The sequence below is a fragment of the Brevundimonas sp. AVps5 genome (genome assembly GCF_058681515.1).
Window position 1 is genome coordinate 2,143,429 of record NZ_CM178740.1, and the last position, 54,741, is coordinate 2,198,169.

Consider the following 54,741-nt stretch of genomic DNA (forward strand, 5'->3'; position numbering starts at 1 on the left):
CGCTCGGGCCTGCGCCGCGGATCCGGGTCAGGGGGCCGTAGCCCGCGCCCGATTGCATGGGGACCATCTGACCGGCGTCGACATAGGCGATCTTGCCGGTGAGAGAGCCGTCGGGGGCAGCGGCAAGGTCTTCGAGCGAGGTGAAGCGCACGACCTCGGCCTCGATACCGCCGGCCGGCGTGCCCGGTGAGTGTCCGAGAGCGGCGACAGCCAGACGCTGGGGGTTGGCGCCGACGATAGCGGCGCTCTCCTCGCCGCGCTCCCAGCCGACCAGCGGGAACGCCTGGATATGCACGTTGCTAAAGCCCAGTTTACGCATGTATCCGGCCGCCCACTCGGCGGCGGCCGTTTCGGACGCCGAACCGGCAGGCCGTGGTCCGAACCGGGTCGTCAGCTGGGTGACATAATCCATGGCGACCGTGTCGTTCAGGGCCGCATCGCGGACGCGCTCTGCGTTCCGGATAGTTGCGGCGTCCTGCGCCAGCACCGATCCCGCGAGCGCGGCTGTCAGGGAGACGGCGGATACGGCGGCGAGCACCGAACGACGAGCGGAAACGAACATGCCGAAACTCCAGATCACGGGATCGCCGGACCCTAGAGCTTGAATCAGGGAAGTTGAAGCGACTTAGCCGACCTGGGCCAGTTGCGGCTCCAGAACCACTTCGCGCCAGGCATGAGGCGCGTCGAGCAGGGCGCGGACCAGCAGGTTGTTCACCGCGTGGCCGGCCTTGTAGCCTTCGTAGCGGCCCAGCAGCGGCGCGCCCATGACGTAGAGGTCGCCGATTGCATCCAAAGCCTTGTGTCGCACGAACTCGCGTTCCATGCGCAGGCCGCCGGGGTTCAGGATGTCGTCGCCGTCGATGACGACCGCGTTCTCGAGGCTGCCGCCGCGCGCCAGACCGGCCTGGCGCAGGGCCTCGACCTCATGGGCGAAGCCGAAGGTGCGGGCCGCCATGATCTCGTCGCGGAACGTCTGCTCGTCGACGACGAAATCCACGACCTGGTTGCCGATGACAGGGCTCTCGAAGTCGATCTCGAACCGCATCTCATAGCGTTCGCACGGATAGAGGGCCGCATGCTTGTCGCCATCCGTGACGTGGATCGGTTCGAGGATTTCGATATAGCGGATCGGCGCTTCCTGACGACGGAAGCCGGCGCGGTCCAGCAACTGGACGAACGGGAGGGCCGAGCCGTCCAGAATTGGCAGCTCCGGCCCGTCGACCTCGACGATGACATTGGACACGCCCAGGGCGCAGAAGGCAGCCATCAGGTGCTCGATCGTCGACAGCCGAACGCCGGCCTCGTTCTCGATCATCGTGTTCAGGCGCGCATCGACCACGGCGTCGCCGGAGACGACGATCCGGTTGTCACGATCGGTGATGTCGGTGCGGACGAAGACGATGCCCGTTCCGGTCGGCGCGGGACGGATGGCCAGACGAACCCGCTGCCCTGTGTGCACGCCCACGCCCGCACAGATGGCGGGGGCGACCACAGTCCGTTCGCGATGATCGTGGCGTGGCGGCAAGGTTTAATCCACTGAACGCCCGGCGCGCCTGGGCACGCATGAGCGGAAGGTCGATCCCTAACCGCGGTGCAGCAAGGCGAAAACCAAAGTCGGGTTTCGAATTGTTTCCACGCCGTTAATCTTTGGCCCCAACGCAAAACGCCCCGGGCTTCCCCGGGGCGTTCGAAGCGGTTGTCGGCCGGATCAGTTGGCCAGACGGCGCAGGAACGACGGGATCTCGAGATCATCCTCGGCGGTCGGAGCCTGGACTTCAGGCAGAGGCTGGGCGGTCTGGCGCAGCTGGGGCTGGCCGCGCGACGCGCTCGCCGCAGGGGCATAGGCGCTCTGGGCGCGCGGCTTCTTGCCGAACAGGCTCCAGCCGGACTTGCGGTGGTCCCGGTCGTCGTAGGCGGGCTCGTCGTACTCAGCGGGTTGCTGAGCCTGCGAATGGGTTTGAGCGCGGTCCAGATAGAGTTCGCCCTGGTCGACCTGGGCGGTGGCGGCAGGTCGACGCCCTTCGGACTCGAACGCCTCGACCCACGGATCGACGATCGGGGCCAGGGTGCGCTCTTCGGCGACATGGATCACCGGCTCGGGCGCGCGCGCGACGGGCTCGGGCGTCTGGAAGGTCGGGATGACCGGGGCCGGCTCGGGCGCACGATAGGATTCGGCGCGGACCGGCTCGCGATAGACGGGCTCCGGAGCCCGCGGGGCTTCGGCGACCGGCGCCGAGCGGCGCGGATCATGGAAAGCGGTCTGGCGCGGCGCAACGGGCTCAATCTTTTGGGTCGCGACCTCGTCCATGCCGGTGGCGACGACCGAGACGCGGATCTTGCCGTCCAGGGCAGGATCGAAGGCCGCGCCGAAGATGATGTTGGCGTCGCCGTCCACCTCGGCCGAAATCGCGTTGGCAGCCTCGTCGACTTCCAGCAGGGTCATGTCCAGCCCGCCGGTGATGTTGACCAGAACGGCCTTGGCACCCTTCAGCGAGGTCTCGTCCAGCAGCGGGTTGGCGATGGCGTTCTGGGCGGCCAACAGGGCGCGGTCGTCGCCGGAGGCCTCTCCGGTGCCCATCATCGCCTTGCCCATCTCGGACATTACGGCGCGGACGTCGGCGAAGTCGAGGTTGATCAGGCCCGGCAGGATCATCAGGTCGGTGATCGAGCGCACGCCCGAGTGCAGGACCTGATCGGCCATGCCGAAGGCGTCGGCGAAGGTGGTGCGCTCATTGGCGACGCGGAACAGGTTCTGGTTCGGAATGACGATCAGGGTGTCGACGTAGCGTTGCAGCTCGGCGATGCCCGCATCGGCCAGACGCATGCGATGACGGCCTTCGAAGGTGAAGGGCTTGGTCACGACGCCGACGGTCAGGATGCCGCGATCGCGCGCGCGCTTGGCGATGATCGGCGCGGCACCGGTGCCGGTTCCACCGCCCATGCCGGCGGTGATGAAGATCATGTGGGCGCCTTCCAGGTGCGCGTCGATTTCGTCGGCGCTCTCCTCGGCGGCGTTCATGCCGACTTCGGGGTGGGCACCGGCGCCGAGGCCCTGGGTGATGGTCTCGCCCAGCTGGATGCGGCGGTCGGTCTTGGCGAAGCTCAGGTGCTGGGCGTCGGTGTTGGCGACGACGAACTCGACCCCTTCAAGGCCGGCGTCGATCATGTTGTTGACGGCGTTTCCGCCTGCGCCACCGACGCCGAAGACCACGATCCGGGGCTTCAATTCCGTAGCTGAAGGACGCACCAGCGAGAGAGACATTTCCAAACCGACCTTTTTTCCGACCCTGCCCCTTGAACGGCCAGTGCGAAGTCCCCGCAGATCCGCATTGGTTATGAGCGCGTTAAGGATCGCTCACCGTCGTTAAGGGAAGGTTACCGGATAAAGTGAGTCGGGTGCCTTTGAAGGCCGGAAAGCCTGCGTCACCGCAGAAAGCGGCGGCAGGTCCCACTGCCTGTGACAGGTTTCGGACAAGAAAAAGGGCGGCCTGTGCAGGCCGCCCTTCCCCGGATCGTAATCGTGAAAGCGCTTAGAACGGCCGGTAGTTCAGGCCGATGAAGAAGCGCGTGCCGTAGGGGTCGAAGTTCGAGTTCAGAGCATTCCCCAGGTAGGGAGACTGTTCGGCATCGAAGGCGTTGACCACGCCAGTGCGCACCGAGAGGTCGTCGCGCACGTTCCAACGGACTGTGAAATCGTGGCGGGCGAAGTCTCCGGTGGAGATCCCTTCGGCAAGGCGGCTGTCGGGGTTGTTGATGAAGTCGCGCGGGAAAATGATGTTCTGGGCTGTCTGCCAGTCCACCGTCCAGTTGACGCTCCAGGTCGAGTTCGGCGTGTAGTTCAGCGAGGAGGTGAAACGGACCCGCGGGAAGAACGGGGTCCCGCCGGATTCGGTTCCGTCAGTCGGGTCGCTGGCGTTGAAGAAGTCTTCCTGTTCGATCAGCCAGAGGCCGCCGATCGAATAGTCCATCCGCCCCCAGTCACGCCCCAGCATTTCGTCGAAGTCAAACGAATAGCGGGCCGTGAAATCAAGGCCCCGGGTTGTGCGCTGGGCGTAGTTGATCGAACCCTGGATGAAGCCGCCGATGGGATCGTTGGGCGGACCACCGATGTAGAACTCACGGCCCGGTGTGGGGTCGCGACGGAAGACGGTGTTGCACGCAGCCGAGTTCAGGGTGGCTCCGTTGACGCAGTTGTTCACTGCTGTCTGTGCGGACACCGAAGCGATAACCTGGGAAATCTCGATCTCGTAATAGTCGAGCACCAGGTCCAGGTTCGGAATGAAGCTCGGCGATATCACGGTGGAGAACGTAAAGGACTCCGACTCTTCGGGCTGCAGGCTCGGGTTACCGCCGTTCACGCCGGCGATGCCCGAGGAATAGACCGGCACGAAGTCATCAACGTTGGTCGGCGTCAGGCCCGCGAAGTCGAAGGTCCGTCCCCCGAGGGTCAGTCCCTGGGCCGTTGCAAGGGCGGTACAGTTCGCGACGCGGTTGGCGCGGATGGTCAGATCCGCCTGGGTGATGATGTTCTGTGTGGCGCAGGGGTCGACCGGCCCGTTGAAGAAGGTCTGGGAGAAGGCCGAGAAGGTTTCCGACAGGTTCGGCACCCGGATCGAGGTGTTGAAGCTGGTCTTGAACGCGATATCCTGGATCGGGCGATAGACCAGGTTGACGCCATACACTTCCGTCTCACCGACGGTGGTGTAGTCGGCGTAGCGGTAGGAGCCGCTCAACTCGGCGTAGTCACCGAGCCAGGTGTCGCGAATCAACGGGACCGAGACTTCGGCGAAGAATTCGTCGGTCTGATACTCCGATGCCGGGAAATCAGCACCCGTGTTGAGCAGCAGTGAGCGGTCGCCGGTCGAGGCCGAACGGCCCACGCCGACCGCGAACTCGCGGCGGTGTTCGCCACCAAGGGCGACACCGATCTCGCCGGCACCCCAGAAGTCCCACAACAGACCGGACACGGAGCCCAGGAACTGTTCCTGTTCGTTGGTGTGCGAGACGGTGACGAAGGCACCGATATAGTCCAGCGCCGCCTGGCTCTGGTTGCCCCGGCCGAAGATGTTCAACGGCTGGCACTCGTTGACCGCCTTCGCGCCTTCGACGCTGTCGCGCAGGTCACGGAAGCTGCCGGCGGCAGTGCCCGAGCGGAAGTCGTCACGAAGACCGCCGACACCCGTGGTCGCATTGGTTCGAGCCGGGTTCGAGGCCGCAAGCAGGCGGGCGCGGCAGACGATCGCGCCAGGCGTACCGAGCAGACCCGCCGTGTCGCGGACCGCATCGGCGGCCAGTTGGTTGCGCTGGGTGTCGGTGCCGATCTCCCTGTTGAAGTTGCGGGCCTCGCCGTAAACGTAGGACAGGTCCCACGCGATATTGTCGACGAACAACACGCGGTCCAGTTCGCCATTCAGGCCGATGACGAACCGCTCGATCTCACGTTCGTTTTCCTGTTTGCGTTCCGGACCGAAGGCCGAATAGCGGGCCCACTGGCGCGACACCGGAGCCAGCGCTGTTCCGAAGGCCGTGGCCGTCGGTGCGGCGAAGTTGGTGACCGTGTTGGCCTGGATTGCGGCCAGGACGTTGGCGGGCAGGAAGGCGTTGTCGAGGCGCATGTCGAACTGTGTGCTGCTGCGACGCAGGTTGATCTCGTTGGCCTGACGGGAGTCGTTGTTCAGGAAGACGTCGAAGAAGGTCGGCTGGCTGGTGAAGGTCGTCTCTTCGTGGATGAACTTGTACTCGGCCGTCAGATTGATGGCGTCGGTGATCGCGAAGTTGGAACCGACCTGAAAGCGCTCGGACGTCGATTCCGGCGTGCGGGATTCCGCACCGAACCGGCTGTTGATTTCGCCGTCGCCGCCGGTCAGCAGGGTCCGGTTCGAGCCGGTCTGGCTGAGGCGGGTGCCGAAATTCGCCAGACGACCGGTTGGGCCCTCGAACACAAAGGTCCGGCCGGGCTCAACGCTGTAGCAGTTTGCACTGTTCACGGCAGAACAGGCGGCCAGCGGAATGTCCGGATCGTTAAGCGGGCTCGGCTGCTGGGCATTGGCCAGGGTCAGCTGGCCCCAGCGCGGACGGGAAATGCTGAACACGTTGTTGAACAAGAGCGCATCGGTCGCGTCATCGAAATTGGACGCGGCCGGGTCAGCATCCCGACCAACCAGGGCCCAGCTCTCGCGCAGCCAGTCGATGTCGAGGGTATCGATCGCCTCGAGGGCCTCATACTCCGCGTGGGCGTAGAGGTTCAGCCGGTCGTCAAGCAGATTGACCCCGGCGAGGGCGGAGAAGCGCTGGCTCGACTGGCCGTCCTGGTTGATCTGGCCATAGCTGGAGTCGATCTCGAGACCCTCGAAATCCTTGCGCAGAACGAAGTTCAGAACGCCCGAGACGGCGTCGGCCCCGTAAACCGAGGACGCGCCACCCGTGACGATCTCGATGTTCTGGATGAGCAGGCGCGGGATGCTGTCGATGTCGACCGCGAGGCTGCCCTGGGCGGCACCGACGTGACGACGGCCATCGACCAACGTCAGGGTACGCCCCGAGCCCAGGCTGCGCAGGTTCGGCAGCGACAGACCGCCCGTGTTCAGGTTGCCGGTGGTGTCGGAAGGCACGGTCGAGTTCGACAGGGCCGGGATCGTGGCCAGGTAGTCGATCACGCTCGTCTGCCCTGTGGTCAGCAGGGTTTCGCGCGAGACCTGGATCAGCGGGGTGGCCGCGTTGGTCGGGTCACGGCGGATACGCGAGCCGGTGACGACGATTTCTTCGACCTGGACGGCGTCGTCGTCCTGGGCCGGTTGGGTCGATTGAGCGAACGCCGGAGCGGACAGCGTCAGCACCCCCGCGAGGACTGTGGTTCCGAAGAGATACTTGCGAGTGGTTAGCATGGTGCTTGGCCCCGAGGACTGACAATGACGCGCGGCAAACTTCGGCGAGTTTGACCGTTCAGGACCGTTGCTAGTCAGAAGATGACGGGGGGGCAACCATTGGGGCGCGACTGCGGCGAACGGAACTCGGATTTGTTACACTTCGGACACACTGCGGACACAGGACCGAACGTCGTTCCGTAACCTAAAGGTTGTCGCGCAGCCAACCCGCCGCCCGTGCCACGAGATTTCCGCTCTGAACGCGCGGGGCGTCGGCAGCCGTGATCTGGCGCGACATCAGCTTCCTGGCCGACACGGCCTCACGCGGACCATAGGCAGCCCGCAACAGGACGCCGGCCGCCGAACAGAAGGCGGGACCGGCAGCAGAATCGGCGAGGTGAGGAGCGCGCTGCGGGCGTCCCAGACGGACGGGGCGGTCGAACACGCGAATCGCCAGCTCCCGCACACCGTTCAGCTGGCTGGCGCCGCCGGCGAGCACCAGGCCGGCACCCGGCTCGAGGCCGACACCGGCATTGCGCAGACGGTCACGCAGCAATTCCAGCGTCTCTTCGACCCGCGGTGCGATGACCGTTTTGAGCATGGCTCGAGGGACGATCACGGGTCCGGACCCGGCATCCTCACCGCGCGGCGGGGCCTCGAGCATCTCGCGGTCCTCGTTGGCGCTGGCCATGGCCGAGCCGTGCAGGGTCTTCAGTCTTTCGGCGCCCGCCCTGGAGGTCGAGAGACCGCGCGCGATGTCGGCCGTGACATGGTCGCCGCCGACATTCAGCGATTCGATATGCAGCAGGGAGCGTCCGCCCCAGACTGCGGCAGAGGTCGAACCGCCGCCCATGTCGATGCAGACACAGCCCAGATCCATCTCGTCCTCTTCGAGAGACGCGAGGGAAGACACCACCGGTGCCGCAGCCACGCCCTGGAGATCGAGGTGGGCCAGTTCCAGACAGTGGCTCAGAGACGCAAAGGCGCTCTCCGCCATCGAGACGACCAGTAGATCGAGCCCCAGCGAATGGCCGCGCATGGCACGCGGATCATGAACGCCACGCGCGCCATCGACCGACCAGGCGATGGGCAGGACGTGGATCGGCCGTCGGTTCGGCAAACGGATCTGGGCCAGGGCCATGCCGATGGCGCGGGCCAGATCGGCGTCGCCGACAGGATTGGCGCCCAGCGAGACCCGGGCCTGCACCCGGTGGCTCGCCATCTGGCCGATGGCGGTCGTGACGATGACGCCTGACACGGGAGCTCCGGCGGTACGCTCGGCCCGTTCGACAGCATGGCCTATGGCCTGGGCCGCCTCGTCCATGTTGACGATGGCCCCGCCGCGCACGCCCTTGGACTGGACATGGCTGGCGCCGGCGACGCGGATGGTGCGGTCGGCATGACGCACACCTTCGGGCTTCATGATGAAGCAGGCGACCTTCGACTGACCGAGATCGAGCGCGGCCACCACCGGCGCACGCGCCGCCGCACGGCCGTCGTTTCTGCCCGCCTCCGTGGTCGGATCCGCCTTCTTGCCCGCCATGATACCTGCCGCCCCTACTCGAAACTGTGTGTTGCTAGACGCCGGCGCCCGGCCGGACCGCGACCTGGCCCTCGGTGCGCAGGTCGATCCGGGCGAAGCCCAGCTCCAGCAGCCGTTCGCGCTGGTCCAGCGCGTCGAGCTGGATCAGGGCCGCTTCCTGCTTCACGGCCGGCAACTGGATGATGCCGCCGTCCTTCAACCGAAGGTCCCAGCGCCGCTCGTCCACCCGCACCAGGGCGTCGATGCGGCTCATCAGCCGGGGCCGTTGCGCCAGCAGGGGCAGGATGTCGCCGGCCGCCTTGTCGGCGCCCGCACCCACCACCAGCGGCAGCCCCGGATAGCGACCTGCGTCGGCGCCCGGAATGGCGCGGCCTTCACCGTCGATGACGAAGACACGCCCGCCCGTCTGCCAGACGGCAAGACGGTCATGTTCTTCCACCTCGACGATCAGGGTGTCGGGCAACAGGCGCACGACGCGCGCCTCCTTCACCCAGCCCACGGCCTGAACGCTGGCCTGCAATGCGTCGAGATCAAGCCCGGTGATCGGCTGGCCCGCCTCGACGTTCAGGGCGCGCTGGATTGCGGGCGTCGCTTCGGCCGAGGCCCCGGTGATGTGCACCCGGCGGAGCTTCAGCCCCATGCCGGTGGTGATCTGGTCCATGCCATGGGTGACCGACTGGCCGATCCGCTCGGCCCGGGCACCCGTGGCCAGCACCAGGGCCAGGACGCCGAAACCTGCACAGATGGAAAGGACGACGGCGCGCGGCGACAGGTCGAGCTTGCCCAGGGCTGCCATCTTGCCGGGAACGCCGCCGGCGTTGCGAGGCGCGTTGCGTGAGCGGCCGCCCTGCCCCTTCGGACCCGCGCTTCGCTTGGGCGCAGACGCCACATTCGCGCGCCGACCGCCGCGAACTACCGCGGGCATGAGGCGTCCTCCACCATCCACCGGACCAGATCTCGATACGTCATCCCGACGAAGGCGGCCTGCTCCGGAACCAGAGAGGTCGGCGTCATGCCGGGCTGGGTATTGACCTCCAGAAGGACCAGTTCGTCCTTAAGATCGTCATAACGGAAGTCCGTCCGCGACACGCCGCGACAGCCCAGGGCGGCATGCGCCAGCTCGGATTCCCGCAGCGCCGCCTCGAAAACGTGGGCCGGGAGATCGGCCGGTAACTTGTGGACGGATCCACCCGGCGCGTATTTGGCCTCGTAGTCGTAGAAGCCCTTCACCGGAGTGATGTCGGTGACGGTCAGGGCGCGCGGTCCCGTCGTCTCGCCGATCACTGCCACGGCCAGTTCCTTGCCCGGAATATAGGGCTCGACCATCACCCTCTCGCCGTAGGTCCAGTCGTCGGCCCCGACCTCGGTCTGCGGGCCGTTCGCCCCGGCGAGCACCAGATAGACGCCGACCGAAGAGCCTTCGGCGTTGGGCTTGATGATATAGGGGGGCTCGATCACGTGGCGGCGGGCCACTTCGTGCCGATCGAACAGGCCGCCGCCCGGCACCTTGACCCCTGCCGCGCCCAGCACGGCCTTGGTCTTGTCCTTGTCCATCGTCAGGGCCGAGGCCAGGACGCCGGAGTGGGTATAGGGAATCTGCAGCGTCTCCAGAATGCCCTGGACACATCCGTCCTCGCCCCACTCGCCGTGAAGGGCGTTCAGGACGACGTCGGGTTTGAACGCCGCCAGCACCTGGGCCAGGTCACGACCGGCATCGATGCGGGAAACCCGGGCGACCTGTCCTTCGAGGGCGTCTGCACACTCCTTGCCAGACGACAGGGACACCTCACGCTCCGAGGACAGTCCGCCCATCAGGACGGCGACGTGCAGTTCTGAAAGCGGGCGGGGCATCACAGGTCCAGGGCGTTCTGCGCGAGGTTACAGGGGTCGGCCGATCCTCTTGATCTCCCATTCAAGGTTTACGCCGAGTTTACTTTGAACCTCGGAGCGGACGGTTTCCCCCAATCCTTCGATATCGGCAGCGGTGGCCTGGCCCGGATTGATCATGAAATTGGAGTGGAGCTCGCTGAACATCGCCCCGCCGCCGGTCACGGCGTGCAGCTTGCCGCGCCAGCCCGCCTCGTCGACCAGTTTCCACGATGAATGGCCCGGAGGGTTCTTGAAGGTGGAGCCGCCGGTCTTTTCACGGATCGGCTGGGTCTGTTCGCGGCGCGCGGTGATCGCGGCGATGCGGGCGGCGACGGCGTCGGGATCGTCCGGTGTTCCGCGATAGACGGCCTCGATCCAGAGGATGTCGGTCGGGGCCTCGGAGTGGCGATAGGTGTAGCCGAAGTCCGCCAGGGCGTAGTCGACCCGCTGCCCCGCCCGCGTCAGACCCCAGGCCGAGACGAGGATGTCCTTCGTTTCCGACCCATAGCAGCCCGCATTCATGGTCAGGGCCCCGCCGATGGTCCCGGGAATGCCGGCGTAGAACTCCAGCCCCGCCAGCCCCGCTTTAGCCGAGGCCCTGGCGACCATGGCGTCCAGAGCGCCGGTGCCGGCCGTGATCGTGTCGCCCTCAGTCGCGATGCCGGCGAAGGAACGGCCAGCGAGACGAATGACCACCCCCTCGACCCCGCCGTCGCGAACGATGACGTTGGACCCGACACCCAGGATCGTCACCGGCACACCCGGGTCCAGCGCCTTCAGGAACTCGGCCAGATCGTCCGCGTCGGCCGGAATGAACAGCACGTCCGCCGCGCCCCCGACCCGGAACCAGGTGAACGGTGCCAGCGGCTCATCACGCAGCAGCTTGCCCCGCACGGCGGGGAGAGAGTTACGCCAGGTCATGATCGTCGCGCTCACGCGTCCCTGGATTGGTGGGAGACCATGTCGGCCAGTGTCGCGGCCTGGTCCGCTGTCAGGTCATCTCCGGTGGCCTTCCTCGGCCGGTCGTCACCCAGCTCCAGCCAGGCGATCTGGCTCTCGACGCCCCAGTGAAGCTCGATCGGCACCCGCTCCGGATGGTCGAGGCTGCCGATGGTCACGCAGACCCGCTGCGCGTCCTTGTAGCCGAAGGTCAGGGGCGTTCCGCAGGCCGCGCAAAAGCCCCGCTGTGCGATGGAGGAGCTCTCGAAGATCGTGAGTGGGCCTTCGACCGTGACGGTGTTCTTCGAAGCCCCGACCAGGGCCGCGAAGACGTTGCCACTGGCCTTCTGACACATCCGGCAATGGCAGAAATGACTGCCGCTGAGCTCGCCCGAAATCCGATAGCGCACCGCCCCGCACTGGCAGCCGCCGGTGGTGAGGGTCATTGCAATGCCTCGAGCTGCGCCGGCAAGGCGTAGGCCCAGGCGGTGATGTCGCCGGCACCCAGCAGCACGACCACGTCGCCCGCCTTTGCCTCCTCCGCGATCACGCGCGGCAGGACGGCGGCGTTCTCCAGAGCCGACACCCGCAGGTGGCCGTAGCGGCGGATACCGTCCACCAGCGCCTGTTTGTCCACGCCCTCGATCGGAGCCTCGCCCGCCGCATAGACGTCGGCGACGATGACGCTGTCAGCGTCGGAGAAGCTGGTCGAGAACTCGTCCATCAGGTCGCGCAGCCGGGTGAACCGGTGCGGCTGGACCACGGCGATGACGCGACCCTCGGCGACCTGACGCGCCGCTTTCAGCACGGCGGCGATCTCCACCGGATGGTGGCCGTAGTCGTCGACGATGCGCACGCCGTTGACGACGCCGGTGGTGGTGAAACGGCGCTTCACGCCTGCGAAGCTCGCCAGACCCGACCGGATCGCGTCGTCGGACACGTCGAGCTCCCGGGCCACAGCGATGGCGGCCAGGGCGTTGGCGACATTGTGCCAGCCGGCCATCGGCAGGTGCAGGCCGGCGATCCGCACCGGCTCCTCCAGCGCGGCCTGTCCGCGCCCCTGTATTACCACGTCGAACCGGCAGCCGTCGGGCCCCATCTCGACATTGTCCGCCCGCACCATGGCCTGGGGGTTCATGCCGTAGGTGACGATCCTCCGGTTATCGATCGAGGCGACCAGCCGCTGCACCTCCGGATGGTCCAGGCAGACGGCGGCGAAGCCGTAGAAGGGAATGTTCTCGACGAAATCGCAGAACGCCTTACGCACCGCGTCGAAGTCGCCGTAGTGGTCGAGGTGCTCCGGGTCGATGTTGGTGACGATGGCGACCGTGGACTTGAGGCGCAGGAAGCTGCCGTCGCTCTCATCGGCCTCGACCACGATCCAGTCGCCGTCGCCGACCTTGGCGTTGGTGCCGTAGGCGTTGATGATCCCGCCGTTGACCACCGTCGGGTCCAGACCCGCCGCGTCCAGCAGGGCCGCGACCATCGAGGTCGTCGTTGTCTTGCCGTGGGTGCCCCCGACCGCGATCGAGAACTGCAGCCGCATCAGTTCGGCCAACATCTCGGCGCGGCGGACCAGCGGAATGCGGCGCTCGCGCGCGATCATCATTTCCGGGTTGGTCGGCTTGACCGCCGTCGAATAGACCACGGCAGCAACGCCGTCGCCGACATGGGCCGCGTCATGACCGATGAAGATCTTCGCCCCCAGGGCCGCCAGCCGTTCGGTGTTGGCCGATGATTTGGCGTCCGAGCCCTGAACCGAATAGCCGATCTTGAGCATGATCTCGGCGATCCCGCTCATGCCGATCCCGCCTATGCCGACGAAGTGTACGGGGCCGAGGTCGAACGGGACGGGGCGAAGGCGAGCGATCATGGAAGCGTCATAGCGAGGGTCAAATCGGAATGCACCCTCCCCTCCTCAGGAGACAGCCGTCATCGCTCTTCCGCTGTGAACGGGTCGGGGAAGTGGACGGAGCCCGGGCGGTCGCCCGGAACCGGGATGGCCCCCTGCTTTCGCGTTACGGGGACCGGATGGGAATTTTCGGCTCGCGCCGGGGCTCCGTCGCGACCGGTTCACGCGAGCGGCCGGTGACGGGCTTCGTGCAGCCTGTGAGGTTTTCGTCGTTTTCGACCCCCACGCTTTGCGCCGCTTAAACCCAGTCCGGCCTCAGCCCGCGACGGGCGGAGGGTGTCAGGTCCCTCCGGGCTCCATGGTTTGTCACCCCATGGACAGTCCTGCATCAGCGCCGGTTCGTGCCTCCACAGATCCAGCTCCTCGCCGGATCAGGGTCCTCGGCCGCGCGCAGCGATACAGTTTCCCGCTCGATCGCGCCCCGCCGCACGTCCGGGTCCTGGGCCCAGGACGCCTTCCCCCTGCGACGGGACGGCGAGAAGTGTAGGCGCGGTTTGGGAGGGGGCGCACATAAAGGCTCTAATCAGAGCCGGGCGTTGAAATCGTTGGGGTCCTGGGGGGATGTGTTGATGGGTATGGGGCCCGTGTCCTCTATCCGTGCACTCAGGCCGTATCCCGCCGGGTGAGCGACGGCTTTCACGTTCCCGGGGCGCCGCGAGGCTTTTGCCCGTCGGATAACCCCCCCTTAACCACAAGGATTCACGGTTGCGCCTCAACCTCGAGGCCGAGCAGCGTGACCGATCTGAAGACCCCCCATCTCGCTACGGATGTCATCCACCGCGGCGACTGCATCGAGATCCTGCGGTCCCTGCCCGACAAGTCGGTCGATATGGTCTTCGCCGACCCGCCCTATAACCTCCAGCTGGGCGGCGACCTGCTGCGGCCGGACAATTCGAAAGTCGATGCGGTCGACGACGACTGGGACAAGTTCGACAGCTTCGCCGCCTATGACGACTTTTGTCGTAACTGGCTGAAGGAATGCCGCCGCGTCCTGAAGGACGAGGGCTCGATCTGGGTCATCGGCAGCTATCACAACGTCTTCCGCCTGGGGTCGGCGATCCAGGACCTGGGCTTCTGGGTGCTGAACGACATCATCTGGCGCAAGACCAATCCGATGCCGAACTTCAAGGGCACCCGCTTCACCAATGCCCACGAGACCCTGATCTGGGCCGCCAAGAGCCGCGAGCAGAAGCGCTACACCTTCAACTACGACGCCCTGAAGGCCTTCAACGAAGACACCCAGATGCGGTCCGACTGGACCTTCGCCCTGTGCACCGGGGAGGAGCGTATCAAGGGCGAGGACGGCAAGAAGGCCCATCCGACCCAGAAACCCGAGGCCCTGCTCCACCGGGTAATCCTGGCCGCGACCCGCCCGGGCGACGTGATCCTGGATCCCTTCTTCGGCACGGGAACGACGGGCGCCGCCGCCAAACGTCTGGGCCGTCACTTCATCGGTATCGAGCGCGATCCCGAATACGCCAAGGTCGCCGAGACGCGGATCAAGGCGGTCATCCCGGCCAGACCCGAGGACCTTGTCGTGACCGGCTCCAAGCGTGCCGAGGTCAAGGTTCCGTTCGGTGCCCTGGTCGAGGCCGGGCTGCTGTCGCCGGGCGACGTCCTCTACTGTCCCAAGGGCGAGCGCGAGGCGCGCGTGCGCGCCGACGGGTCGCTGGTGTCAGGCGCGATGACGGGTTCCATCCACAAGCTGGGGGCCCTGTTCGAGAACGCCCCGGCCTGCAACGGCTGGACCTACTGGCGCTTCCGCACCGACACGGGGCTGCGATCCATCGACGCCCTGCGTGCCGAGGTACGGGCGGGGATGCAGTAGGCCGATGGGGTCCGACTGCTGGTCGAGGACCGGTTCTGGATGGAGGATGAGCACCGCGTGGGCGAGGTCAGGATCGTGACGACGCGGTAGCCTCCATCCCCTTGGTACACCCCGGCGTTCGCCGGGATGTACGGTTGAAAGGCGGACTCCGGAAATTCAGAGTCCAAGTCGTCCACTGAGTCCCATCCGTCCGGATCCTCCGGGACGCGACACGAGAGAGCCGCTCCGCGCAGCCTGCCCGATCGATTGTCAAAGACCCGCCGGGGACGTGGGCGCCGCGCCTAGGACTCTCAAGAGGCCGGGCGGAATAAATTCTTTTCAGGGTGTGGTCATCGCGAGCGCCCGCTCCAGAGCCTTGCGGAAGACCGTCGGCAGGGCCTCCAGCGCCTCGGCTTCGGGCATCCACAGGAAATCGCCCTGCCCCTGCGCCACGCGCACCGACAGCGTCAGGGAAAAGTGGGTGAAGACGTGTTCGACGGCGCCCGCCTCTTTCCAGATCAGGGTGGGCCAGTCGGCGGCGACGGGTGGAGCGGCGTCGGGCGCCGCTTCGGTCCAGTCGCTGGTCGGGAGGCCGACCATGCCGCCGAGGAGACCCTTGTCCGGGCGGCGGACGAGGGCGATGCGGCCGCCGTCGTCGCGGAGGACCCAGGCGATGCCCTGACGATGCGGGCGAGCGGCCTTCTTCGTCCTGACCGGATAGTGTTCGGGCTCGCCGGTCTCGCGGCCGGCGCAGAAGGCGGCGATGGGGCACATCAGGCACAGCGGCGACTTCGGGCGGCAGATGCCGGAGCCGAGGTCCATCAGGGCCTGGGCCCAGTCCCCGGGTCTGCCTCCAGAGGGGGCGTCGGCGACGAGGGTCGCGGCGAGGCGTTTCAGCTCCGGTCGGGCGGCGGGGACGGGGGCCTCGACGGCGAACAGCCGGGCGACGACGCGCTCGACATTGCCGTCCACGACATTGGCGGGGCGGTCGAAGGCGATGGCGGCGACGGCGGCGGCCGTATAGGCGCCCACCCCCGGCAGGGCCAGCAGGGCGGCCTCGGTGTCGGGGAAGACGCCGCCGTGGTCGTTCGCCACGGCGCGGGCGCAGGCCAGCAGGTTGCGGGCGCGGGCGTAGTAGCCGAGCCCGGCCCAGGCGGCCATCAGGTCTGAATCCTCCGCCGCCGCGAGGTCGCCGACGGTCGGCCAGCGCGCCGTGAACCGCTCGAAATAGGGGGTGGCATGGGGGACGGTGGTCTGCTGCAGCATCACCTCGGACAGCCAGACGCGGTAGGGGTCGGTGCGTTCGGCCGAGCCGGGCAGCGCGCGCCACGGCAGGGCGCGGGCATGGGCGTCGTACCAGGCCAGCAGGGCGACGCGCAGTTCGGCGATGTGGGCGGGAGGCATTGGGTTGACCCTTAACTCGTTGCCTTTTGCAGCGCACCTTCTCCCTCCCCTTTATGGGGAGGGACGACCGCGAAGCGGTCAGGGTGGGGTGCGAAAAGAATGCTCGCACCGACAGACAAACCCCACCCGGCTTCGCTGCGCTCAGCCACCCTCCCCATAAAGGGGAGGGAGAAGTCGGCCCTCAAATGCGCTAACCTCTCCTCATGGCGCGCGATCTGCCCACAGACGCTGAGACCCGCGAGATCCTGTCGCGGCGACGGACCCGGCCCATGCCGCGCCCGGCGCCTCCGGCCGGTCGGGCCCTGGCCCCGTTGATCCGCGAACTGGACGAGAAGTTCGGGCGCGGCGCGGGGGCGCTGGAACCCCGCTGGCGCGAGATCGTCGGCGACCAGCTGGCCCGCGTCACCCGCCCGCAGAAACTGACCAAGGGGCGGGCGGGAAGCGGCGGGACGCTGGAGCTGCGCGTCGCGGGTCCGGCCGCCCTGCTGGTCCAGCACCAGTCGGCCGACATCCTGGCGCGGGTGAACCTGTTCCTCGGCCCGGGCGCGGTGGACAAGCTACGCATCGCCCAGGGGCCGGTGAAGCCTCTGGCGCAGATCGCTGCCTCCACGAAGGGCGCGCGACGCCGGATCGATCCGCTGGACGCCGCGGCGGAGGCGGAGCTGGCGAAATCGGTCGAGGCCGCGCCGGACGGGCTGAAGGCGGCGCTGGCGAACCTGGGCCGGGCGGTGCTGTCGGATGCGGCGAAGGGCAAGATCCGCTGACCCTTACAGGTGGCGCGGGGGATCCATGCGTTGGTTCAGTATGCGGATGACCGCGACACCGTAGGGAGCGATACGGAAATAGACCATGTGCTGCCCGACCGCGCGGCGACGGTATCCAGGACGGATATCGGCGCAGTCCAGCGACTGCAACGGCGCGCCGGCCACGGCCGAACAGGCGGCCTCGATCTGATCCGTGTAGCGGATGGCCTGGGCCAGACCCCACTGCTCCACCGTATAGTCGAAGATCTCCTCAAGATCGCGTTGGGCCGCAGGCGCGAGGCGGTATTCAGCCATACTGCTCGATCTTGCGGCGCTTGAAGGCCGCGAAATCGAACGCTTCAGGGGCCCCGCCCTGCTCACCTAGAACAAGCGCATGACGGATCGCGTCACTCTCGAACCGACGCTCCTGCTCGCGTCGGATCAGATCCCGGATCGCCTCGCTGTCGTTCGTGTAGCGCCCGTCCGCGATCTGAGCGGCGATCCATGTGTCCTGCTGCTCGGTCAGGGTTACGGTCTTGCGCACGACAGCCATAGGGATCGATCCTCATACTTTTGGTGCAAAATAGCGCGACTGGCCTGGCTGTCCATAGCGGCCGCGCGTCTTCGCGTTGGCAAAAGTTGACGAACTGGGAGGTCTGCTTTCTCGCTGGGAGTCGAAGACCGACCTCGACCCATAGGAGCCGTCGGCAACCTCTGCTTTCGGGCACCCACCAACGGCCTTGCGGACAGACGCCATCAGGCGATGGCCTGCCTGTTGCCTCTGAGGAAAGAGGCACGCCTTGGGGTTTGACGCCGAACCGCGTTCAGGCGACCCTTGCTTTCCAGGGCGCGACCTCATGGCGGCTTTCGTCAGACAAAATGCTTTGCGGCCCGGCACAGGATGGCGTTCATGGACCTCCGATCCGCGAGGGAAGAAGGCCATGAACCGCGTCCTGACGACCATGACAGCCGCCGCGACCCTGTTCGCCGCCGCCCCCGCCTGGGCCTGCATGCCCATGATGCCGCATGGGGCCTCCGAGATCGAGCGGGCCAGGGCGGTCTTCGTGGCGCGTGTCACCGAAACCGAGCGGCTGCCGTCAGCGCCCTGCGAGCGCGACCTGCGTCGCGCCGGTATCGAGAACGGCATGCCGGGCAGCCGGAGCTGCGAGGCGTTCGGCAAGGCCACCCTGGAATCGATCTCGGTCGCCAAGGGCGAGGAACTCGTCGAGACGCCGGTCGTCGTCGACTGGAACACCCAGCCGTTGTGCGACGTGGGCTGGACCCCGGTCGTCGGCGATGTCGTGGTCGTCCTGATCGGCGACGGCGTCACCCAGCGCCCTACCGCGCAGGTACGCGCCATCCTGCAATCCACGCCCGAGTTCGAGGCCCTGATCGCTCAGGCGACGGCGGCCCAACCCTGACCTCAAACGTCCAGGGTCGCCTGACCCGGACCCTGAGAACCAGGGTCCTGATCCTCGGTGCCGGCCCCGGCGGCCAGGTCGCCGGCATCCGCTCCCGCGCGGCTCGCTGCAAGGCCTGAAAGATCCGGAACCCTGACGGTCCGCCCCCCGACCCCGGCACCGCCGGCGCGCTGTGCCGGGACTGACGGGCCCCTGTGACCCGCGAAACGCGCCGTCAAGGGGGCCAGACTCCACGGCGAAACAGACCCCCTGTGGCTATCTTCTGCGCTTGCGCCGTGTATCGTTGGTCAACTTTGCAGGAGCCTGGGATGCGGAACATCGGTCTGGTCAGCGCTGCCGTGATCGCGATGGCGGCGATGGCGGGGACAGTGGCGGCCGCCGCACCGCCTGTCATGCAGTCTCGATCGCCGATCGATCGAGAACGCCTCTCCAGTTTGGGGGTCGCGCTGGCGGTGGGCTATTTAGAGGATGCAATCCGCCGTTTCGTGAGTAATGCTGAGGAGGCTGGCCAGAGCGGAGAGCCCGCACAACAGAGTATCAAGCGCGATCTGCAAGGGTTCCTCGGGGAACCACTAATGGATCAGATGAAAGAAATTTGCATAGTGCCGCGTCTTACGCAGGACGAATGCCGAAACAGCGTCGGGTATGGAGAACTGTCGCCAGCACTGGTATCGATAGCCATTGATGCGGCGCGTCAGAACCTTATCAACAACAACCAACTAAGGCGTGGCAGTGACGGCGACCTTGCCGTTTCTGCCCTGCTGGCCGCGCGGGATTCCAGGAGCAGTGCCAACAGACCCGGAAACAACTGCCGATGGGGCGGCGACTGCCCGCCGCCGCCGCCGCGGGTGCCGCCGACCGCCGGCGGCGCAGGTCGCAACGTGCCCGGTAACGCAGCCGCGGGCCAACCCGCGACAGACGCGGGCACGACCGGGATCCGGCGGAGCCGGGCGACCTATGACTCTGATCTCGACGAAGGGTATGACCCTGATCTCGACGACGAGGCGGGCGAGCCGGACTGAGGCGGCACCCACTCAAGCGACCCTGCCCCGATTGAAATCAGGCAACGGCGACCGCCCATGCAGTTGCCCTTCGGCGCTGTTCCCGTCGAACCGGGAAAAGGGCCGGCGTTGGGCCGGGCCGAAGTGGTGCGAGGGCAAGGGGGCGGCCTGGCGTCAGGCTCTGGACGTCGGCCTCACCGATGTCTGATGTCCACCCAGAGCAGACCTTCTGACTGTCTGCTTTCGGCCGCATGACCTCCACCATGCGTCGCTTACCCCGCCCCTCCCCCAATCAGATTCCGACGGCTGGCTCTTGACCTTTTTCCGCCGCACCTGTTCTCGACAACCATGGAATTCGCGCAGCCGTCGGGGAATCGCGCGATCATCCAGAGTCTAGAAGTCCAGAGGAAGACGCCATGCGCGCCAGCGGCCCGTTCAAATACGCCTCCATGAGCCGCCGCGCGGCCGTCACCGGAGCCGCGCTCGCGGCGATGACGATGCTGGCGGCCTGCTCGGGCAATCAGACCGGCGCGGCCGCTGAGGGCGACATGGCCCTGGGTGCCGCCGAGGGGGCCAAGGTCACGGTCGTCGAATACGCCTCGGTCACCTGCGGCCACTGTGCCGCCTGGCAGGAACAGGTCTATCCCGAGTTCAAGGCCAAATACGTCGACACCAACAAGGTCCGCTACGTCTTCCGCGAGTTGCCGACGGCCCCGGAAGCGGTCGCCGTGGCCGGCTTCCTGGTGGCGCGCTGCGCCGGGCCCGACAAGTATTTCCCGGTCATCCACGAGATCATGGCCAGCCAGAACGAGATCTTCAGCGGCACGCCCCCCCGCACCATCCTGCTACGCATCGCCAACGGCGCGGGCCTGTCGGAGGAACAGTTCCAGGCCTGCGTCACGGACGCCGACGCCATCAAGGCCATGGACACGCGCATCAAGGGCGCCCGGGATGCCGGGGTGACCGGCACGCCCTATTTCATGGTCAATGGCGAGCACGTCGCCGACCCCTCGCTGGCGAGCCTGTCCGAAAAAATCGACGCCGCACTGGCCGAAAGCTGAACCCATGACCCTGTTCCGCAATCTGATCCTGGCCCTGTCCGCCCTGGCCCTCGCGTCGTGCAACGGGTCGAAGGCCGTGGTCGACGGCGACATGGCCCTGGGTGCCCCCGAAGGCGCCAAGGTCACCGTGGTCGAATACGCCTCGCCGACCTGCCCGCACTGCGCCCTGTGGCAGAAGAACACCTGGCCGGCGTTCAAGGCGGCCTATGTCGACACCAACAAGGTCCGCTACGTCTTCCGCGAACTGCCGACGCCGCCGGCCGATGTCGCGGCCGCGGGTTTCCTGCTGGCCCGATGCGCCGGAGCGGACAAGTATTTCGACGTGGTCCATGCGATCATGGAGAGCCAGACGGAGTGGCGCGCCGGTGGCGCTCCGCGTGACAGCCTGGTCCGTATCGCCGGCGAGAACGGGATGGACGAGGCCGCGTTCACCCGCTGTGTCACCAACCCGGAAGCCATCGCCGCCCTCGAGACCCGGGTGAAGGCCGCAACGGATGCAGGCGTGATCAACACCCCGACCTTCTTCGTCAACGGCCGCCAGGTGTCCTCGCTCGGCGGCGAGGGAACGGTCATGGCCGACCTGGGTCCCGCCATCGAAGCCGAGCTGGCCAAATGATCCGTCCGCTGGTGCTGATGCTGGCACTGGTCGCCGCCCCGATCGCGGCGTCCGCCCAGACGCCCGCGCCGCCGGCAGTGACGAGCGCCGACCGGGTGCTGGGCCGCGCCGACGCGCCGGTGACGGTGATCGAATACGCCTCGTTCGTCTGCTCGCACTGCGCCCACTGGCACACGACCGTGCTGCCGGCGTTCAAGGCACGGTTCATCGACACGGGCCAGGTTCGGCTGGTTTACCGCAACCTGCCGACCAATCCGCCGCAGGTCGCGGCGCGCGCCGCCGGGATCGCCCGTTGTGCGGCCCCGGCCCGGTTCTTCGACGTCACGTCGTCCTTCATGACCGGCCAGGCCGCGATCATCGGCGGCGCGCCCCTGGCGGACTGGTACGCCGCAGGGGTGGCGGTCAGCGGCCGGACCCAGGCCGAGATCGACGCCTGTCTGGCCGATCCGGCGACGCTGAACGGCATCCGTGCCGAGATCGCGGGCGCCACGGCCGCCGGAGTCCGGGGCACGCCCAGCTTCTTCGTCAACGGCCGCGCCGTAGCGGACAGCTCGCTGGAAGGCCTGACGGCCGCGATTCAGCCCCTGCTGCCTCGCAGCTGACGACGGGATGCAGTTCCAGCGCCTCCGGCTCGTCGGCTTCAAGTCGTTCGTCGACCCGGCGGAGGTGCAGATCGAACCCGGCCTGACCGGCGTCGTCGGCCCGAACGGCTGCGGCAAGTCCAATGTGCTGGAGGGGATGCGCTGGGTCATGGGCGCGAACTCGGCCAAGGCCATGCGCGGATCAGGCATGGACGACGTGATCTTTTCCGGGGCCTCGAACCGGCCGCCCCGCAACCACGCCGAAGTCCAGCTGACCATCGACAACGCCCAGAGGCGCGCGCCCCAGCCCTTCACCGACAGCGCCATCATCGAGGTGTCGCGCCGGATCGACCGGGGCCAGGGCTCGACCTATCGCATCAACGGCAAGGAGGTGCGGGCACGGGACGTCCAGCTGCTGTTCGCCGACGCCTCGACGGGGGCCAACTCTCCGGCCCTGGTGCGTCAGGGGCAGATCAGCGAGCTGATCGCCGCCAGGCCGCAGAACCGCCGGCGCATTCTGGAAGAGGCGGGCGGCGTCGCGGGCCTGCACACGCGCCGGCACGAGGCGGAGCTGAGGCTGAAGGCGGCCGAGGCCAATATGGAACGGCTGGACGACATCGGGCGCGAGCTGGAGACGGCCCTGACGCGGCTGAAGCGCGAGGCGCGGCAGGCGGAGAAATACAAGAAGATCTCGGCCGAGATCCGGGCCCTGCAGTCGGCGCTGCTGTTCGTGCGCTGGAACGATGCGCGGCTGGCGGCAGAGGTGGCGGCGGCCGAACTGGCTGCGGCGGACCGGACGGTGGCCGAGGCGACCGCGGCAGCGGCCCGGGCCCAGACGGCGGCCCTGTCGGCGCAGGAGGGACTGAAGCCGGCGCGGGAGGAGGATGCGGTGGCGGCGGCCCTGCTGCACCGGGCCTCGCTGGAACGCGACCGGCTGGACATGGCCGAGCAGTCGGCGCGGGCCGAGGTCGACCGGCTGACCGCCGAGGCGGAGCGGATCGCCAATGACACCGAGCGCGAGATCGCCATGTCGGGCGACGCCGAGGCCGAGCTGGCGCGGCTGGGGGCGGAGCTTGACGTTCTGACGGCCGAGATCGCGGCGGCGCCCGAGCGTGGGCCGGAGCTGGAGCGGGCGCTGGAAGCGGCCGAGGACGGCCGTCGCGCGGCGGACGCCGAGGTCGAACGGCTGGCCGGCTCGCTGGCGGCGGTCGAGGCACGGGCCAATGCCGAGACGGCCCGCAAGCGCGACGCCGAGGCGCGGGTGGCCCGGGCCGTCGCGGCCCTGGACGGGGCGAAGCGGGAGCGCGCAGCCCTGGGTCCGCTCCAGACGCCGGAACTCGTCGCCGCGCACGAGGCACTGGAGACGGCGACGGCGGCCCTGGCCGAGGCCCGGGCGGGTGTGGAGACGACCGAGGCGGATCGGGCGGAACGGGCGCGGGCCGAGCAGGAGGCGCGGACGACGGCGCGGACGGCCGAGGACCGGCTGGGTCGGCTCCAGACCGAGGCGCGGGGGCTGGCCTCCCTGCTGGTCTCGACGCGACGCGATCACCCGCCGGCGCTGGATCAGATCGGCGCAGACAAGGGATACGAGGCTGCTCTGGCGGCGGCGCTGGGCGAAGACCTGGACGCGGCGCTGGATCCGAGGGCGGCGGCCTATTGGGGCGGAGCGGATGTGCCTGCGCCGGTGTGGCCGGCCGGGGTCGAACCGCTGGCGGATCATGTGACGGCGCCGGCGGCCCTTGCCGCGCGTCTGGCCCTGTGCGGGGTGGCCGGCAAGGCGGAGGCGCCGGGGCTGGCGAAGTCTCTGCCCACGGGTGCCCGGCTGGTGACGCGGGAGGGCGACCTCTACCGCTGGGACGGGTTCGTCAGCCTGGCGGATGCGCCGAGGCCGGCGGCGGTGCGACTGGCCCAGCGGACGCGGCTGTCGGAACTGGAAGCGGACATCGACGCGGGCAAGCCGGCGCTGGAGACAGCGCAGTCGGCCCTGAAGGCGGCGACCGAGGCGTTCCGGGGCTCCGAAGAGACGGTGAAGGCGGCGCGGCTGCTGCCTTTCGCGGCAGACAAGGCCGTGACCACAGCGCGGGACGTGGTGCAGCGGCTGGCCAACGAACAGGCCCGGCGCGAGGCGCGGGCGACGGCGCTGGACGAGACCCTGGAGCGGCTGACGGTCGAGCACGAGGCGTCCGGGGCGGCCCTGGCGGAGGCCCTGACCACCGAGGCGCCGTCCGAGACCCTGGAGGGGCTGAAGACAGAGCTGGCGGCGGCGCGGACAGCGGCGGATGCGGCGCGCGGCGCGGCGGCGGGGGCGCGGGCGGACCGGGACGCCGAGGCGCGCGAACGCTCAGGACGAGACCAGCGGCTGAACGCCATGACCCGCGAGCGCGACAGCTGGGCCGCGCGGGCGAAGGATTCCACAGCACGGATCACGGTGCTGGAAGGCGACGAGGCCAGGACGGCGGCCCTGCTGCTGCAGGCCGGGCGGGCGCCGGAGGCGTTGGCTGCGCAGCGGTCGAAGCTGATGGACATGCTGACCTCGGCCGAAACGCGGCGGAAGACGGCGGCGGATGGACTGGCGGTGGCGGAAGCGCAGGCCGGCGAGGCGGATCGCGCCAGCCGGGCGGCCGATGCGACGGCGGCGAGCGCACGGGAGGCCCGGGCGGGGCTGGCGGCGCGGTCGGAGGCGGCGGCCGAAAGGCTTCTGGACGCGCACAACAACGTCCGCGAGACGGCACAGATGTCGCCGGAGGAACTGGGCCAGAAGCTGACCGACGACGCCATCGCCCGCCCGCCGGACGCGGCCGGTGCCGAGAACCTGCTGTACGGGCTGGAGCGGGAGCGGGAACAGCTGGGCGCAGTCAATCTGCGCGCCGAGGACGAGGCCGAGGAATACGGCGAGCGACTGCAGACCATGCGGCTGGAGCGGTCGGACCTGACCAATGCCATCGCCAAACTGCGCGACGGCATCGACGAGCTGAACGCCGAGGGGCGGGAGCGTCTGGTGGCGGCATTCGACGTCATCAACGACAACTTCAAGAGCCTGTTCGAAGCCCTGTTCGGCGGCGGGCAGGCGGAGCTGAAACTGGTCGAAAGCGATGATCCGCTGGAGGCCGGGCTGGAGATCTTCGCCTGTCCGCCCGGCAAGCGGCTGTCGGTCATGAGCCTGATGTCGGGCGGCGAACAGGCTCTGACGGCGGCGGCCCTGATCTTTGCGGTCTTCCTGGCCAATCCCGCGCCCGTCTGCGTGCTGGACGAGGTGGACGCGCCGCTGGACGACGCCAATGTCGATCGCTTCTGCCGGATGCTGAACGAGATGCGGAACCGCACGGACACGCGCTTTATCGTCATTACGCACAACCCGGTGACCATGAGCCGGATGGATCGGCTGTACGGGGTGACCATGCCGGAACGCGGCGTGTCGCAGCTGGTCAGCGTCGACCTGACCCAGGCCGAGAAGCTGGTCGCATGATCCAGGCGGAGCTGCCACCGCCGGAGGCGCATGCGCTGGTCCTGACGGGCGTCGGGCGGTTCGTGGTGTTCGCGGATGCGGCGACGATCTTGCGCGAGCCGGACGGGGTGCGGATGCGGTCGCTGCAGGTGGTGGAGGAAGACTTCACGGTCGGAACGACGCGGTATCTGGGCGGCTGGTCGTGGTGGCGGTTCGACTGCGCGGCGCGGATGGCGGATCGGCTGGACTTCGCCTCGGTGGCTGTGGGCGGGGCCGAGGGGCCGAGCACGCCGGAGGGGCAGCCGGCCTATGCGGCGGCGCCGGGTGGGGATGCGGCGGAGTTGCTGGCGGTGGCCTGCGGGACGGTTGAGGCAGAGGTGGTCGCGGTGACCGTGGATGAGGCCGTGAGGATCGGGCGCGCGGCGATGGCGGAATGACCCCTCTCCCGGTGGGAGAGGGATTGAGGCCCGCAGAGCGTCAGCGATGCGACCTGGCCGAAAGGGTGAGGGCCGTGCAGTTCCGGTGAGTCTCGACCCTCACCCTTTCGCGCGAGGCCGATCGCCTGACGGCTCTCGGGCGCTCAAGCCCTCTCCCAACGGGAGAGGGATATTCAGACGATCCCGCGGCAGGGCCTCGGGGCATTGATCCCGCATGAACTCCAGCATCTTCTCGCGGATCTCGCAGCGCAGGTCGAATGCGACCGGGGCGGAGCGTGCGCTGGCGAGGCAGCGGACCTGGGCGACGCGGTCGGTGATGTCGGTGACCTGAAGGTTGACCACGTCGCCGTCCCACAGCGGCGAGGCGCGGCAGATACGCTCCAGCTCGGCGCGCAGGCGGTCCATCGGCGCTTCATAGTCAACGTAGAGGAAGGCCGTGCCGATCAGGCGGGAGGCCTCGCGCGTCCAGTTCTCGAACGGCGTCTCGATGAAATAGCTGAGCGGCAGGATCATGCGCCGCCAGTCCCACAGCTTGACCACAACGTAGGTCGAGGTGATCTCCTCGATCACACCCCACTCCCCTTCGACAACCACAGCGTCGTCGATGCGGATGGGCTGGGCGGTGGCGATCTGGATGCCGGCGAACAGGTTCTTGAGCACCGGCTGGAGCGCCAGACCGGCGATGAGGCCGACGACACCGGCCGAAGCCAGCAGGGACACGCCCCACTGACGCACCGCCCCGATGGTCATCAGGGCCATGGCGACACTGACGATGCCGATCATGATGACGGCCGCCCGCTGAAGAATACGGGTCTGGGTGATGTGCTTGCGGGCGACGAGGTTGTCCTCGGCGGCCATGTTGAACTTCCGCAGATGGACGACGGCCCACATGTCGATGGCGCCCGACACGATCCAGCCGAGCACGAGGATGGTCAGGAACAGCAGGATGGCGCGGATGGCCTGGGACGGTTCCGCGTCCAGCGGCGAGACGGTGATCGAGAAGCCGATGGCGATCAGGATGATGAGGACACGCAGCTTCTCGCGCGCCCGCTCGACCACGCCGCGCCAGAACAGGTCACGGGTCTTCACCACGCGGCGCAGGATCGAGAAGACCAAGGCGTGGACCAGCCAGCCGGCGGCCACGAAAACCGTCACGACAATGGCCACGACCAGCCATTCGGGCAGCCAATGGAACTGGCGCCAGAGCATCAGGATCTGGTGGGTCAGGTTGGTGATTTCGGGCGGCATCGACGCAAACAGCGTGTCAGCCGCATCTTCCGTTCCCAGCGGCGGCAGGGCCGCGCCGGTCATCCGGCCGTAGCCTCGGCAAGGTCAGCGAGGCGCTCGGCCGCGTCGGGGATGGCGACGGAGCGGGCGGCCGCGCTCATGGCAGTGAGACGGGCGGGGTCGGCGAGCACACCCGCGACAGCGGCAGCCATGGCGTCGACAGTGACGTCGTCCTCCAGGATGACCTCGGCGGCGGAGACGTCGGTCAGAAGTTTCGCATTGAGGCGCTGGTGGTCGTCAGTGGCGATCTTCAGCGGGATCAGGATCGACGGCATGGCGGCGACGGCCAGCTCGGCGCAGGTCGAGGCCCCGGCGCGGCCGATGACCAGATGGGCGGCGGACAGGCGGGAGGCCATGTCGCGGAAGAAGGGGGCGACCTCGGCCTCGATGCCGGCATCGAGATAGATCTGGCGTGAGGTCTCCAGGGTCTCGGGGCGGGACTGTTGCTGGACCTTGAGACGGCGACGGATCGCGTCCGGCAGGGCGGCGAGGGCGCGGGGCGTGGTCTCGGACAGGAGGCGGGCACCCTGCGAGCCGCCGGTGACGAGGATGTGGATGGGGCCATCACCGGGAGGGACGTAGGCGCGGTCGAACAGGGAGCGGATCTCGGCGCGGACCGGGGCACCGACGACCTGGGCGCGGGCCTTCACGGCCGGAGAGGCGCGCTCCAGCGTCGGGAAGGATGAGGCGACGGCGCGGACGTGGGGGGCGAGGGCGCGGTTGGTGCGGCCGAGGACGGCGTTCTGCTCGTGGATCAGGGTCGGGCGTCTCTGCAGGATGGCGGCGACAAGGGCCGGGGCCGACGGATAGCCGCCGAAGCCGACGACGACCTGCGCGTCGAGGCGGTTGAAGGCGGTCTGGGCCTGACCGATGCCGCGCACGATGGCGACGCCGGCCTTCAGCAGGCCGATGGGACCGGAGCCGGTGGCGGCGTCCAGGGCGAGGCGTTCCTCGGCGGGGAAGGCCTGGGCGTACTGTTCGCCGCGATGGTCGGTGGCGAGGACCACGCGCCACCCGCGCGCGGCCATCTCGCGGGCCAGGGCCTCGGCCGGGAACATGTGGCCGCCGGTTCCCCCGGCGGCGACGACGCAGAGTTTGGTCATGGAGGTGGCTTAGCCGACGCCTCTTCGTTCGTCATCCTCCGGCGCAGCGAAGCGAAGACCGGGGGACCCAGCGGCGCGCGCGAGCGCGAACCTGTCGCGCATACATTCGCTGACGCCTCTCGCCTGCGCTCCGCTTCGGCGCCGCTGGGTCCCCCGGTCTGCGCCGCGAAGGCGCGGCTTGCCGGAGGATGACGAAAGAAGAGAGGTCTACGGCATCAACAGCCGACGCGGGCGCTGCAAGCTGGCCCCCGGTTCGTAGGCGCCGGGGCGGCGGCGCGTCAACGCCAGGGCGAACCCCATCGTCAGCCCCATGGCCAGCATCGACGAGCCGCCATAGCTGATGAACGGCAGGGTCATCCCCTTGGTCGGGATGAGGTTCAGGTTTACCGCGACATTGATCGAGGCCTGGAGCCCGATCAGCATGAACAGGCCCGCGGCTGCCGTCTGTTCGAACGGGTCGTTCAGCTTCATCGCCCGGCCCATGCCGCGGAAGACGATGAAGGCATAGAGGCCGATCATGACGAGGCTGAGGACCAGGCCGAACTCCTCGGCGCCGACGGAATAGATGAAGTCGGTGTGCAGGTCGGGGACGGAGCGCTTCATCACCCCCTCGCCCACGCCGCGCCCGACCAGACCGCCGGCTCGGATGGCCTCCGAGGCGCGGTCGATCTGGTGGGTGTCCTCGACGCCGGGGGAGACGAATTTGGCGACCCGCGACTGGACGTGGGGAAACAGGAGATAGATGGCGGTCATGCCCGCGACGAACATCGCGCCCAGCACCGCCACCCAGCGCAGCGGCACCCCGGCCATGAAGAAGACGGCCATGAAGGTGGTGGTGATCAGCAGGGTCTGGCCGATGTCGGGCTGGATCAGCAGCAGGGCCACGGTCACGACGTAGAAGCCGAAGGCGATGGAGACGCCGGGCACGCCCTGCCCCTTCTGGCCTTCGGCGAACATCCAGGCGGCGAAGACGATCAAACTGGGCTTGGCGAACTCGGACGGCTGGAGGCTGAACGGGCCGAGGTTCACCCAGCGGGCTGCGCCCTTCACCGTGTCGCCGATGAAGGGCAGCATGGCCATGACGACGATGGCGCCGAGCAGGCCCAGCACCGCAATGCGGCGCACGCCCCGGGGCGACAGCAACGACATGGTCAGCATCAGTCCGACGCCGCCGCTGGCCCACACGATCATGCGCCAGGAATAGTGGAACGGATCGGTGATCGACTCGTCGGCGAGGATGGCGGCGGGGGAAGAGGCGAACGACAGCATGACGCCGAGACCCATGAGGGCCAGGGCTGCGCCGAGCAGGCCGCGATCCACCGTCCAGAACCACTGGGCGATCGGGCTCTGGTCGTTGCGCGAGAACGGGTGGGAGTAGACGGCCTGGGTCATGGTTTCTCAACCATGAACGGAAGGGGTAGCTCCGAGGTTAAGAACGGCGGCCCGGAACGCTTCTCCGCGCGCCTCGAAGTCGGGGAACTGGTCGAAGCTGGCGCAGGCGGGGCTGAGGAGGACGACGGCGTCGCCTCCGGCGCTGGCAGCGTCTGCGGCCGCGAGGGCGACGGCCGTCGCCATGTCCCTGGCGATGACGTGGGGCGTGTCGCCGAGGGTGGCGGCGAAGTCGTCGGCGGCTTCCCCGATCAGATAGGCTTTGGTCACGCGGGGGAAGAGGTCGGCGAGCTCGACGATGCCGCCGTCCTTGGCCCGGCCGCCGGCGATCCAGAAGCTGGTCGGGTAGCTGAGCAGGGCCTGACGGGCGGCGTCGGCATTGGTGGCCTTGGAGTCGTTGACGAAGCGGACCGCGCCGAGCCGGCCGACCGTCTCCATCCGGTGCGCGAGGCCGGGGAAGGTCATCAGGCCGTTGACGGCGGCCTCATGCGAGACACCGACGGCGCGGGCGGCGGCCCAGGCGAAGGCGGCGTTCTGGGCGTTGTGGCGGCCGGGCAGAGAGCGGGCGGGGGTCAGATTGATAGCGTCGCCTGAATCAATCCAGAGCACGCCGGGCTGGGCCACGAACCCTTCTCCCCTTGCGGGAGAAGGGTTCGTGGTGACGAACTGTGCGGCCCATCCGCGAGAGACCAGGTCACGATAGATTTCGAGGCCGGGCTCCTCGTCGATCCCCACGAGTGCGAGCCTGGCGTCGCCTTGATCGTCGCAGATGCCATTCATCTGCTGGAACAGCCGCGCCTTGGCCGCGACATAGCCCTTCATGCCGCCGTGGCGGTCGAGGTGGTCGGGGCTGATGTTGGTCAGGATGGCGACGTCGGGGGCGAAGCTGGTGGTCAGGTCGAGCTGGTAGCTGGAGACCTCGATGACATAGGCCTCGACCTCGGCGGGAGGCGGCAGGGCCAGGACGCCGATGCCGATATTGCCGCCGACGGCGATCTTCATCCCGGCCTGTTTCAGCACCCAGCCGATCAGGGCCGTGGTGGTGGACTTGCCGTTGGTGCCGGTGATGGCGATCACCTTCGGCCGCAGGGAGGCGGGCGTCGCGGCGAGCGCGCGGGCGAACAGTTCGATATCGCCGATGACCGGGACGTTGGCCGCACGGGCCTTGTCGACGGTCCAGTGCGGTTTGGGATGGGTCAGGGGCGCGCCGGGCGACAGGACCAGGGCGGCGAAGTCCGACCAGTCGGCGACGGTCAGGTCCTCGACTTCGAAGCCTTCGGCCTCGGCCTGCATACGGCCGGAGACGCCGTCGTCCCACAGCACAGGCTCGGCCCCTCCGGCCTTGAGGGCGCGGGCGGCGGTGATGCCCGAACGGCCGAGACCGAAGACTGCGACGCGACGACCTTCAAAGCCGGGGACGGGGGTCATGGCTCCCTCTCCCGTTGGGAGAGGGCTTGAGCGCCCGGGAGCCGAAGGCGATCGGACTTGCGCGAAAGGGTGAGGGTTCGACCTCGGCCAATTCGGACCATCCGCCCCTCACCCTTTCGGCTTGCGGATCGCTGCGCTCTCCGAGCCTCAAGCCCTCTCCCCATGGGAGAGGGAGCGCGAAGGCCGATCATCACCGCAGCTTCAGCGTCGACAGGCCGATCAGGGCCAGCATGGCGGCGACGATCCAGAAGCGGATGACGACCGTCGATTCCGGCCAGCCCATCTTTTCGAAATGGTGGTGGATCGGGGCCATCAGGAAGATGCGCTTCCCCGTGGCCTTGAAATAGGCGACCTGGATCATGACCGAGGCGGCCTCGATGACGAACAGACCGCCGACGATGCCGAGAACCAGCTCGTGCTTGGTGGCGACGGCGATGGCGCCGAGTGCGCCGCCCAGCGCCAGCGACCCGGTGTCGCCCATGAAGATCTTGGCCGGCGGGGCGTTGTACCAGAGGAAGCCCACGCCCCCGCCGATGATGGCGGCGCAGAAGATGGCCAGTTCGCCCGAGCCCGGCACGTGGTGGACGCCCAGATACTCGGCGAAGATGAAGTTGCCGACGAGGTAGGAGATCACCCCGAAGGCCGCTGCCGACATCATCACCGGCACAATGGCCAGGCCGTCGAGCCCGTCGGTCAGGTTCACTGCGTTCGAGAAGCCGACCAGGGTGAAGGCGGCGAAGGCGACGTAGAACCAGCCGACGTTCAGCAGGACGTCCTTGAAGAAGGGGAAGGCGATCGAGGTCTCAAGTCCCGGCGAGGTGGGCGACTGGGTCATCCACAGCACCACCAGAACACCGGCGATCACCGACACGACGATCTGGGCCACCAGCTTCTGTTTTGAGGTCAGGCCGGCCGAGGTCTGTTTCGTGACCTTGGCGTAGTCGTCGATGAAGCCCAGCACGCCAAAGGCCCCGGTCACGCCGGAGACGATCCAGATATAGGGGTTGGTCAGGTCGCCCCACAGGAAGACGGCGACCGCGATGCCCGCAAGGATCATCAGCCCGCCCATGGTCGGGGTGCCGACCTTGGACAGATGGCTGACGGGGCCGTCGGCGCGGATCGGCTGGCCCTTGCCCTGCTTCACCCGCATCCATGCGATGAACCGGCTGCCCATGGCGACGGCGACGATCATGGCCGTGGCCATGGCGAGGGCGACCCGCACCGTCTGGTACTGGACCAGATTGAGCAGCGGATACTCGTTCGCGACGTCGGCGTAGTAGAGATACAGCAGATAGAACATTGGCTTCCTTGTCGCCCCTATCGGGTCGCGCGCGGCGCTCCCCTGCTTGAGGGGCCGTAGCCCCTGTCGGCTCGCACGCGGCGCTCCCCTACGAGAGGGGCACCTCCCCTGTGGATGTGTCTAGCCGCGCCAGCGCCGCCGCGACAAGCGACGCTTTCGAGCCGTTCGAACCCTTGACCATGACGACGTCGTTCGGCCCGACCAGATCGGTGGCCTGAGCCGCGAGATCGGCTGCGCTCCCGGCCCAGACGCCGCGACGGGCGGGCGGCAGGGCGTCGTAGAGATGACGCATCTCCGGCCCGGCGGCGTGAACGATGTCGAGGCCTGCCTGGTCGATCGGCGCAGCGAGACCGGCGTGAAGCGCTTCGGACTGGTCGCCCAGTTCCAGCATGTCGGTCAGGACGACGATGCGGCGGCCGCCCGGCTGCACCGGTTTGGCGCCGAGCGAGCGGAACCCGGCCGTCATCGACAGCGGATTGGCGTTGTAGCTCTCGTCGATCAGGGTGAAGGCACCGCCGGAGATGCGGACGGTGCGGGTCTCGCCCCGGCCCTTCAGCGGCTCGAAATCAGCCAGGGCGGCGAGCGCCGTCTCGACCGGCACATCGAGCGCGTCGAGCATCAGGATGACGGCAAGGCTGTTGAGGCCCCAGTGGAAGCCCGACTGTTTCAACGGGAAGACGTGGCGGTGGCCGTAGACCTCGGCGGTGACGACGGCACCGTCGGGATTGGGGGTGAAGTCGATCAGGCGGGCGTCGTGGGCGGGCTCGGAACCGAAGGCCGCCACCCGGGCGCCGACATGCAGCGCCGCCTGACGAAGCATGGGCTCCCAGGCGTTGTCGCCGTTGATGACCGCCAGACCGCCGGGACCCAGGCCCTGGAAGATGGCGGCCTTCTCGCGGGCAACACCGGCCTCACCGTCGGCGAAGGCCTCGATATGGACCGGACCGACGGTGGTGACGCAGGCGGCATGCGGCTGGACCATTCGGGCCAGGGGCGCGATCTCGCCCGGCGCGTTCATACCGATCTCGAACACGGCCCGCTCGACCGACGGATGCATCCGGGCCAGCGTCAGGGGCACGCCGATGTGGTTGTTGTAGCTCTTGATCGAGGCGTGGGCCGGACCGGCGAGGTCGAGGCCGGCCTTGATGGCCTGGGTCACGCTGGTCTTGCCGACGCTGCCGGTGACGGCGCCGCGGCGGATGTGGGGCGCACGGTCGCGAGCGGCCCCGGCCATGGCCTCCAGTGCGTGCAGGGTGTCGGGGACGACGATACAGGGGCCGCCGGCGACGGGACGTTCAACCAGGGCCCCGGAGGCACCGGCGGCGAAGGCGGAAGCGGCGAAGTCGTGGCCGTCGCGTGCGCCCTTCAGCGCCAGGAACAGTTCGCCCGGCCCGATCTCCCGACTGTTGTAGGTCAGGCCGTCGGCGGTGAAGTCGCCGCCCTCGATCTGTCCGCCGGTGGCTGCCGCGATTTCCTGCGCGGTCCAGAGGGGCGGTGTCGTGTCAGGCATCTAGGCAGCTTCTCCTGGAGCGTGACCTTATCCGAAAACCGCCGACACTTTTCGGGATCACGCTCGTAGGGCCTCGGCGAGTTCGGTGGCGTCGTCGAAGGGATGAGTCGTCCCGCCCACGATCTGACCCTGTTCATGCCCTTTTCCGGCGACGACGACCACATCTCCCTCGCCCATCATGGCCGTGGCCTCGCGAATGGCGGCGCGGCGGTCTCCGATCTCAAGGGCGGAGGGGCAGCCGGCCCGGACCTCGGCGCGGATGACGGCGGGGTCTTCGGAGCGGGGGTTGTCGTCGGTGACGATGGCGACGTCGGCCAGACGACCCGCGATCTCGCCCATCAGCGGACGCTTGCCCCGGTCGCGGTCGCCGCCGGCGCCGAAGACGACGATCAGGCGGCCGGTGGCGTGGGGGCGCAGGGCCTTGAGCACGGTTTCGAGGCCGTCGGGGGTGTGAGCGTAGTCGACGTAGGCCTCGCCCCGGCCTCCGCTGACCCGCTGCAGACGGCCGGCCGCGCCGGTGATCTTTTCGAGGGCGTGCAACACCTTTGCGGCGTCCTCGCCGGCGGCGATGCACAGGCCGGCGGCGACGAGAGCGTTGGAGGCCTGGAAGGCACCGGCCAGCGGCAGGAGCACGTCGTGACGGTCGCCGCGCACGTCGAGGATCAGCCGCTGGCCTTCCGGCACCGCGCGGCGTTCGACCAAAGACAGGTCCCGGCCCCTCTCGCCCACGCCCATGACGCCGAGGCCGGACATGATCGAGGCGGCGGCGAAGGCGTTGTAGGCGTCGGAATCGGCGTTGAGCACCGCAGTGCGGCCACGCGGCAGGAGAGTCTCGAACAGGCGCAGCTTGGCAGACCGATAGGCGTCCATATCGCCGTGATAGTCGAGGTGATCCTGGGTCAGGTTGGTGAAGGCGGCGGCCTTCAGCGTGACGCCGTCGAGGCGGCGCTGGTCGATGCCGTGCGAAGAGGCCTCGAGCGCCAGATGGGTCACGCCGCCCTCAGCCAGGGTCGCCAGCAGGCGGGCGGCGTCGCCGGCGTCGGGGCTGGTCAGGCCGGGCGGGGTCAGGGCTTCGGTCCGGGCACCGGACTGGGCCACGACCCCGAGGGTGCCCATGCTGGCGGCCCTGATGCCCAGGGCGGCCCAGATCTGGCGGCAGAAGGCGGCGACCGAGGTCTTGCCGTTGGTGCCAGTGACCGCGACGCAGGTCGCGGGCTGGGTTCCGTAGAAGCCGCGCGCCGCGAGCGCATAGGCGCGACGGACGTCACCGGAACGGACCAGGAGCGGCGCGAGGTTTTCGGGCGTGTCCTGCGGCGCGAGAACGGCGGCAGCGCCATTCGACAGGGCCTGGGGGATGAAGGCGCGGCCGTCCGCGGCGGTCCCCGGCAGGGCGACGAACAAGGAACCGGGCGCGACCTTGCGGCTGTCGGCCGTCACGCCGGTGATCATCGGATCGGCGGTGACGTCGCGGCGCAGCAGGTCGGAGAGACGGATCGCGCTCATCGGGCGACCACCGGTGCGGGCGGATCGAAGCGGCGCTGGACACCGAGGAAGCCGGAGATGCGGTCGGCGACACGGCCGACGACAGGCGCTGCGACGGCACCGCCGAGGCGCGACCCCTGGCTGGGCTCGTCGATCAGGACGAAAATGACGTAACGCTGCACATCCGCCGGACCGTCAGCGGGGAACACCGCGGCGAAGGAGCCAACCCCGTGGCTGGCGTCATAGCGGCCGTTGACCAGCTTGTTGGCCGACCCCGTCTTGCCGCCAACACGCAGGCCTTCTGCGTTCGCCTGACCGCCCGAACCGCGCAGGACGTTGGCGCGCATCAGCTCCCGCATCGCGGCCGAGGTCTCGACGCTGACGACACGATGGCCTTCGGAGCCCGCGCCGCCGCGACGCAGCGACAGGGGGCGATAGATGCCGCCGTTAACCAGGGCGACGGTGGCGGCCGTCATCTGAAGGGGAGTGATCATGATGCCGTAGCCGAACGACATCGAGGCACGGGTCGAGTCCGACCAGTCGTGCGGACGACGAGGGCGGGCGCTCTCCTTCAGTTCGATCGGGGCGGCGTCGAGCAGGCCCAGCCTGGTGAAGTAGGACCGCATCGTATCGGCACCCATCTGGACTGCGAGCCGCGACGTGCCGATGTTCGAGGAGTGCAGATAGACCTCTTCCAGCGTCAGGACCTTGTTGGTCGCGTGGAAGTCCTGGATGCGGCGGTTGCCGATCATATAGGCCTGGGACGCATCGATCATGGTGTCGAGATCAGCCAGACCCGTATCGATGGCGGTGGCGATGGTGAAGGTCTTGAAGACCGATCCCATCTCGTAGTGGGCCGAGGTGACGCGGTTCAGGGTGGCGTCATCCGGCGCCTGACCACGGCGATTGGCGTCGTAGGTCGGCCAGGAAGCCATGCCGAGGATCTCGCCGGTGCGCGCGTCGGCGACGACCCCGACCGCGCCCTTGGCACCAACTTCCGACGCGGTCGCCGCCAGTTCGTTCTCCAGGACACCCTGAACGCGAAGATCGATGGACAGGGCGAAGTCCGCGCCCCGGGTGCCCGCTTCGCGGATGGCGTCGTTGAAGGCCAGTTCGGCGCCGGAGACGCCCTGCCCGCCCGAGTCGGCCGTGCCGATGACGTGGGCGCCGGAGGTGTTCAGCGGATAGACCCGGCGATCTTCCGGCTCGAACGAAATGCCGCCGAGGGCGAGAGCGTGGACGGCCAGACGCTCTGCCGGGGTCAGCCCGGGCTGGGCGATCAGTCTACGGTCGCCGTCGAGCACGCGACGCAGACGGGTCGCGGAGATGCCCGGCAAGGCCCGGCGAATCTGGCGGAAGGCGGCGTCCTTGTCCCAGACCTCCGACGGATCGATATAGAGGCCGTAGTGGGTGATGTTGGTGGCCAGAAGGGCCCCGTTGCGGTCGGTCAGGTCGGCGCGCTGCAGGGCACCTGCGACAGCGGAGGCACCGTGCCCCCCCCGGGGCGCCAGCAGGGCGGCGTTGGCCGCGCCCAGGGCCAGCAGACTGAACACAGCGATGAACACCATCCGGATCAGGAAGATCCGGACGCGGGTGTCTTCTTCCGGGCGAGCGTCGGCGCGGGCGCGTTCGAAGGCGTGTTCGACGAACCAGACCGCCTCGCCCATCCAGCGTAGCCATGGCGAGACGGTCGAGGTCAGGGGGCGGCCGACGCCGGGCGCGGGGCGGAAGGGCCGCGGATCGTGAACGGTCATCGCTCGACCTCCACGACTGGGGCGGCGGGGGCATCGGCCGGTGCGGCTGGCTCGACGGCGGCGGGGACGACAGGCGCGACCGGAGCCGGCACGTGGACCGGCTTGAGGCTCGGCAAGGCGTTCTCGTCGACCTGACGCTCGGCCTTCACGGGGGCCAGGGCCGCACCGCGCGACAATGTTTCAAGACGGCCGGGTTGTTCCAGACGAGCGGCCTCGGCGCGCAGCAGACGGACGCGCTGGCTGTTCTCGGCGATCTGGCGTTCCAGCTGACCGATGGCGGCGCTCTCGCGGGCCGCGGCAGCCTTGGCGAGGTAGACGGAGAAGACCATGGCGGCGACGCATATGACGCCGATGATCTCGATCCAGCGGATGCCGCGGATCTTCCAGCCGAACAGCCGCCGAACCAGATCACGGGTCATGCCGCCGCCTTCCAGGCCGGGGCGTCGGTGCGGACGGCGGCGCGCAGCCTGGCCGAACGTGAGCGCGGGTTGGCGGCCAGTTCGACGTCTCCCGCCTCGCGCGCGCCCTTGAACTGCAGGGTGAAGCTGGGCTTGCGGGTCTCGATGGCGACGGGGGCGTGGCGCGAGCCGCCCGGCGCATTGCCGCTGCGCTCGGTCAGGAAGGCCTTCACAATCCGGTCTTCGAGCGAATGGAAGGTAACGATGGCCAGACGCCCGCCGGGCGACAGGGTGCGTTCGGCGGCTTCGAGGCCTTTGGTCAGTTCGCCGAGTTCGTCGTTCACGGCGATGCGCAGGGCCTGGAAAGTCCGTGTGGCCGGATGGGTCGGGGCGCCGCGACGGCCGCCGAGGGCCTTTTCGACCACCTCGGCGAGGTCGAGGGTTCGGGCGAACGGCTGGGTGGTCCGGCGGCGCAGGATGGCGGTGGCGATGCGGCCCGACTGACGCTCGTCGCCATACTGTTTCAGGATGTGGGCCAGGGGGCCGTGATCCCAGCCGTTGACGATGTCGGCGGCGCTCTCGCCCTCGCCCGACATGCGCATGTCCAGCGGACCGTCGCGCATGAAGGAGAAGCCGCGTTCGGCCTCGTCCAGCTGCATGGACGAGACGCCGATGTCGAAGACGGCACCGTCGAGGCGCGCTTCGCCGGTCTCGGCGAAGGCGTCGGACAGGCCGGAGAAGGCAGTGCGGACCAGCTGGAACTGGCCGGGAAAATCGTTGGCCACGGCGTCGGCGTGGCGCTGGACCGTCGGATCCCGGTCAAGGGCGATGACCCGGGCCCCGGTCGCCAGAATGGCGCGGGTGTAGCCGCCCGCGCCGAAGGTGGCGTCGATCACGAGGTCACCGGCCTTCGGGGCCAGGGCCTCGATGACTTCATCCAGCAGGACGGGGGCATGGGGGCCGGTCACGCGTCGTTCCCTGGCATGCTGCGGCGCGCGGTGTCGCCACGCTCGCGCATCGCCCTTCTCGCCAGTATCCGACGATCGTCCTTGCGGGCGTTCCAGCGGGCGCGGTCCCAGATCTGGAAGCGCGGCCCCATGCCGACGATCACCACGTCGTCGCCGAGACCGGCTTCCTGACAGAGGCTTTCCGGCAAGGTGATGCGGCCGCCGCCGTCGTAGGCGAGCTGCTTCTGGCCGCCATAGACGGTCTCTTCCAGAGCTGTGCGCCAGTCGTCGCCGAACGGCAGGGCTTCGATCATGGCGACGTATTCAGCCATCAGCCTGTCGCCACCGGCCTCAAGGCAGTCGGACTCGACCGAGAAGAAGCAGAAGACGCCCAGGTCGGCGCCGTTTTCGGAGGTGCGGAACTCCTGAGGGATCAGGAGACGGCGCTTGCCGTCCAGCTGCTTCTCACTGGTTCCGAGAAACACGCCCGTCCCAATCGAGCCTGTCGGCCCGCCCCCAAGAGTTCATCCTCGCGCCCGACAAGCCGGCGCCGCCAATCCCCACATCGCGGTTATGGGATAGCATGGGATGTACTGGGTCTCAATGGGATTAGTTGACGAGATTTAACCAAGATGGGGGTGTTGCAGGGCCGCGACAGCATAAATCAGAACATACACAGAACATCGTAAGTATTAACAGGCTGGCGATTGTGCGCCGCAGCTTGATTGAAGGGGTTAATGGCGTCTGCAATCCTCCCCCGTCGGGGGAGGTGGCGCGGCGCGTCTTCAGCGCCGTGACGGAGGGGGCACGATGCGATCGTCGTGCGTGAGGCAAACCCCCTCCACCACCGCGCAAGCGCGCGGCGGTCCCCCTCCCCCTGCGCTTCGCTTGGGTGAGGATAAAAAATGCCAGACGGCCTGTAAGCCGGGTTCTGTCCCGCCCGGAACCGAAGTCCGGGGCGGTGACGATCATTCCTCTGGACCGCCCATCGCTGGACGGTTCTCGCGACCTACCCGGACGCCTCGGGCGGTGAACCCTGCGGGCGAACCCGCGCGACGTCCCTATTCGGTCTTGCTCCAGGCGGGGCTTGCCATGCCGTCGCTGTTACCAGAGACGCGGTGGGCTCTTACCCCACCCTTTCACCCTTACCCGCGCCGAAACGCAGGAGGTTTGCTTTCTGTGGCGCTGTCCCTCGGGTCGCCCCGGGCGGGAATTACCCGCCGCCTCTTCACCGTGGAGCCCGGACTTTCCTCGACGGGATCAAGTCCCGCCGCGACCGCCCGGCCGTCTGGCGAGGGCGTGATGCGCCCGGATCGCCGGGGGGTCAACCGTGAGATGCGGACGGAGCCGGATCGTGGTAGGGACGGGGAATGTCTTCGCCCGCCGAAATGCAGCAGGATCTGATCTTCGACAGCCGCGAGGCGCGTCTGGCTTGGGAGCGTGAGCGCATCGCCGAGGCCGACGCCGACATCGCGACCGGACGCGTCATCCCCGATGAAGACCTGGATGGCTGGCTGGCCGACCTCGTGTCCGGCAAACCGGTGCGCATTCCCTGAACAACCAACGCTTTCGGGTCGTCCCGTCCAGCATGGCGGCGCGCGATCTCGTTCGCGCTTACGAATGGCTGACGCAGCCGGGTGCCGGGAAGACCGCGAGGCGCACGCTTCTGGCCATCGAGGCCGCAATCAAAGGCCTTCGCACCGATTGTCACCGTTGGCCGAGCGGCGATCATGACGGAACGAGAGAACGAAGAGTGGGCGGCTACACGATCCTCTATCGGATCGACCTTTCTACCCGCATCGTGAGTGTGCTGCGGATCTTCGGGCCGTTCCAGGATCAGTCGATCCTCTAGTTCAGCACCCCGGTGACGCTCTCGGCCGTCGCCAATTGCAGCACGCCCATCAGGGTCGCCCGGGTCTCGCCGTCGGCGATGCCGTCGACCTTCGAGGGGCGCCAGTGGCGCTGGAAGGCCTCGACGGTGATGCGGGTCTCGTCGGTGTATCTGCCGTCGGGGAGAGGCTCGTAGCCGAGCCGGTGCAGGCCGGCCTGAAGGACGTGGACGCCGAGGCCCTCGTCGCCGACGGCCAGCGGCACGCCGAGAGCGGCGATCCGCTCCCGGGCCGGCTCGAACCACAGGCCCTGACGGTGGGCGGCCAGTGTCTTCCAGGGGAAGCGTTCGCCGGGATCCTGCTTGCGGGTCGGGGCGACATCGGAATGGCCCAGAATGCGGGCGTCCTCGATGGCCCACCGCCCTCTGATCCCGTCGATCAGTTCGATGACCGAGGCGACCTGATCGTCGGGAAAGTCGCGATAGCCGAACTCGTGGCCAGGATTGACGATCTCGATGCCGATGGAGACGGCGTTGATGTCGGTCTCGCCCTTCCACCAGGACTTGCCGGCGTGCCAGGACCGGCGCTCCTCGGGCACGAGGCGCAGAACCGAGCCGTCCTCGTCGACGACATAGTGGGCCGAGACTTTCGCCTCGGGGTCGCAGAGGCGCGCGACGGCGGCCTCTGCGGTCCGCATGCCGGTGTAGTGGAGCAGGACCATGTCGGGAGGGCCGCGACGCTGGTCGAAATTCGGCGAAGGCACCTCGGAAATCTTCAGCATGGGCGACCTAGCGCCCGTGACGTTCCCACCCGTAGGCGACCCAGGTGTCGCCGACCTTCTCGGCCTCGATCACGTCGTCATTACGGCGGGCCCGGACGGTGACGCGGCGGCGGGCGCGCACGGCCAGGCCGGCGAAGAAGATCAGGATGCTGGCACAGAGCGCGATCACAGCGACGGCGGCCGCGGTAAAGACCGCCAGCAGCGCCCCGACGGTCAGGGCCGCCACGGTCGCGATCAGCCCGCACAGCCACATGATCGGCGCGAGCAACCCCTGGGGGCGTCGACGATTCCGGAAGCCCAGGCTGGCGAACGGGTCCTGCGTCATCTCTATTCCTTGTCGAGCGCCCGTGCGGACGCCTGATCCCCCAATGTCGGTCCACAGAGGCGAACCGTCAATGACCGGCCGCTTCACAGGCGAGTGTTTTCCTCCCCCGTCGGGGGAGGTGGCTCGAAGCGAAGCGCAGAGACGGAGGGGGCCTGCCCCGGACCCGGGCGTGTGAGGTTGCTCCCCTCCACCACTTCGTGGTCCCCCTCCCCCGTCGGGGGAGGATCAAAGCGGCTGGTCGGCGAGGACCGAGGCCCCCTGCCCGCGCATCCGCTCGGTCTCGACACGCGACAGCACCGCCTGGGCACGGGGGTCCGCCATGACACCGCCCAGGGCCACCAGAGCCCGCGCGGCCTCGGACTGGACGCCGAAGGCGTCCGACAGGGCTTCCCACGGCGACTGGGGCGCGGGGAACCGTTTGAAGCGGACCGACTGATTCTCGGGAATGTTGGCCAGTTCGCGCGCCTTGCCGATGGCCTCGGTCAGACCGCCCAGCTGGTCGACGAGGCCGAGGGTCTTGCCCTGGGTGCCGGTCCAGACGCGGCCGCGCGCGATCTCGCGCACGCGGGCGATGGGGATGCGACGGCCGGTCGAGACGCGCTGGACGAACTCCTCATAGGTGCGGTCCATCGAGGCGGAGAAGGCGGCACGCTGGGCTTCAGTCCAGCTCGACGAGGGGCTGAAGGCTTCGGAGTACTGGCCGCCAACCGCCAGGCCGCGCAGGTCGACACCGAAGCGGCCGAGCGCCTCCGAAACCACGAACTTGCCGCCGAAGACGCCGATGGAACCGGTCAGGGTCGAGGGCTGGGCCACGATCCAGTTGGCTTCGGAACTGATCCAGTAGCCGCCCGAAGCCGCATAGTCGCCCATGGAGACAACCACGGGCTTGCCCGCCGCCTTGGCCGCGCGGACGGCGGCCAGTATCTGTTCGGAGGCCTCCGGCGAACCGCCGGGCGAGGAGACGCGGAAGACGATGGCCTTCACCGATCTGTCCTCGATAGCGTCGTAGATGGCCTCGGCCGTGGCGTCGGACGCGATGGAGGATCCACCGCCGAAGCCGCCGCCTCCGCCCGTTCCGGTCATGATCGCGCCCTCGCCGCCGACGATGGCGATGGCGTCGCGGCCGGTTCCCATGCGCTCGCCCTGGGACGCGGCGTAATCGGAGAATTCAAGAATGTCGGAGCCGTTGCCGGCGCGGCGTTTCGCCTCGGCCTCGGCCTCCTCGACCTGGCCGACCTTGTCGATCAGCTTCAGCTGCAGCGCCTGGGCGGCAGAATAGGGGCCGGCCTCGATGGTGGCCTTCAGCGTCGGTGCTTCGATCTTGCGGTCGAAGGCTGCGTTGGCCAGGGCGGAGTCGTAGATCGACGTCATCCAGGCCGTCATCGCCTCGCGGTGCGGGCCCGTGTAGTCCGACTGCGTGTATTCGTTGACGGCGTTCTTGTACTCATAGCGCTGCTCGAACTCGGCGCGGACGCCGTATTTCTCGAAGGCGCGACCCAGGAAGACGCTGTCGGCCGAGAAGCCCGTCGCCTGGAAGTTGGCGGTGTTCTGCATCCACAGCTCGGAGGCGGCGGTGCCGACCATATAGCTGGAGATCACCGTGCCGATGGGCTGGAAGCCCTGGGAGTGGGCGATGACCGGCTTGCCCGAGGCCCGGAAACGACGGACGGCCTGACGGATCTCGTCGGCGGCGGCGGGGGCCAGGCCGGCTTCAGGCAGGCGGACCAGCAGGACCTTGACGTGATCGTCCTTCTCGGCCTGTGCCAGGGTATCGACGATGCCGACGACCGACAGGCCGGATCCGCCGAAGGCGGCGAACGGATTGTTCGAGACCTGATCCGTGAGGCCTTCGCGCAGATCCAGTTCGAGGACGGCATTGGCCGGCGTGGCCGGTTCGCTGGAGGAGGCCGCGGCTGCGATGATCAGCACGATCGGCACGACGACGACGAACAGGATCAGGCCGGTGAAGACACCGAGCACCGTCAGGAAGAACTGTTTCATAGGCGGGAGAGCGTCCGGTCGGCGGCCAGGGTCGGCCTGGGCCTGAACATAGGGGCCCGGACGTTGCGGTCAAATGAACGTCGGGTAACAGGGGAATCCGTCAGAAGTGATCATTTCGCATTCGCAGCATTGCGATTGATGGCGGGCCGGGAAATCCCTATATCAGCGACCTGCGAGCGGGGGCCTATCGCCCCGCGTCATGACTGGACCGCACCTCCCATGCTGGTCACCCTGATGAAGGCCAAGCTGCACCGCGCGACGGTGACCCAGGCCGACCTCGACTACGAAGGCTCGATCGCCATCGACGGGGATCTGCTGGATGCTGCCGGCATCTTCCCGCACGAACAGGTCGATGTGCTGAACATCACCAACGGTGCCCGCTTCACGACCTATGCGATCGAGGCTCCGCGTGGATCGAAGGTCATCGGCGTCAACGGCGCGGCGGCCCGCCTTGTGCAAAAGAACGACAAGGTCATCATCGTGACCTACGGCCAGTTGCCGGCCGAGGAAGCGCGCCAGTGGTCTCCGACCGTGGTGCTGCTGGACGACGCCAACGAGATCAAGACGGCGGACTGAGCTGAAGTCCTTCTCCCCTTGCGGGAGAAGGTGGCTGAGCGAAGCGAAGTCGGATGAGGGGCACGCTGACCTCGACGATGATCGCGAGCGCGCCCACTCCCAACGCCGGTGTGACCCCTCACCTGACCGCGCAAGAACGACGGCTACGCCGCCGTGCGCGGGCTCCCTCTCCCGCAAGGGGAGAGGGGCTTAGGCTCTAACCGCACCTCTGGCCGTCGCCACCCCCAGCGCCTTCAACGCCGACGCCGCGATATGCTCCGCATCCAGTCCCGCCTCGGCGTACTGCGCCGCCGGGCTGTCCTGGTCCTGGAAGACGTCGGGCAGGTGGAGCGTGCGGATCTTCAGGCCCGCATCCAGCGCGCCCGCGCTCGCCAGATACTGGAGCACGAAGGCGCCGAAGCCGCCCATGGCGCCTTCCTCGACCGTGATCAGGGCCTCGTGATCGCGCGCGAGGCGGGCGATCAGGTCGTGGTCGAGCGGTTTGGCGAAGCGGGCGTCGGCGACCGTGGCCGAGACGCCGTGGGCCGCCAGGATATCGGCGGCCTTGAGCGATTCCTGCAGGCGCGTGCCGAATGCCAGGATCGCGACGGCCGTGCCCTCGCGGACGATCCGCCCCCGGCCGATCTCCAGAGGAGCGGCCAGTTCGGGAATCTCGACGCCGACGCCGTCGCCGCGTGGGTAGCGGAAGGCGGACGGGCCGTCGTCGATCTCGCAGGCCGTGGCGATCATGGCGGCCAGGTCCGCCTCGTCTGCGGCGGCCATCAGCACCATGCCCGGCAGGGCACCCATATAGCCGATGTCGAACGAACCGGCGTGGGTCGAGCCGTCGGCACCGACCAGGCCGGCGCGGTCCATGGCGAAACGGACGGGCAGCTTCTGGATCGCCACGTCGTGGACGACCTGGTCGTAGCCGCGCTGAAGGAAGGTCGAATAGATGGCGCAGAAGGGCTTCATGCCGTCGGCGGCCAGGCCGGCGGCGAAGGTCACGGCGTGCTGCTCGGCGATGCCGACGTCATAGGTGCGGTTCGGGAAGGCCTTTCCGAACAGGTCGAGACCGGTGCCCGAGGGCATGGCTGCAGTGATGGCGACGATGGACGGATCGCGCTCGGCCCGCTTGATCAGCTCGGTCCCGAACACCTTGGTATAGGAGGGCGCGTTGGACACCGACTTGTTCTGCTTGCCCGAGACGACGTCGAACTTGACCACCGCGTGCAGCTTGTCGGCACTGCTTTCAGCGGGCGCATAGCCCTTGCCCTTCTGGGTCACGACGTGGACCACAACGGGTCGGTCGGTGATGGCGGCCGCGTTCTTCAGGATGGGGACAAGGTTGTCCATGTCGTGCCCGTCGACGGGGCCGATATAATAGAAGCCCAGCTCCTCGAAGAAGGTGCCGCCGACGATCATGCCGCGGGCGTATTCCTCGGCCTTGCGCGCCGCATTGCGGAACGGGCGCGGCATATGTTCAGCGACCTTCTTGCCGAACTCGCGGAAGTTCCGGTAGGCGCCGCCCGAAACCTGTTTGGCCAGATAGGCGCTCATACCGCCGACCGGGGGGGCGATCGACATGTCGTTGTCGTTGAGAATGACGGTCAACTGACCGGTCGTCTCGGCCGCGTTGTTCATCGCCTCATAGGCCATGCCGGCGGACATGGAGCCGTCGCCGATCACGGCCACGACCTTGTTCTTCTGTCCCTTGTGGTCGCGGGCGGCGGCGAAGCCGAGCGCGGCGCTGATCGAGGTCGAGGCGTGGGCCGCGCCGAACGGATCGTATTCGCTCTCGGACCGTTTGGTGAAGCCCGACAGGCCGCCACCCATGCGCAGGGTGCGGATACGGTCGCGACGCCCGGTCAGGATCTTGTGCGGGTAGCACTGGTGACCGACGTCCCAGATCAGGATGTCCCTGGGCGTATCGAAGACGTGATGGAGAGCGACGGTCAGCTCGACCACGCCGAGCCCGGCACCCAGGTGCCCCCCGGTCGTGGAAACGGCGTCGATGGTCTCGGCCCGAAGCTCGTCTGCCAGCTGGCGCAGCTGTGCGGCGTCGAAACCGCGCATGTCGGCGGGGACGTGGACTTTGTCGAGCAGGGGAGTGTCAGGCATCTGGAACTCTAACGCGCGTCAGGACCGACGGTTTAGCACAAAGTCCACACTCGCCTTGAGGTTTTCGGCGTCGGGACCGAACAGGTCGAGGTGGCTGCGGGCCTGATCGGCCAGGTGCGCGACGCGATGCCGCGCCTGATCGACGCCCAGAAGGGTGACGAAGTTCGTCTTGCCCTGGGCGGCGTCCTTGCCGTTGGCGGCCTTGCCCAGGACGGTTTCATCGCCGTCGACGTCCAGCAGGTCGTCGACGATCTGATAGGCCAGACCGATGTCATGGGCGAAGGCGGTCAGGGCCTGGCACTGGTCGTCGCTGGCGCCGGCGATGATCAGGGGAATTTCGAAGGCATAGGTGAACAGGGCGCCGGTCTTCAGACGCTGCATCCGGGCGACACCACCGAGGTCGTCGCGCACGCCCAGCAGGTCGATCATCTGCCCCCCGGCCATGCCGCGCGCGCCGCTCGCCAGCGACAACCGGGCCGCCAGGGCGCACCGGATGGCGGCGTCCTCGTGCGTATCAGGGTGCAGGACGATGTCGAAGGCGGCGGTCTGGAGCGCGTCGCCGGCGAGGATGGCCGTCGCCTCGTCATAGGCGATGTGGAGGGTCGGCCGGCCCCGGCGCAGGTCGTCATTGTCCATCGCCGGCAGGTCGTCGTGGACGAGCGAATAGGCGTGGACACATTCGAGGGCGCAGGCGGCGCGCAGCACCGGCCGTTCCTCGATGTCGAACAGGCGCGACGCCTCCATGGCGAAATAGGGCCGCAGTCGCTTGCCCGGACCGAGCGCCGCATAGCGCATGGCCTCGGTCAGGCGCGACTCAGGACCGTCAGCGCGCGGCAGCAGTTCGTCCAGGGCGACGGTGACGAGGTCGGCGACCTCGGCGACGCGCTCGGCGACGGACTGGACCGGAGCGTTGGCGGCCAGACGCATCAGAACAACCTTCCGCCGTTCGGCGTGTCCCGATCGACACCGACCAGAACGACCTCGCCGTCCGCGTCCGGGAAGCCGAGGGTCAGGACCTCGGACATGAAAGGACCGATCTGGCGTGGGGCGAAATTGATCACCGCAGCGACCTTGCGGCCGGTCAGCTGGTCCAGCGTGTAGTGGCGCGTGATCTGGGCAGAGGAGCGTTTGACTCCGATCTCCGGGCCGAAATCGATGGTCAGCTTGCAGGCGGGCTTGCGAGCCTCGGGAAATGGCTCGGCGCGCACGACCTCGCCCACCCGGATGTCGACCTTGAGGAAGTCGTCGAAGGCGATTCTGTCGGCCAGGGGAGAGGCGATCGCCGCGTCCATCATCCGAACTCGGCCGGCTCGACGCCCCTGGCCTGACCGTCGGAGCCGACGACGATCTTTTCGACGCGCAGCTGGGCGGCCTTCAGGCGATCTTCGCAGTGCTTCTTCAGGCGCGCACCCTCCTCGTAGAGGGTGATGGACTCCTCCAGCGGGGCCTGGCCGGACTCGAGACGCGATACGATGGTCTCAAGACGCGACAGGGCGTCCTCGAAGCTGAGATCGGCGGGAATGGAGGGCGCAGCATCTGACATCGGAACGACCCTAGAGGCGAGCCGCATTCGCTTCAACGGGGAAGCTGGGGTCAGTCAACGATGAGAAGGCGACAGCCCGCCGATGTCGATGACCGGTGTGCCGCGTCGCCGAAATCCGAGACGCGGTAGGTCATGCCGGAGGTCAGCGTGAAGCGGCGTCCGTCCCGGAGTTCGGTGACCAGCTCCCCTTCCAGAACAGTGAGAACATGACCGCGGTCGCACCAGTGGTCGGCCAGGTAGTCGGCGCTGTATTCGACCATCCTCACGCGAAGGTCGCCGACGGATACGGTGCGCCACAGCGCTTCGCCGGTGTCGCCCGGATGTCGGGTCGGCTCCACCTCCGCCCAGTCCGTCACGGTAAAGGACAGATCCGGAATCTTCACCCGATGCGCTCGTAGCGACGCTGCGACCAGTATTTGAAGCCCTGGTTGTGAACCAGATTCCAGCCGTCGGCCTTCAGACGGCCGCCGACCATGTGATTGAAATAGCCGTGGGCCAGGACAAGAACGTCCTCGCCCGCTTCGGCGCGGGCGATGAGTTTCTGCGCCACCTGTTCGGCCCGGGCCTCCGCCTGTGCCCGGGTCTCCTGACCTTCGTGATGGTCGAAGGCGTGCCACCAGAAGCGGGCGACGGCGCCCCAGTATTTCGGCGGCAGTTTGAACCAGGACGGGAAGTGCGGCGGCGGCAGAGGGGCCTCGATGAACAGGACGTCGGAGACGACCTCCCGACCGGCCGAGACGGCGGAGGCGGTTTCCTGGGCGCGTTGGCGGGTCGAGGCGAAGATGACGCCGGCCCCGGCCGCTGTGGTCAACAACTCTGGCGGCGGGGTCTGGCCGGCCAGCAGGCCGCCGAGCTCATACCTGGCCCACCAGTCGCGGTACTGGTCGGACGTGAGCATACAATTTCGCGACAGGGCAGGCTCACCGTGACGGGCGAGGGTGATCGCGCCGGGGCGCGAGGGCTTCAGCATCTGGCCGGCATCTTGTTGGACACTGTCTGACGTCATGCTGCGGATGAAAGGGAAGACGGCCCGGGATAACCGGGTGCCGACATGGACCTTCCTTACGCCTCCCCCAGGGCCCGCACATGGGCGAGGGCCGATTGACCCAGTCCTTCAAGGTCGTAACCGCCCTCCAGCGAAGAGACAACCTTGCCGCCACAATGCCGCCGCGCGACTTCTACCACCGCGCGGGTCGCCCAGGCGAAATCCTCGGCCTCAAGGCTCTGGTGGGCGAGCGGATCGCGCCGGTGGGCGTCGAAGCCGGCGGAGATGATGATCAGGTCGGGAGCGAAATCGTCGAGCGCGGGCATCAGTCCGCCAGAGAAGGTCGCGCGCCATGATTCGCGCGCGACATGTGGCTCGACGGGGGCGTTGACGATATTGCCGACCCCGGTCTCGGACGGGGCTCCGGTGCCCGGATAGAGAGGCATCTGATGGATGGAGGCCAGGAACAGGGTCGGGTCGGCCTCGAATGCCGCCTGGGTGCCGTTGCCGTGGTGGACGTCGAAATCGACCACGGCGACCCTGGCCATGCCCAGCGACCGGGCGACCCGGGCGGCGACGGCGACGTTGGAGAACAGGCAGAAGCCCATGGCCTGGTCCGGCTCGGCATGGTGACCGGGCGGACGGACAGCGGCGAAGGCGCGCTGGCTCTGGCCGGCGGCGACGGCCCGGACGGCGTCGATCACGGCCCCTGCGGCAAGGCGGGCTGCGCGGACGCTGCCGGGCGACAGCAGGGTGTCGGCGTCGAGCTGGGCCAGCCCCGTCGCAGGAGAGGCCGAGATCATGCGGGCGACGTAGGCGGCCGGGTGGATTCTTTCCAGATCGGCGACGGCGGCTTCGGTCGCGTCGCGGCGGTCGAGCCTGAGGTCCGCGTCGTCGAGCGCGGCGAGGACGGCGGCGAGACGCTCGGGCCGCTCCGGATGCCCCGCGCCGGGGGCATGGGCGATCATGTCGGTGTGGGTGAACAGGGCGACGGACATGGGAGTGAGACTACAAGGCCCCTGAAGCAAAACAATCCGTGCATCCCCGCCTTCGCGGGGATGCACGGAAAAGAAGTTGAGGCATGACGGACCTTGGGCGAAACACTCCCCATGACCGACACCGTGATCCGCCCCCCTCGCCCGGAAGACGCCGCAGCCCTCGGCGCCCTGGGTCGCCAGACCTTCATCGATACCTTCGTCGCAGAAGACGGGTTCGCCATCCCCTACCCCGCCGACGACCTTTCGGCCTTTCTCGATGCCAGTTTCTCGACCGAAGCGACCACAAAGAAGTTGGCCGAACCCGGCGCGGCCTGGTGGGTGGCGGAGCGCGACGGCGAATTGCTGGCCTTCGCCAACGCCGGGCCGAACGGCTTGCCGCATCCGGCGGCCGCGCCCGGAAACATGGAACTTCGCCGCCTCTACGTCGGCAAGTCGGCGCAAGGCCTGGGCCTGGGCACCGAACTACTGAAGCTGTCGCTGGACTGGATGGAGGCGAACACGGCCGGGCCGCTGTGGATCGGCGTCTGGAGCGGCAACCTGAAGGCGCAGAAACTGTATGCGGCATACGGATTCGCGACGGTTGGCGAGTATCAGTATCCGGTCGGGGCGTGGCGGGATGACGAGTTCATCCTGCGGCGGGGGTAGGGTATGCTGGGCGCATGACCCGCGACGAACTGCTGACCAAGCTGCGCGACCTGAAGCCCTGGCTGGAAGAGCAGGGCATCGTCAATGTGCGCCTGTTCGGCAGCTATGCGCGGGATGAAGCCGGGCCGGACAGTGATGTGGATCTGCTGGTGGATACGTCGAGGCCGATGGGCCTTGAGTTTCTAACCACGGAAAGGCTTCTGGGGGACCAACTCGCCACCCGCGTAGAGTTCTGCTCCTGGGAGGTGATGCGGCCTTATGTCAGAATGACAGTTCAGCGGGACCTGATCGTTGTCTGACGAATCGGATCCGGCGCTCATCTCGGAAATGCTGGATGCTGCCCAGCGCATCGCCGCCTACATCGACGCAGGCGGTGCCCCGGAGTTTCTGCAGCAAACTGTTGTCTATGAAGCCGTCTGCATGAACCTGCTGCGGCTGGGGGAGTGCGCGCGATTTCTGAGCCCCGAGACCAAGTCCAGGTTGCCGACGGTGCCCTGGCCGGACCTGGTCAACCTTCGAAATCGCCTCGCACATGGATATGAGACCCTGAAGCCGGCGTTGTTATGGTCGATCGCCTGCGTAAACGTGCCAGACGTCGCCGCTCAGCTTGCAGGATTGGCGGACCCAAGCGATGGAGACACCTGATGCTCCTCCCCTTCTTCACCGCCCTGCGCCAGGCCAAGGTTCCGGTCTCGACCAAGGAATGGCTCCATCTGATGGAGGCCATGGACAAGGATGTGGCCGGCGGTCGGGTCGAGGACTTCTATCACCTGTCGCGCGCAGTCCTGGTCAAGGACGAGAAACACTACGACCGGTTCGATCAGGTGTTCGGCACGGTGTTCAAGGGCATCGAGACCATCGGCGCGGGGGACGAGCCCAGCCTGGACGTGCCCGAGGACTGGCTGAAACTGCTCAACGACAAATTCCTGACCGATGAGGAGAAGGCCGAGATCGAGGCGCTCGGCGGCTTCGAGAAGCTCATGGAAACGCTCAAGCAGCGGATGGAAGAACAGGAGAAGCGCCACGAGGGCGGGAACAAGTGGATCGGCACCGGCGGGACCAGCCCCTTCGGCAACGGCGGCTACAATCCCGAGGGCGTGCGCATCGGCGGCCAGCCGAAACATGGCCGGGCCGTAAAGGTCTGGGAAAAGCGCGAATACAGGAACCTCGACGACACGGTCGAACTGGGGACGCGCAACATCAAGGTGGCGCTGCGCCGTCTGCGCCGGTTCGCGCGCGAGGGTGCGGCCGAGGAACTGGACATAGACGGCACCATCGACGGGACGGCGCGTCAGGGCTGGCTCGACATCCGCATGCGGCCGGAGCGGCGCAATACGATCAAGGTGCTGCTGTTCCTCGACGTCGGCGGGTCGATGGACGGCCACATCAAGCTTTGTGAGGAGCTGTTCAGCGCGGCGAAGACGGAGTTCAAGAACCTGGAGTTCTTCTATTTCCACAACTGCCTCTACGAGGGCGTGTGGAAGGACAACCGGCGTCGCCACGGCGAAAAGATCCCGACCTGGGACCTGCTGAACAAATACCCCGGCGACTGGCGGGCCATTTTCGTCGGCGACGCGACCATGAGCCCCTACGAGGTGACCATGCCCGGCGGCTCGGTCGAACACTGGAACGAGGAGGCAGGCGCGGTCTGGATGCGGCGCGCCCGGCTGCAATGGGGCAAGTCGGTGTGGCTGAACCCCGTGGCCGAACGGTTCTGGAGCTATACGGCCTCGGTGAAACTGCTCAGCGAGGTCATGGACGAGCGGATGTTCCCCCTGACGCTCGACGGTCTGGACCGTGCGATGCGGGCGCTGACGCGCTGACACGCTGACACGCACGCGTGAGGTGCAGAAGCGAGCGTTTCGTGCGAGCGTGACCGGAGTTCAGGAGAGCTTCCGATGCTGACCGCGTTCGCCCTGGCCCTGGTTCTGAAGCAGGCGGTAGTCTGGGGCGCGCCGGCCCCTGCGCTGCAAGTCGAACCCGTCGAGATGGCCGCGCCGGTCAGCGGCCTGCCCGCCTGGGCCCTGGCCGATCCGTTCGCCTGGGAGCGGTCGCAGTGCAGCCCGCTGGTGAGCCGCGAACCGCTCGACGTCTGTCAGGCGCGCGTGCGGGTCGAACTGTCCGCGGCGCTGGGCGACCGGTTGCCGGCGGGGCTGAGGCCCGCAGGCGAGCCGGTCCCGTGTCTGGCCACCCCCGGCGGCGACGGAGCCTATCCGGTCCAGTGCGGCCTGCCCCAGCGCCAGGCGGCGGCGACCGTCACCCCGACCATCCCGGACTGCCGGTCGCGACCCCAGCGCCAGGGCGGTTCCGTGGCCTTCGTCACCGATTGCCGTGCTGATGATGCCGGTTCGCAGGGTCTGACGATCAATCTGTTCGGCAAGGACTGACGCCAGACGGCAAAAGGCCGCCCGCAGGGGCGGCCTTCGTTCGACGCGCCCTGACGAAAGTCAGTGCTTTTCGTTGATGGCGTCCTTGATGCCGCCGACGGTGTTCTGGACCTTGCCCTCGACCTGTTCGACCCGGCCTTCGGCTTTCAGTTTTTCATCGCCGGTGATGTTGCCGACGCCTTCCTTGATATTGCCGCCTATGGTCCTGGCGGCGCCTTCGATGCGATCGTGATCAGCCATGGGGAGGCTCCTGAATTCGGCGTCGCCCCGGTGGCGGCGCCTCGTCACAGGGAGCGGGTCAGAGGGCAGCACGTTCCGTATGGCGACGCTTAGGGCCTGTGTCTCAGCCATTTGGCGACAGCCCAGGCGTGGGCGTCGTGGCGGAGTTCGACCAGGGCAGTGCGAGGATGAAGCCAGACCAGTTCGTGGTCGTCCTCGACCTTGCGGGACGGGTCGAGGGCCAGCATCCCGGCGATCCAGAAGCTGCCGACGTTGTTGACCGGCTGGCCGTCCGACTTGCGGAAATACTGACCGGCCTCGGCGATCCGTTCGATCGGGCGGACCGTCATGCCCGCCTCCTCGACAAACTCCCGGACCAGGGCCTGTTGCTCGGTCTCGACGCCGTCCACGGCACCTCCGGGCAGGTCGTAGTAGGGGATGTCGCGGGTCACCCGGACGCAGGCGATCTTCTCATCGTGGAAGACCAGGCCGAAGGTCGCGGGGCGTTGCAGATAGTCGACGTCGGCGTCGGCGTGCCCGAATTGAAGCAAGGGCTTCACAGGTCGAAGGCCAGGCGCGCGCGGACGCCCTTGTGCGCGCCGTCGAACTCGACGGCCGAGCGCAGACCCGAGGCCATGGCGGTGATGATCTTGCTGCCGAGCCCCGTACCCTTGGGCTTGCCGTCGCCCAGGCCCGGACCATCGTCCTCAACCGTCAGGATGGCGCGGCCGGTCTCGTCGGGGCAGAGGATCACCCGGATCTCGCCCGCCTCTCCCTCCCTGTAGGCATATTTCACGGCGTTGGTGACGAGCTCGGTCACGATCACGCCCAGCGACACGGCCTGGTCGGTCGAGACTCGCATCGGCTCCGCCTGAAGCGTGATGTTGGGCGAGGCCGCGTCGGATCCCAGTGACTTGGTCAGTTCGTCGACCAGTCCGTCGAGATAGGCCTGCATGTCCACCGACAGCATGTCGCCGGAGGTGTAGAGGCGACGGTGCACATGGGCGACGGCCTCGATGCGGGCCTGGGCCTCGCGCAGGGCATCCCGCGCGCCCTCGTCGGCCAGATGCCGCAGTTGCAGCGAAATGAAGGTCGAGACGAGCTGAAGCGAGTTGCCGACGCGGTGATTGACCTCGCGCAACATGGCCTCGGCGCGGTCGCGGGCAAGGCGGACCTGCTCGTGGACCTCCTCGTTCTCGCGCTCCAGGCGGCGACGCAGCAGTGCATCTTCCAGGGCCGAACGCAGCAGGGCGGTGAAGTCCTCGGACACGTCCTTGATGACATAGTCGGCGGCCCCGGCGCGCAAGGCGGCGACGGCGATCCGGCCTTCCTGTGCGCCCGTCACATAGACGACCGGCGGGGGCGCGGGGCGATGCAGGATGTCGGGCAGAACCTCCAGGCCGTCGCGGCCGGGCATGTAGTGGTCCAGAGCGCAGATATCGAAGTCATCGGCGTCCAGCGCGGCCACGCCCTCGTCCCCGTCGGCAGCGAGCGTGACCTCGTAACCGTGACGGCCGAGCTCCTTCTGCACGAGCCGCGACAGGCCGCGGTCGTCGTCGATGTAGAGCAGCCGGATGGGCGGCTTTTCGGGCGTCATTCGATCTCGGGCGCCTGCATGACGGACAGGAACAGCCCCAGCTGGCGGATCGCGCCGGCGAAGCTCTCATAATCGACCGGCTTGGTGATGTAGACGTTGCAGCCCAGATCGTAGCAGCGCTGAATCTCGGTCTTGTCGTCGGTGGTGGTCAGGACCACGACAGGCGCGCGCTTCAGACGCTCGTCCCGCTTCACCTCGGCCAGGATGTCCGTGCCCTGCATGTCCGGCAGGTTCAGATCCAGCAGGATCAGGATCGGCCCATTGGCCCGGACCTCCTGGCTGAACAGATAGTCCAGCGCCGCCTGCCCGATATCGAAATGCAGGATCTCGTTCGAGATATTCGCTCGCCGAATGTTCTTTTCGATCAGCCTGGCGTGGCCGTGATCGTCCTCGATCATGACGATCTTCACGGGGTTGCTCATAGCGCGTCTCCGGTCTCGTCAGGGATCAGGCGTTTGGGAAATCTCAGTCGGAAAGTCGAGCCTTCGCCCGGAACCGACTCCAGTTCGATGGAC

The 54,741-nt window shown here is 67.9% G+C and carries 56 protein-coding genes and 1 other RNA gene (2 of these 57 cut by a window edge); 17 read left to right on the plus strand and 40 right to left on the minus strand.

The window, feature by feature from the left end; all coding sequences use genetic code 11:
* The 10 genes from ACW18A_RS10845 to murC form a co-directional block, all read right to left on the minus strand.
* Positions 1-562, minus strand: the beginning of a protein-coding gene (locus tag ACW18A_RS10845; RefSeq protein WP_492021729.1) for a M20/M25/M40 family metallo-hydrolase. The gene continues 875 nt to the left of window position 1, outside the view; 562 of the gene's 1,437 nt are visible here — the first part of the coding sequence; its start codon is at positions 560-562; its stop codon lies off the left edge, out of view.
* A gap of 63 nt (positions 563-625) precedes the next feature.
* A complete protein-coding gene (gene lpxC / locus ACW18A_RS10850) occupies positions 626-1,525 on the minus strand; it encodes a UDP-3-O-acyl-N-acetylglucosamine deacetylase (RefSeq protein WP_492021730.1) in 900 nt (299 codons plus the stop codon).
* 183 nt (positions 1,526-1,708) lie between these two features.
* Positions 1,709-3,262 (minus strand): cell division protein FtsZ, encoded by a 1,554-nt coding sequence (gene ftsZ, locus ACW18A_RS10855; protein ID WP_492021731.1) that lies wholly within the window; start codon positions 3,260-3,262, stop codon positions 1,709-1,711.
* 268 nt (positions 3,263-3,530) lie between these two features.
* Positions 3,531-6,884, minus strand: a complete 3,354-nt coding sequence (locus tag ACW18A_RS10860; protein WP_492021732.1) for a TonB-dependent receptor domain-containing protein — start codon at positions 6,882-6,884, stop codon at positions 3,531-3,533.
* Positions 6,885-7,068: 184 nt separating this feature from the next.
* A complete protein-coding gene (gene ftsA / locus ACW18A_RS10865) occupies positions 7,069-8,406 on the minus strand; it encodes a cell division protein FtsA (protein ID WP_492021733.1) in 1,338 nt (445 codons plus the stop codon).
* Positions 8,407-8,440: 34 nt separating this feature from the next.
* Positions 8,441-9,331, minus strand: a complete 891-nt coding sequence (locus ACW18A_RS10870; RefSeq protein WP_492021734.1) for a cell division protein FtsQ/DivIB — start codon at positions 9,329-9,331, stop codon at positions 8,441-8,443.
* Complete coding sequence (locus ACW18A_RS10875; protein ID WP_492021735.1) at positions 9,319-10,257, minus strand: D-alanine--D-alanine ligase; 939 nt, start codon at positions 10,255-10,257, stop codon at positions 9,319-9,321. The genes ACW18A_RS10870 and ACW18A_RS10875 overlap by 13 nt, the downstream gene beginning before the upstream one ends.
* Positions 10,258-10,284: 27 nt before the next feature.
* Positions 10,285-11,196 (minus strand): UDP-N-acetylmuramate dehydrogenase, encoded by a 912-nt coding sequence (murB, locus tag ACW18A_RS10880; protein WP_492021736.1) that lies wholly within the window; start codon positions 11,194-11,196, stop codon positions 10,285-10,287.
* A gap of 11 nt (positions 11,197-11,207) precedes the next feature.
* Positions 11,208-11,660, minus strand: coding sequence for a GFA family protein (locus tag ACW18A_RS10885; RefSeq protein WP_492021737.1), 453 nt, complete (start codon positions 11,658-11,660; stop codon positions 11,208-11,210).
* Positions 11,657-13,087: a UDP-N-acetylmuramate--L-alanine ligase gene (gene murC, locus ACW18A_RS10890; RefSeq protein WP_492021738.1), complete on the minus strand. Its 1,431-nt coding sequence runs from the start codon at positions 13,085-13,087 to the stop codon at positions 11,657-11,659. Before murC ends, ACW18A_RS10885 begins: the two co-directional genes overlap by 4 nt.
* Before the next feature lie 772 nt (positions 13,088-13,859).
* On the opposite strand from murC, the gene ACW18A_RS10895 reads away from it, so the two are divergent.
* Positions 13,860-14,954, plus strand: a complete 1,095-nt coding sequence (locus tag ACW18A_RS10895) for a site-specific DNA-methyltransferase (RefSeq protein ID WP_492021739.1) — start codon at positions 13,860-13,862, stop codon at positions 14,952-14,954.
* A gap of 318 nt (positions 14,955-15,272) precedes the next feature.
* Here ACW18A_RS10895 and mutY read toward each other — a convergent pair whose 3' ends face one another.
* Positions 15,273-16,337, minus strand: coding sequence for an A/G-specific adenine glycosylase (mutY, locus tag ACW18A_RS10900; RefSeq protein WP_492021740.1), 1,065 nt, complete (start codon positions 16,335-16,337; stop codon positions 15,273-15,275).
* A 203-nt stretch (positions 16,338-16,540) separates the two neighbouring features.
* Here mutY and ACW18A_RS10905 point away from each other — a divergent pair, with 203 nt between their 5' ends.
* A complete protein-coding gene (locus tag ACW18A_RS10905; protein ID WP_492021741.1) occupies positions 16,541-17,101 on the plus strand; it encodes a DUF721 domain-containing protein in 561 nt (186 codons plus the stop codon).
* Positions 17,102-17,104: 3 nt separating this feature from the next.
* On the opposite strand, the gene ACW18A_RS10910 is transcribed toward ACW18A_RS10905, so the two are convergent.
* Positions 17,105-17,395 carry a type II toxin-antitoxin system RelE/ParE family toxin gene (locus ACW18A_RS10910; RefSeq protein ID WP_492021742.1) on the minus strand — a complete coding sequence of 97 codons (291 nt, stop codon included), beginning with the start codon at positions 17,393-17,395 and terminating at the stop codon, positions 17,105-17,107.
* On the minus strand, positions 17,388-17,633 hold the full coding sequence (locus ACW18A_RS10915; protein ID WP_492021743.1) for a type II toxin-antitoxin system ParD family antitoxin: 246 nt from the start codon (positions 17,631-17,633) through the stop codon (positions 17,388-17,390). The genes ACW18A_RS10910 and ACW18A_RS10915 overlap by 8 nt, the downstream gene beginning before the upstream one ends.
* 388 nt (positions 17,634-18,021) lie before the next feature.
* Here ACW18A_RS10915 and ACW18A_RS10920 point away from each other — a divergent pair, with 388 nt between their 5' ends.
* From ACW18A_RS10920 to ACW18A_RS10950, 7 genes are all read left to right on the plus strand, one after another.
* Positions 18,022-18,501 (plus strand): hypothetical protein, encoded by a 480-nt coding sequence (locus ACW18A_RS10920; RefSeq protein WP_492021744.1) that lies wholly within the window; start codon positions 18,022-18,024, stop codon positions 18,499-18,501.
* A 308-nt stretch (positions 18,502-18,809) separates the two neighbouring features.
* Positions 18,810-19,523: a hypothetical protein gene (locus ACW18A_RS10925; RefSeq protein ID WP_492021745.1), complete on the plus strand. Its 714-nt coding sequence runs from the start codon at positions 18,810-18,812 to the stop codon at positions 19,521-19,523.
* A 395-nt stretch (positions 19,524-19,918) separates the two neighbouring features.
* Positions 19,919-20,563, plus strand: a complete 645-nt coding sequence (locus tag ACW18A_RS10930) for a DsbA family protein (RefSeq protein WP_492021746.1) — start codon at positions 19,919-19,921, stop codon at positions 20,561-20,563.
* 4 nt (positions 20,564-20,567) lie between these two features.
* On the plus strand, positions 20,568-21,179 hold the full coding sequence (locus ACW18A_RS10935) for a thioredoxin domain-containing protein (RefSeq protein WP_492021747.1): 612 nt from the start codon (positions 20,568-20,570) through the stop codon (positions 21,177-21,179).
* Positions 21,176-21,781, plus strand: coding sequence for a DsbA family protein (locus ACW18A_RS10940; RefSeq protein ID WP_492021748.1), 606 nt, complete (start codon positions 21,176-21,178; stop codon positions 21,779-21,781). The genes ACW18A_RS10935 and ACW18A_RS10940 overlap by 4 nt, the downstream gene beginning before the upstream one ends.
* Before the next feature lie 7 nt (positions 21,782-21,788).
* On the plus strand, positions 21,789-25,226 hold the full coding sequence (gene smc / locus ACW18A_RS10945) for a chromosome segregation protein SMC (RefSeq protein ID WP_492021749.1): 3,438 nt from the start codon (positions 21,789-21,791) through the stop codon (positions 25,224-25,226).
* Positions 25,223-25,642, plus strand: a complete 420-nt coding sequence (locus tag ACW18A_RS10950) for a surface-adhesin E family protein (protein ID WP_492021750.1) — start codon at positions 25,223-25,225, stop codon at positions 25,640-25,642. The genes smc and ACW18A_RS10950 overlap by 4 nt, the downstream gene beginning before the upstream one ends.
* A gap of 99 nt (positions 25,643-25,741) precedes the next feature.
* On the opposite strand, the gene ACW18A_RS10955 is transcribed toward ACW18A_RS10950, so the two are convergent.
* From ACW18A_RS10955 to rnpB, 12 genes are all read right to left on the minus strand, one after another.
* Entirely contained in the window at positions 25,742-26,953 is a 1,212-nt protein-coding gene (locus ACW18A_RS10955) for a mechanosensitive ion channel family protein (protein ID WP_492021751.1), read from the minus strand.
* A complete protein-coding gene (gene murG, locus ACW18A_RS10960) occupies positions 26,950-28,032 on the minus strand; it encodes an undecaprenyldiphospho-muramoylpentapeptide beta-N-acetylglucosaminyltransferase (protein ID WP_492021752.1) in 1,083 nt (360 codons plus the stop codon). The genes ACW18A_RS10955 and murG overlap by 4 nt, the downstream gene beginning before the upstream one ends.
* Positions 28,033-28,239: 207 nt before the next feature.
* Positions 28,240-29,424 carry an FtsW/RodA/SpoVE family cell cycle protein gene (locus tag ACW18A_RS10965; RefSeq protein ID WP_492021753.1) on the minus strand — a complete coding sequence of 395 codons (1,185 nt, stop codon included), beginning with the start codon at positions 29,422-29,424 and terminating at the stop codon, positions 28,240-28,242.
* A 6-nt stretch (positions 29,425-29,430) separates the two neighbouring features.
* Positions 29,431-30,849, minus strand: coding sequence for a UDP-N-acetylmuramoyl-L-alanine--D-glutamate ligase (gene murD / locus ACW18A_RS10970; protein ID WP_492021754.1), 1,419 nt, complete (start codon positions 30,847-30,849; stop codon positions 29,431-29,433).
* 190 nt (positions 30,850-31,039) lie between these two features.
* Positions 31,040-32,149 (minus strand): phospho-N-acetylmuramoyl-pentapeptide-transferase, encoded by a 1,110-nt coding sequence (gene mraY, locus ACW18A_RS10975; RefSeq protein WP_492021755.1) that lies wholly within the window; start codon positions 32,147-32,149, stop codon positions 31,040-31,042.
* An 88-nt stretch (positions 32,150-32,237) separates the two neighbouring features.
* Positions 32,238-33,659: a UDP-N-acetylmuramoyl-tripeptide--D-alanyl-D-alanine ligase gene (locus tag ACW18A_RS10980; protein ID WP_492021756.1), complete on the minus strand. Its 1,422-nt coding sequence runs from the start codon at positions 33,657-33,659 to the stop codon at positions 32,238-32,240.
* 57 nt (positions 33,660-33,716) lie between these two features.
* Positions 33,717-35,162 (minus strand): UDP-N-acetylmuramoyl-L-alanyl-D-glutamate--2,6-diaminopimelate ligase, encoded by a 1,446-nt coding sequence (locus ACW18A_RS10985; protein ID WP_492021757.1) that lies wholly within the window; start codon positions 35,160-35,162, stop codon positions 33,717-33,719.
* Positions 35,159-36,808: a peptidoglycan D,D-transpeptidase FtsI family protein gene (locus tag ACW18A_RS10990; RefSeq protein ID WP_492024383.1), complete on the minus strand. Its 1,650-nt coding sequence runs from the start codon at positions 36,806-36,808 to the stop codon at positions 35,159-35,161. Before ACW18A_RS10990 ends, ACW18A_RS10985 begins: the two co-directional genes overlap by 4 nt.
* An 83-nt stretch (positions 36,809-36,891) precedes the next feature.
* A complete protein-coding gene (ftsL, locus tag ACW18A_RS10995) occupies positions 36,892-37,314 on the minus strand; it encodes a cell division protein FtsL (RefSeq protein ID WP_492021758.1) in 423 nt (140 codons plus the stop codon).
* Positions 37,311-38,261, minus strand: a complete 951-nt coding sequence (gene rsmH, locus ACW18A_RS11000; protein WP_492021759.1) for a 16S rRNA (cytosine(1402)-N(4))-methyltransferase RsmH — start codon at positions 38,259-38,261, stop codon at positions 37,311-37,313. Before rsmH ends, ftsL begins: the two co-directional genes overlap by 4 nt.
* Positions 38,258-38,725, minus strand: a complete 468-nt coding sequence (locus ACW18A_RS11005; protein ID WP_492021760.1) for a division/cell wall cluster transcriptional repressor MraZ — start codon at positions 38,723-38,725, stop codon at positions 38,258-38,260. Before ACW18A_RS11005 ends, rsmH begins: the two co-directional genes overlap by 4 nt.
* A 419-nt stretch (positions 38,726-39,144) precedes the next feature.
* Positions 39,145-39,532: RNase P RNA component class A (gene rnpB / locus ACW18A_RS11010), an RNA gene on the minus strand.
* A gap of 78 nt (positions 39,533-39,610) precedes the next feature.
* On the opposite strand from rnpB, the gene ACW18A_RS11015 reads away from it, so the two are divergent.
* Together ACW18A_RS11015 and ACW18A_RS11020 are read left to right on the plus strand one after the other, a co-directional pair.
* On the plus strand, positions 39,611-39,796 hold the full coding sequence (locus tag ACW18A_RS11015; protein WP_492021761.1) for a hypothetical protein: 186 nt from the start codon (positions 39,611-39,613) through the stop codon (positions 39,794-39,796).
* A 32-nt stretch (positions 39,797-39,828) separates the two neighbouring features.
* Positions 39,829-40,092 carry a type II toxin-antitoxin system RelE/ParE family toxin gene (locus tag ACW18A_RS11020; RefSeq protein ID WP_492021762.1) on the plus strand — a complete coding sequence of 88 codons (264 nt, stop codon included), beginning with the start codon at positions 39,829-39,831 and terminating at the stop codon, positions 40,090-40,092.
* Here ACW18A_RS11020 and ACW18A_RS11025 read toward each other — a convergent pair.
* From ACW18A_RS11025 to sppA, 3 genes are all read right to left on the minus strand, one after another.
* Positions 40,089-40,850 carry a peptidoglycan recognition protein family protein gene (locus ACW18A_RS11025; protein WP_492021763.1) on the minus strand — a complete coding sequence of 254 codons (762 nt, stop codon included), beginning with the start codon at positions 40,848-40,850 and terminating at the stop codon, positions 40,089-40,091. The genes ACW18A_RS11020 and ACW18A_RS11025 overlap by 4 nt on opposite strands.
* A 7-nt stretch (positions 40,851-40,857) precedes the next feature.
* Positions 40,858-41,175: a hypothetical protein gene (locus ACW18A_RS11030; protein ID WP_492021764.1), complete on the minus strand. Its 318-nt coding sequence runs from the start codon at positions 41,173-41,175 to the stop codon at positions 40,858-40,860.
* Positions 41,176-41,400: 225 nt separating this feature from the next.
* Positions 41,401-43,176 (minus strand): signal peptide peptidase SppA, encoded by a 1,776-nt coding sequence (gene sppA / locus ACW18A_RS11035; RefSeq protein WP_492021765.1) that lies wholly within the window; start codon positions 43,174-43,176, stop codon positions 41,401-41,403.
* Between the two features lie 219 nt (positions 43,177-43,395).
* Here sppA and panD point away from each other — a divergent pair, with 219 nt between their 5' ends.
* On the plus strand, positions 43,396-43,752 hold the full coding sequence (gene panD, locus ACW18A_RS11040) for an aspartate 1-decarboxylase (protein WP_492021766.1): 357 nt from the start codon (positions 43,396-43,398) through the stop codon (positions 43,750-43,752).
* Between the two features lie 189 nt (positions 43,753-43,941).
* Here panD and dxs read toward each other — a convergent pair whose 3' ends face one another.
* The 7 genes from dxs to ACW18A_RS11075 form a co-directional block, all read right to left on the minus strand.
* The gene (gene dxs, locus ACW18A_RS11045) at positions 43,942-45,852 is read right to left on the minus strand and encodes a 1-deoxy-D-xylulose-5-phosphate synthase (protein WP_492021767.1); all 1,911 of its coding nucleotides are present in this window, start codon (positions 45,850-45,852) and stop codon (positions 43,942-43,944) included.
* Between the two features lie 18 nt (positions 45,853-45,870).
* Positions 45,871-46,779 (minus strand): polyprenyl synthetase family protein, encoded by a 909-nt coding sequence (locus tag ACW18A_RS11050; protein ID WP_492021768.1) that lies wholly within the window; start codon positions 46,777-46,779, stop codon positions 45,871-45,873.
* Positions 46,779-47,147 carry a tRNA-binding protein gene (locus ACW18A_RS11055; RefSeq protein ID WP_492021769.1) on the minus strand — a complete coding sequence of 123 codons (369 nt, stop codon included), beginning with the start codon at positions 47,145-47,147 and terminating at the stop codon, positions 46,779-46,781. Before ACW18A_RS11055 ends, ACW18A_RS11050 begins: the two co-directional genes overlap by 1 nt.
* Positions 47,144-47,395, minus strand: a complete 252-nt coding sequence (locus tag ACW18A_RS11060; RefSeq protein WP_492021770.1) for an exodeoxyribonuclease VII small subunit — start codon at positions 47,393-47,395, stop codon at positions 47,144-47,146. Before ACW18A_RS11060 ends, ACW18A_RS11055 begins: the two co-directional genes overlap by 4 nt.
* Before the next feature lie 50 nt (positions 47,396-47,445).
* Positions 47,446-47,778: a DHCW motif cupin fold protein gene (locus tag ACW18A_RS11065; RefSeq protein WP_425991348.1), complete on the minus strand. Its 333-nt coding sequence runs from the start codon at positions 47,776-47,778 to the stop codon at positions 47,446-47,448.
* Positions 47,775-48,365 (minus strand): histidine phosphatase family protein, encoded by a 591-nt coding sequence (locus ACW18A_RS11070; RefSeq protein WP_492021771.1) that lies wholly within the window; start codon positions 48,363-48,365, stop codon positions 47,775-47,777. Before ACW18A_RS11070 ends, ACW18A_RS11065 begins: the two co-directional genes overlap by 4 nt.
* A 92-nt stretch (positions 48,366-48,457) precedes the next feature.
* Positions 48,458-49,378, minus strand: a complete 921-nt coding sequence (locus ACW18A_RS11075) for a histone deacetylase family protein (protein WP_492021772.1) — start codon at positions 49,376-49,378, stop codon at positions 48,458-48,460.
* Between the two features lie 111 nt (positions 49,379-49,489).
* On the opposite strand from ACW18A_RS11075, the gene ACW18A_RS11080 reads away from it, so the two are divergent.
* The 5 genes from ACW18A_RS11080 to ACW18A_RS11100 all read left to right on the plus strand — a co-directional run bounded on the left by ACW18A_RS11080 (position 49,490) and on the right by ACW18A_RS11100 (position 52,410).
* The gene (locus tag ACW18A_RS11080) at positions 49,490-50,023 is read left to right on the plus strand and encodes a GNAT family N-acetyltransferase (RefSeq protein ID WP_492021773.1); all 534 of its coding nucleotides are present in this window, start codon (positions 49,490-49,492) and stop codon (positions 50,021-50,023) included.
* A gap of 14 nt (positions 50,024-50,037) precedes the next feature.
* Positions 50,038-50,322 (plus strand): nucleotidyltransferase family protein, encoded by a 285-nt coding sequence (locus tag ACW18A_RS11085; RefSeq protein ID WP_492021774.1) that lies wholly within the window; start codon positions 50,038-50,040, stop codon positions 50,320-50,322.
* Entirely contained in the window at positions 50,315-50,668 is a 354-nt protein-coding gene (locus ACW18A_RS11090) for a HepT-like ribonuclease domain-containing protein (protein ID WP_492021775.1), read from the plus strand. The genes ACW18A_RS11085 and ACW18A_RS11090 overlap by 8 nt, the downstream gene beginning before the upstream one ends.
* Complete coding sequence (locus ACW18A_RS11095) at positions 50,668-51,846, plus strand: vWA domain-containing protein (RefSeq protein ID WP_492021776.1); 1,179 nt, start codon at positions 50,668-50,670, stop codon at positions 51,844-51,846. Before ACW18A_RS11090 ends, ACW18A_RS11095 begins: the two co-directional genes overlap by 1 nt.
* A gap of 75 nt (positions 51,847-51,921) precedes the next feature.
* Positions 51,922-52,410, plus strand: coding sequence for a hypothetical protein (locus tag ACW18A_RS11100; protein WP_492021777.1), 489 nt, complete (start codon positions 51,922-51,924; stop codon positions 52,408-52,410).
* A 60-nt stretch (positions 52,411-52,470) separates the two neighbouring features.
* Here ACW18A_RS11100 and ACW18A_RS11105 read toward each other — a convergent pair whose 3' ends face one another.
* The 5 genes from ACW18A_RS11105 to ACW18A_RS11125 all read right to left on the minus strand — a co-directional run.
* A complete protein-coding gene (locus tag ACW18A_RS11105; RefSeq protein WP_492021778.1) occupies positions 52,471-52,650 on the minus strand; it encodes a CsbD family protein in 180 nt (59 codons plus the stop codon).
* 89 nt (positions 52,651-52,739) lie between these two features.
* Entirely contained in the window at positions 52,740-53,180 is a 441-nt protein-coding gene (locus ACW18A_RS11110; protein WP_492021779.1) for an NUDIX domain-containing protein, read from the minus strand.
* Between the two features lie 5 nt (positions 53,181-53,185).
* On the minus strand, positions 53,186-54,226 hold the full coding sequence (locus ACW18A_RS11115) for a sensor histidine kinase (RefSeq protein WP_492021780.1): 1,041 nt from the start codon (positions 54,224-54,226) through the stop codon (positions 53,186-53,188).
* Positions 54,223-54,648, minus strand: a complete 426-nt coding sequence (locus ACW18A_RS11120) for a response regulator (RefSeq protein WP_492021781.1) — start codon at positions 54,646-54,648, stop codon at positions 54,223-54,225. The genes ACW18A_RS11115 and ACW18A_RS11120 overlap by 4 nt, the downstream gene beginning before the upstream one ends.
* Positions 54,645-54,741 carry the end of a sensor histidine kinase gene (locus ACW18A_RS11125; RefSeq protein ID WP_492021782.1) on the minus strand. 1,433 nt of this gene lie beyond the right edge of the window, so 97 of the gene's 1,530 nt are visible here — the last part of the coding sequence; its start codon lies off the right edge, out of view — the gene reads right to left on this strand; the stop codon is at positions 54,645-54,647. The genes ACW18A_RS11120 and ACW18A_RS11125 overlap by 4 nt, the downstream gene beginning before the upstream one ends.

What these genes read in the sequence shown, in the direction of transcription:
- ftsZ (WP_492021731.1), bottom strand. Translation starts at nt 3,262, where the DNA reads ATGTCTCTCTCGCTGGTGCGTCCTTCAGCTACGGAATTGAAGCCCCGG.
- ACW18A_RS10860 (WP_492021732.1), bottom strand. Translation starts at nt 6,884, where the DNA reads ATGCTAACCACTCGCAAGTATCTCTTCGGAACCACAGTCCTCGCGGGG.
- ftsA (WP_492021733.1), bottom strand. Translation starts at nt 8,406, where the DNA reads ATGGCGGGCAAGAAGGCGGATCCGACCACGGAGGCGGGCAGAAACGAC.
- ACW18A_RS10870 (WP_492021734.1), bottom strand. Translation starts at nt 9,331, where the DNA reads ATGCCCGCGGTAGTTCGCGGCGGTCGGCGCGCGAATGTGGCGTCTGCG.
- ACW18A_RS10875 (WP_492021735.1), bottom strand. Translation starts at nt 10,257, where the DNA reads ATGCCCCGCCCGCTTTCAGAACTGCACGTCGCCGTCCTGATGGGCGGA.
- murB (WP_492021736.1), bottom strand. Translation starts at nt 11,196, where the DNA reads ATGACCTGGCGTAACTCTCTCCCCGCCGTGCGGGGCAAGCTGCTGCGT.
- ACW18A_RS10885 (WP_492021737.1), bottom strand. Translation starts at nt 11,660, where the DNA reads ATGACCCTCACCACCGGCGGCTGCCAGTGCGGGGCGGTGCGCTATCGG.
- murC (WP_492021738.1), bottom strand. Translation starts at nt 13,087, where the DNA reads ATGATCGCTCGCCTTCGCCCCGTCCCGTTCGACCTCGGCCCCGTACAC.
- mutY (WP_492021740.1), bottom strand. Translation starts at nt 16,337, where the DNA reads ATGCCTCCCGCCCACATCGCCGAACTGCGCGTCGCCCTGCTGGCCTGG.
- ACW18A_RS10905 (WP_492021741.1), top strand. Translation starts at nt 16,541, where the DNA reads ATGGCGCGCGATCTGCCCACAGACGCTGAGACCCGCGAGATCCTGTCG.
- ACW18A_RS10910 (WP_492021742.1), bottom strand. Translation starts at nt 17,395, where the DNA reads ATGGCTGAATACCGCCTCGCGCCTGCGGCCCAACGCGATCTTGAGGAG.
- ACW18A_RS10915 (WP_492021743.1), bottom strand. Translation starts at nt 17,633, where the DNA reads ATGGCTGTCGTGCGCAAGACCGTAACCCTGACCGAGCAGCAGGACACA.
- ACW18A_RS10920 (WP_492021744.1), top strand. Translation starts at nt 18,022, where the DNA reads ATGAACCGCGTCCTGACGACCATGACAGCCGCCGCGACCCTGTTCGCC.
- ACW18A_RS10925 (WP_492021745.1), top strand. Translation starts at nt 18,810, where the DNA reads ATGCGGAACATCGGTCTGGTCAGCGCTGCCGTGATCGCGATGGCGGCG.
- ACW18A_RS10930 (WP_492021746.1), top strand. Translation starts at nt 19,919, where the DNA reads ATGCGCGCCAGCGGCCCGTTCAAATACGCCTCCATGAGCCGCCGCGCG.
- ACW18A_RS10935 (WP_492021747.1), top strand. Translation starts at nt 20,568, where the DNA reads ATGACCCTGTTCCGCAATCTGATCCTGGCCCTGTCCGCCCTGGCCCTC.
- ACW18A_RS10940 (WP_492021748.1), top strand. Translation starts at nt 21,176, where the DNA reads ATGATCCGTCCGCTGGTGCTGATGCTGGCACTGGTCGCCGCCCCGATC.
- smc (WP_492021749.1), top strand. Translation starts at nt 21,789, where the DNA reads ATGCAGTTCCAGCGCCTCCGGCTCGTCGGCTTCAAGTCGTTCGTCGAC.
- ACW18A_RS10950 (WP_492021750.1), top strand. Translation starts at nt 25,223, where the DNA reads ATGATCCAGGCGGAGCTGCCACCGCCGGAGGCGCATGCGCTGGTCCTG.
- ACW18A_RS10955 (WP_492021751.1), bottom strand. Translation starts at nt 26,953, where the DNA reads ATGACCGGCGCGGCCCTGCCGCCGCTGGGAACGGAAGATGCGGCTGAC.
- murG (WP_492021752.1), bottom strand. Translation starts at nt 28,032, where the DNA reads ATGACCAAACTCTGCGTCGTCGCCGCCGGGGGAACCGGCGGCCACATG.
- ACW18A_RS10965 (WP_492021753.1), bottom strand. Translation starts at nt 29,424, where the DNA reads ATGACCCAGGCCGTCTACTCCCACCCGTTCTCGCGCAACGACCAGAGC.
- murD (WP_492021754.1), bottom strand. Translation starts at nt 30,849, where the DNA reads ATGACCCCCGTCCCCGGCTTTGAAGGTCGTCGCGTCGCAGTCTTCGGT.
- mraY (WP_492021755.1), bottom strand. Translation starts at nt 32,149, where the DNA reads ATGTTCTATCTGCTGTATCTCTACTACGCCGACGTCGCGAACGAGTAT.
- ACW18A_RS10980 (WP_492021756.1), bottom strand. Translation starts at nt 33,659, where the DNA reads ATGCCTGACACGACACCGCCCCTCTGGACCGCGCAGGAAATCGCGGCA.
- ACW18A_RS10985 (WP_492021757.1), bottom strand. Translation starts at nt 35,162, where the DNA reads ATGAGCGCGATCCGTCTCTCCGACCTGCTGCGCCGCGACGTCACCGCC.
- ACW18A_RS10990 (WP_492024383.1), bottom strand. Translation starts at nt 36,808, where the DNA reads ATGGGCGAGGCGGTCTGGTTCGTCGAACACGCCTTCGAACGCGCCCGC.
- ftsL (WP_492021758.1), bottom strand. Translation starts at nt 37,314, where the DNA reads ATGACCCGTGATCTGGTTCGGCGGCTGTTCGGCTGGAAGATCCGCGGC.
- ACW18A_RS11015 (WP_492021761.1), top strand. Translation starts at nt 39,611, where the DNA reads ATGTCTTCGCCCGCCGAAATGCAGCAGGATCTGATCTTCGACAGCCGC.
- ACW18A_RS11020 (WP_492021762.1), top strand. Translation starts at nt 39,829, where the DNA reads ATGGCGGCGCGCGATCTCGTTCGCGCTTACGAATGGCTGACGCAGCCG.
- ACW18A_RS11025 (WP_492021763.1), bottom strand. Translation starts at nt 40,850, where the DNA reads ATGCTGAAGATTTCCGAGGTGCCTTCGCCGAATTTCGACCAGCGTCGC.
- ACW18A_RS11030 (WP_492021764.1), bottom strand. Translation starts at nt 41,175, where the DNA reads ATGACGCAGGACCCGTTCGCCAGCCTGGGCTTCCGGAATCGTCGACGC.
- sppA (WP_492021765.1), bottom strand. Translation starts at nt 43,176, where the DNA reads ATGAAACAGTTCTTCCTGACGGTGCTCGGTGTCTTCACCGGCCTGATC.
- panD (WP_492021766.1), top strand. Translation starts at nt 43,396, where the DNA reads ATGCTGGTCACCCTGATGAAGGCCAAGCTGCACCGCGCGACGGTGACC.
- dxs (WP_492021767.1), bottom strand. Translation starts at nt 45,852, where the DNA reads ATGCCTGACACTCCCCTGCTCGACAAAGTCCACGTCCCCGCCGACATG.
- ACW18A_RS11050 (WP_492021768.1), bottom strand. Translation starts at nt 46,779, where the DNA reads ATGCGTCTGGCCGCCAACGCTCCGGTCCAGTCCGTCGCCGAGCGCGTC.
- ACW18A_RS11055 (WP_492021769.1), bottom strand. Translation starts at nt 47,147, where the DNA reads ATGATGGACGCGGCGATCGCCTCTCCCCTGGCCGACAGAATCGCCTTC.
- ACW18A_RS11060 (WP_492021770.1), bottom strand. Translation starts at nt 47,395, where the DNA reads ATGTCAGATGCTGCGCCCTCCATTCCCGCCGATCTCAGCTTCGAGGAC.
- ACW18A_RS11070 (WP_492021771.1), bottom strand. Translation starts at nt 48,365, where the DNA reads ATGCTGAAGCCCTCGCGCCCCGGCGCGATCACCCTCGCCCGTCACGGT.
- ACW18A_RS11075 (WP_492021772.1), bottom strand. Translation starts at nt 49,378, where the DNA reads ATGTCCGTCGCCCTGTTCACCCACACCGACATGATCGCCCATGCCCCC.
- ACW18A_RS11080 (WP_492021773.1), top strand. Translation starts at nt 49,490, where the DNA reads ATGACCGACACCGTGATCCGCCCCCCTCGCCCGGAAGACGCCGCAGCC.
- ACW18A_RS11085 (WP_492021774.1), top strand. Translation starts at nt 50,038, where the DNA reads ATGACCCGCGACGAACTGCTGACCAAGCTGCGCGACCTGAAGCCCTGG.
- ACW18A_RS11095 (WP_492021776.1), top strand. Translation starts at nt 50,668, where the DNA reads ATGCTCCTCCCCTTCTTCACCGCCCTGCGCCAGGCCAAGGTTCCGGTC.
- ACW18A_RS11100 (WP_492021777.1), top strand. Translation starts at nt 51,922, where the DNA reads ATGCTGACCGCGTTCGCCCTGGCCCTGGTTCTGAAGCAGGCGGTAGTC.
- ACW18A_RS11105 (WP_492021778.1), bottom strand. Translation starts at nt 52,650, where the DNA reads ATGGCTGATCACGATCGCATCGAAGGCGCCGCCAGGACCATAGGCGGC.
- ACW18A_RS11115 (WP_492021780.1), bottom strand. Translation starts at nt 54,226, where the DNA reads ATGACGCCCGAAAAGCCGCCCATCCGGCTGCTCTACATCGACGACGAC.
- ACW18A_RS11120 (WP_492021781.1), bottom strand. Translation starts at nt 54,648, where the DNA reads ATGAGCAACCCCGTGAAGATCGTCATGATCGAGGACGATCACGGCCAC.